Below are 56,957 nucleotides of genomic sequence, written 5' to 3'. Positions count from 1 at the left end.
CGTCACCTGGGGCACCAACCCCGGCCAGGGCGCGCCGCTTTCGGCGTCCGTCCCCGACCCGGCTTCGTACGAAGACGCTTCGGAGCGCCTCGCCGCCGAAAAGGCCCTGGAATACATGGGGTTGGCGGCCGGCCAGCCGCTGCGCTCCATCAACGTGGACACCGTCTTCGTAGGTTCCTGCACCAACGGCCGCATCGAGGACCTGCGGGCCGCCGCCGAGCTCCTCAAGGGCCGCAAAGTCGCCGACGGCGTACGGATGCTGGTCGTCCCGGGCTCCGCGCGGGTCGGTCTGCAGGCCGTCTCCGAGGGCCTGGACGTGGTCTTCAAGGAGGCCGGCGCCGAATGGCGGCACGCGGGCTGCTCGATGTGTCTCGGCATGAACCCGGACCAGCTGGCCCCCGGTGAGCGCTCCGCGTCCACCTCCAACCGCAACTTCGAGGGCCGGCAGGGCAAGGGCGGCCGGACGCACCTGGTGTCGCCGCAGGTCGCGGCCGCCACCGCCGTGCTGGGCCATCTGGCCTCCCCGGCCGACCTGACCGACGTCCGTACGCCCGCTGGAGTCTGAGAAATCATGGAAGCCTTCACCACGCACACCGGCCGGGCCGTGCCGCTGCGCCGCAGCAACGTCGACACCGACCAGATCATCCCTGCTCACTGGCTCAAGAAGGTCACGCGGGACGGATTCGAGGACGGGCTGTTCGAGGCCTGGCGCAAGGACGAGACCTTCATCCTCAACCGCCCCGAGCGCCACGGCGCCACGGTCCTGGTCGCCGGCCCCGACTTCGGCACCGGCTCCTCCCGTGAGCACGCCGTCTGGGCGCTGCAGAACTACGGCTTCAAGACCGTGATCTCCTCCCGTTTCGCGGACATCTTCCGGGGCAACTCGCTGAAGAACGGCCTGCTCACGGTGGTTCTGGACCAGAAGGTCGTCGACGCGCTGTGGGAGCTGACCGAAGCCGACCCCACGGCTGAGATCACGGTGGACCTTCAGGCGCGTGAGGTGCGCGCCGAGGGCATCACCGCCTCCTTCGAGCTGGACGAGAACTCCCGCTGGCGGCTGCTGAACGGCCTGGACGACATCTCCATCACGCTCCAGAACGAGGCCGACATCGCCGCGTACGAGGCGAAGCGGCCCGCCCACAAGCCGCGCACCCTCCAGGCCTGATCCGGACCCCTCGGCGGAACGAGTTTCGGCCACGTCAACACCCCCGTCTGTACCCCCGATCGCCACGATCGGGGGTACAGCCGTATCTGCCCCTCTTTGGCTCCGCCCCCTTCTTGCGCGGTGTTCAAGTTCCCACGTTACGAAGGTGGTTGTCGGGGTACGTGAGTGCTGGGATCGCGGTCTCCGCAAGTGCCTGGAAGGCCATTTGAGGCGGCAGTTGCCCCCTGCGCAGGCGACAACTCGCCCCAGATGGCACAATCTGTGCATGGGACACGACGGCCAACTCCAGCTCTATACGGCGGTCGCGAACCAGCTGAAGGAAGCGCACGCAAGAGTGCGCGCACTGCAAGTCCCGGAGGGCGTACGGATGGCGCTGACCCGGAAGCTGCTGGTCATTACGGCCGCGGCCAAGCACGATCTCGCCGCTGCGGCAAGGCGGCTCGAGCGGTTCAACGCGGACCTCGACGAGGGTCGGATCCCTGACGAGGAGCACTGAACAGCCCGGGACCGCCGAGTCCGTTGCGGCACAAGGGTGATAAGCCCGTTTCGTGTTTGATTTGCGGTATATATCTGCCTAACGTGCGAAAAAGCTTGAACACTTTCGTTCTGGCGATGTCTCCGAAGGGGAAGACGTGAACAAGGCGCAGCTCGTAGAAGCGATTGCCGACAAGGTGGGCGGCCGTCAGCAGGCCGCCGAGGCTGTCGATCATGTCCTGGACGCCATCGTCCGCGCGGTCGTCGCGGGCGAGCGGGTCTCGGTCACCGGCTTCGGGTCCTTCGAGAAGGTGGACCGCCCCGCCCGCTACGCCCGCAACCCCCAGACGGGCGAGCGGGTTCGGGTCAAGAAGACCTCCGTGCCGCGCTTCCGCGCCGGTCAGGGCTTCAAGGACCTGGTGAGCGGCTCGAAGAAGCTGCCCCGCGGCGGCGAGGTCTCGGTCAAGAAGGCGCCGAAGGGCAGCCTGACCGGCGGCGCCGCGGCGACGGTCAAGAAGGCCGCCGCGAAGAAGGTCACGGCCAAGAAGGCGGCCGCGAAGAAGGCCACCGCCAAGAAGACGGTGGCGAAGAAGACCACGGCCGCCGCGAAGAAGACCACGGCGAAGAAGACGACCGCCAAGAAGACCACGGCGACCGCGAAGACCGCTGCCGCGAAGAAGGCCACCGCCAAGAAGGCGACCGCGAAGAAGGCTCCCGCGAAGAAGGTCACCGCGAAGAAGGCCCCGGCCAAGAAGTCGACGGCCCGCAAGACCACCGCGAAGAAGGCGACCGCCCGCAAGGCGACGTCGTAAGGCCGCCAGGGCACTCACGCGCCGGGCCGGACTCCCCTCGGGAGCCCGGCCCGCGGCGTGTTCGGGGCGGTGCGGGCGGCAGTGCCGGTAAGGGCGGTTACAGGGTCTGAAGGGTTACGAGGGTGATGCGCAGGGTGTCGCCCCGCCCCTCGGTCTCGATCCGCACGCGCTGGCCGGGGCGCAACAGCCTGAGGCCTCCGGCGGTGAAGGCGGCGGCGTCGTACGGCACCGGGGTGCCGTCGTCGAGGAGCACCTGGCCGCAGTGGGTGTCGGGGTCGTAGGTGTATGCGGTGGCCTGCATGACGGCCAGCCTAATGCTCGCCGGTTGCCGGGGATCTGCCGTGGGGGGCCTGGTCCGTCGCCGGGTGCGGATGCGCCGTGGCCGGTCGCGCAGTTCCCCGCGCCCCTAGGGGGTTGCAGTCCCGCCCGCGGCGGCCGCGTGCTCTCATGACCCCGGGATCAGCAATCCCGCCGATACCGCGGCCGTATACCGGCCCACTCCCAATGCCAATGCCGCCCGCAGATCGCCCCCGGTATCCACGTCCTGCCGTACCGAATCGACCCCCGTGAGCTCCAGTTCCCGCGCCCCGGAGGCGCGATGCCGGGACCGGGAATCGACGCCGAACTCCGGCCGCAATTCCCGGTCCGGCCCCGCGGCCAGCAACGTCGTGCCCAGCTGAGCGGCATCCGCGAGAAACGCCCGCGAGAACTCACCCGCCGAGCCCAGCACGACCGCCAGTTCCGCCGGGCGCAACGCCGGCAGATCGGCGTTCAGCGCCGCGATCGGTGTGCGCGGGCGCATTGCGCGTACGACGGCCGCGCCGTGCGCCAGAGCGGCGTTCAGGCCGTTCGCCGGGGCGTCCGGGACGATGCGGGCGCCGAGCGCCGCCAGCTCACGCGCGGCCAGCTCGTCGTCCGTGACCACCGCCACATCCGCCACCGCCGTACAGGCCACCGCCGCGGCCACCGTGTCCTGTGCGAACGCCAGCGCCAGCCCCGGCCGCACCGCGTCGGCCGCGGTGTCCGAGAGTCTGCTCTTGGCCCGGGACAGAGGCTTCAACGGGACGACCAAGCTCCATTGCACCGGCGCACCCCCTCTCTGGTCGCGATCATTGTCCCCCGGGTCATCTGGTGCCACGGGTGGCGGGCGTACGGTGTTCTCGACAGACCGGCGGCCCGGGGCGACACTTGTGCGGCCCCCCGCCGGGGCGACAGCCCTAGAGGAAGGTGTCCTTGTGCCCCGCCGCAGAATCGGCTTCTGGTACCGCTTCGCCGCGGTGCTCTGCAAACCGCCGCTGGTGGTTCTGGTCAAGCGGGACTGGCGTGGAATGGAGCATATTCCGGCCGAGGGCGGATTTATCACCGTGGTGAACCACAATTCCCATGTGGACCCCTTCGCGTACGCGCACTATCAGTACAACACCGGAAGGGTTCCGCGATTCCTGGCGAAGAGCGGGCTTTTCAAGAAGGGATTCGTCGGCGCCGCGATGCGCGGCACCGGGCAGATCCCCGTCTACCGCGAGTCCACGGACGCGCTGAGCGCCTTCCGGGCCGCTATCGACGCCGTGGAGCGCGGCGAGTGCGTCGCCTTCTACCCCGAGGGCACCCTGACCCGCGACCCGGACGGCTGGCCCATGACCGGCAAGACCGGCGCCGCCCGCGTGGCCCTGCAGACCAAGTGCCCGGTCATCCCGGTCGCCCAGTGGGGCGCCAACGAACTCCTGCCGCCGTACGCCAAGAAGCCGGACCTCTTCCCGCGCAAGACCCACCACGTGCTCGCGGGCCCGCCCGTGGACCTGTCGCGGTTCTACGGCAGGGAGATGACCCCGGAGCTGCTCAAGGAGGCCACGGAGGTCATCATGGCGGCCATCACCCGCCTGCTGGAGGACATCCGCGGCGAGAAGGCGCCCGAGACCGCCTACGACCCCCGCCGCGAGCGCATCGAACAGCGCCGCCGCACCCAGGCACAGACGCAGGGCAAGGAACCGGAGGGGCAGAGCAAGTGAGCAAGGCGGTTAAGGCGGCGGTCATGGGCACCGGCTCATGGGGCACCGCCTTCGGCATGGTGCTCGCCGACGCGGGCTGTGAAGTGACCCTGTGGGCCCGCCGCCCCGAGCTGGCCGAGGCCGTCAACTCCACGCGGACCAACCCCGACTACCTGCCCGGTGTCGAACTCCCCGAGAACCTCAAGGCGACCACGGACCCGGCGAAGGCCCTGCGGGAGGCGGACTTCACCGTTCTCGCCATCCCCTCCCAGACCCTGCGCGCCAACCTCGCCGAGTGGACCCCGCTGCTCGCCCCGGACACGGTGCTCGTCTCCCTGATGAAGGGCGTCGAACTCGGCTCCACCATGCGGATGAGCGAGGTCATCGACGACGTCGCCAAGGTCGGCGCGGACCGTATCGCGGTCGTCACCGGGCCCAACCTGGCCCGTGAGATCGCCGCCCGGATGCCCGCCGCCGCCGTCGTCGCCTGCACCGACGAGGCGGTCGCCCAGCGCCTGCAGGCCGCCTGCCACACGCCGTACTTCCGGCCGTACACGGAGACCGACGTGGTGGGCTGCGAGCTGGGCGGGGCGGTGAAGAACGTCATCGGGCTCGCCGTCGGCATCGCGGACGGCATGGGGCTCGGCGACAACGCCAAGGGCTCCCTCATCACCCGGGGCCTCGCCGAGACCGCGCGGCTCGGTGTCGCGATCGGCGCCGACCCGCTGACCTTCTCCGGACTCGCGGGCCTCGGCGACCTGGTGGCCACCTGCTCCTCGCCGCTGTCCCGCAACCACACCTTCGGCACCAACCTCGGCAAGGGCATGACCCTGGAGGAGACCATCGCCGTCACCAAGCAGACCGCCGAGGGCGTCAAGTCCTGCGAGTCGGTGGCGGATCTGGCCCGCCGGCACGGCGTCGACATGCCCATCACCGAGACGGTCGTGGACATCGTGCACGAGGGCAAGCCGCCGGTGGTCGCGCTCAAGGAGCTGATGTCGCGCAGCGCGAAGCCGGAGCGACGCTGAGCGACCCCGGCCCTCCAACGCTGTCTCAGGGACCTGCCTACGGGTACTCTCAACGCGATATGAGCACCGAGAACCTTCCCCAGAACCCTGAGCAGCCGCCGCGCAAGCCGCGCGTGGCCGTCGTGTTCGGCGGGCGCAGCTCCGAGCACGGGATCTCCATGGTCACCGCCGGCGCCGTGCTGAGCGCCATCGACCGGACCAAGTACGACGTGCTGCCGATCGGCATCACGCGGGAGGGCCGCTGGGTGCTCACCGCCGACGAGCCGGAGCGGATGGCCATCGCCGACCGCCGTCTGCCCGCCGTCGAGGAACTGGCCGAGTCCACCGACGGCGCCGTGGTGCTCCCCGTCGACCCCGCCAGCCGCGAGGTCGTCTACAGCGAGCCCGGCTCGGTGCCCAAGGCGCTCGGCGAGGTCGACGTGGTCTTCCCGGTGCTGCACGGCCCCTACGGCGAGGACGGCACCCTCCAGGGCATGCTGGAGCTGTCCGGGGTGCCGTACGTGGGCGCCGGTGTGCTCGCCTCGGCCGTCGGCCAGGACAAGGAGTACATGAAGCGGATCTTCACGTCCTACGGGCTGAAGGTCGGCCCCTACATGGTGATCCGGCCGCGCGAGTGGGAGCAGGACGAGTCCGCCGCCCGCAAGAAGATCATCGACCTGGCCGGTGAGCACGGCTGGCCGCTGTTCGTGAAGCCCGCGCGCGCGGGTTCGTCGATCGGCATCACCAAGGTCGACGACCTGTCCGGCCTGGACGAGGCGATCGCCACCGCGCAGGCGCACGACCCGAAGATCCTGGTGGAGGCCGCGGTGCGCGGCCGCGAGATCGAGTGCGGGGTGCTGGAGTTCGAGGACGGGCCGCGCGCCTCCGTGCCCGCCGAGATCCCGCCGCCGGACACGCACGCGTACTACGACTTCGAGGCCAAGTACATCGACTCCACGCCCGGTATCGTCCCGGCGCCGCTCACCGGGGAGCAGACCGCCGAGGTGCGCCGGCTCGCCGTCGAGGCGTTCGAGGCGGTCTCCTGCGAGGGCCTGGTCCGCGCCGACTTCTTCCTCGACGAGGACGGCGAGTTCGTGATCAACGAGATCAACACCCTGCCGGGCTTCACACCGATCTCGATGTACCCGCAGATGTGGCAGGCCAGCGGGGTCGGCTACCCCGAGCTGATCGACCGCCTGGTGCAGGCCGCGCTGCGCCGCTCGACCGGGCTCCGCTGAGCCCGTACCGGCAGCGCGGCACGGTCAGCGCGGCACGGTCAGCGCATGGAGGCGATCCCCCCGGGGATCGCCTTCTTCACGGGCGCCGCAAGCTGCGTGAGCACGGTCGTGCCCGCCTCCTGCGCGGACATCCCCTTGGGCAGGCTGACCTGCACATAGGCCACGCGACTCGCGGTGGTGAACCGCCAGGTGCCGTCGCCCTGCTTCTCCATCAGCCAGTCGACGCCGTTCACCCCGCCCGCGATGGCGTCCGGGTCATCGCCCTGGGCCACCTTGGGATCGATCATCTTGGGCGGCCGTACGACTCCGCAGCGCAGTATGATCGCCGGGTTTCCCCAGCCCGCCGTGTAGGCGGACCGGGGTTCGGGGTCGTTGCGGCCGTGTCCGTCGAGCGTGCGCGGCAGCACCCGGTGCAGAGCCCGGCACACCTTCGCCGTCTTCGCGTCGGGGCTGGGAACCGCCACCGCGGCGCTGTCGTCTGCTGATGAGCAGCCCGCGACCGCGATCAGCAGCGCGGGCGCGAGCAGGCCGAGGGGCCGGTGACGGAAGATGTCCACCGGCCAAGCGTAGACGGGGGCTACAGATGCACGACCGGACAGGTCAGGGTGCGGGTGATGCCTTCCACTTGCTGGACCTTGGCGACCACCATGCGACCGAGATCGTCGACCGTGTCGGCCTGGGCGCGCACGATGACATCGTACGGACCCGTCACGTCCTCGGCCTGGATCACACCAGGGATCTTGCTGATCGTCTCGGCGACGGTCGACGCCTTGCCGACCTCCGTCTGGATCAGGATGTACGCCTGTACCACGGAACCTCCAAGGCGGCCACGAGGATCATGTGGGGAAAAGGAACGCCACGGTATCGCGTCGCCGCTCCCCGCGGGGAGACCTGCGGGAACCGGGCTTGCGCGCCAGGGTGCAGGCACGACGGAAGTTGACGGTCACCTCGACCGTATCGGGGACACTGATGATGCGCGAGTGGGCACGGCAAGGCAGAGAAGGGGAGCAAGGGCAATGAAGGGCACTGTCGGTGAGCTAGGGGAGTTCGGGCTCATCAGGGAGCTCACCTCCCGTCTCACCACCACCCCGGCGGTCCGGATCGGTCCGGGCGACGACGCCGCGGTGATCGCCGCGCCCGACCGGCGGGTGGTGGCGAGCACCGACATCCTGCTGGAGGGGCGGCACTTCCGCCGCGACTGGTCCACGGCGTACGACGTCGGGCGCAAGGCCGCGGCGCAGAACCTCGCCGACATCGCCGCCATGGGAGCCGTGCCGACCGCCCTGCTGCTCGGCCTGGTCGTCCCGGCGGAACTCCCGGTGACCTGGCCCAGCGAGCTGATGGACGGCCTGCGCGACGAGTGCCAGGTCGCGGGCGCCTCGGTGGTGGGCGGGGACGTCGTACGCGGGGACACCATCATGGTGTCGATCACCGCGCTCGGCGATCTGCGCAACCAGGAGCCGGTCACGCGCGCGGGAGCCCAGCCCGGCGATCTGGTGGCCGTCACGGGCTGGCTGGGCTGGTCCGCGGCCGGGTACGCGGTCCTCTCCCGCGGCTTCCGCTCCCCGCGCGCCTTCGTCGAGGCCCACCGGCGCCCCGAGCCGCCGTACCACGCGGGTCCGGCGGCGGCCGCCCTGGGCGCGACGGCGATGTGCGACGTGAGCGACGGGCTGATCGCCGACCTCGGGCACATCGCCGAGGCCAGCAAGGTCCGCATCGACATCCGCTCCGGCGCGATCGACATCCCGACCCAGATGAACGACATCGGGCAGGCCGTCGGCGTCGACCCGCTGCAGTGGGTGCTCTCCGGGGGAGAGGATCACGCGATCGTCGCGACCTTCCCGTCGGACACCAAGCTCCCGGCCCGCTGGAAGGTCATCGGCGAGGTCCTCAACCCGTCCGCGCTGCCCCAGGTGACCGTCGACGGGGCGCCCTGGACCAGCAAGGGCGGCTGGGACCACTTCGGGGACATCGAGTCATGATCCCCCGGGTGCTCACGGTGGCCGGCTCGGACTCCGGCGGCGGCGCCGGTATCCAGGCCGACCTGAAGACGATGCTGGCGCTCGGTGTGCACGGGATGAGCGTGATCACGGCGGTGACCGCGCAGAACTCGCTGGGTGTGCAGGGCGCCTGGGAACTGCCCGTGGAGGCCGTGCGCGCCCAGTACCGCAGCGTCGTCGACGACATCGGCGTCCAGGCCGTGAAGACCGGCATGCTGGCCTCGGCGGAACTGGTCGAGGCGGTCGCCGAGTTGATCTCCGGCACGGACGCGTCGGCCGTGGTGGACCCGGTGGGTGTCTCCAAGCACGGCGACCCGCTGCTGGCCGCCTCCGCCCTGGACTCGGTCCGGACGAAGCTGCTGCCGGCGGCCACCGTGGCCACCCCGAACCTCGATGAAGTGGCCCAACTCACAGGTGTCCGGGTCGAGTCCGAGGACGATCTGCGACGGGCCGCGGCGGCCGTGCTGGAGTACGGGCCGCGCTGGGTGCTGATCAAGGGTGGGCATCTGCCCGGGGAGGCCGTGGACCTGCTCACGGACGGCCGGGACGAGTACCGCTACCGCGCGCCCCGCCACGACAACCGGCACACGCACGGCACGGGCTGCACGCTGGCCTCGGCGGTCGCGTCGGGGCTGGCCAAGGGCCAGAGCGTGCCGGAGGCCGTCACAGCGGCCAAGGAGTACGTCACGGGCGCGATCGCCGCCGGGTTCGCCCTGGGCGCGGGGATCGGCCCGGTGGACCACGGCTGGCGGTTCAGGGACTGATCCCGCGCGGGCAGGCGCGGCGCGTGGGTACGGCAAAAAGCCGGTCCACCCTGAGGTGGACCGGCTTTTTGCAGCGAACCAGCAGTGGCCGCGCGCTCAGCTGTTGGCGTCAGCGCGAGACCTTGCCGGCCTTGATGCACGAGGTGCAAGCGTTCACGCGCTTCGGCGTCCCGCCGACCACGGTACGCACACGCTGGATGTTCGGGTTCCAGCGACGGGGCGTACGGCGGTGCGAGTGCGAGATGTTGTTGCCGAAGCCCGGCCCCTTGCCGCAGACGTCGCAGTTGGCAGCCACGGGTCACTCCAAAGACTTCAGATGCACTTACGGTTGATCCCGGCTTGCCGGGATCGAGATCGTACGACCTGAGATCTGAATGGCGTTGCCAGGGGAATGGCCCGATCGGGATCGGGCAACCGGAGCAGCATACAACGACTGCGTCCGTACAACGAAACTACCATGGCAGCTCAGGGCCCGGCTCCCGGCTCCCGGCCCTCTTCCGGAGGACACCACCTTGGGGTCTACGCTGCGATCCACGTACGGCCGGCTCAGGGAGGCGCAGGTGGCGCAGGTGCCGCAGACATTTCTCGATGCTCTCGCGGTGCGCACCTGGTGCGGTCTGGCGCTCGCGGCGCTGGGCCGCGAGCGTGAGGAGATCGACGCGATCAACGTCTACCCGGTGGCCGACGGCGACACCGGAACGAATCTCTACCTCACCCTCGAATCGGCGGCCACGGCCGTGGAGGCGGTGTTCGCCGGGTACGGGACGGGCGCAGGGGAGCCGTCCCTCGCGGACGCCGTGCGCGCGATGGCCCACGGCGCGCTCATCGGGGCCCGCGGCAACTCCGGGACGATCCTGGCGCAGCTGCTGCGCGGCATGTCGCAGGTGCTCGCCGACGACACCGGGCGTGCGGCGTCCCCCTTCGGCGGCACGGAGCTGCGGGTGGCGCTGCGGCGGGCCGCGGACTCCGCCCGGCAGGCCGTGGCCCACCCCGTGGAGGGCACCGTGCTGACCGTCGCCTCGGCCGCCGCCGAGGCCGCCGAGGCGACCGAGGGCGACTGCGGGACGGTCGCGCGGGCGGCCTACGAGGGCGCCCTGGCGGCCCTGGCGGCCACTCCGGGCCAGCTGGCCGTGCTCGGCCGGGCAGGAGTGGTGGACGCGGGCGGCAGGGGGCTCGTGGCGGTGCTGGGGGCACTGGTGGAGGCGTTCACGGGCGAGGCGGTACGGGAGGCCCCGAGAGGCTCCGAGGCCGTTTCCGGCGGCCACGCGCGCGTGGAACACCTGACGGGTGCCGGGGCCGTGACCGACGCCGGTCTGTGTACCGACCGGGCCGAGGCCGACGGGCCCGCCTACGAGGTGATCTATCTCCTGGAGGCCGACGACGCGGCCGTGGCCCGGCTCCGGACCCGTCTCGACGCCCTCGGCGACTCCCTGGTCGTGGTCGGCGGCGACGGCCTGTGGAACGTCCATGTGCACGTCGACGACGCGGGCGCCGCCGTGGAGGCGGGCGTCGAGGCCGGACGGCCGTACCGGATCCGGATCAGCCACTTCGGGCTCGGGGACGTGCACACCGGGCGCGGGCGGCCGCCGCGCGAGCGCGTCCAGCGGGCCGTCGTCGCCGTCGTACCGGGGGAGGGCCTGGCCGGGCTGTACACCGAGGCGGGCGCCACCACCGTCCTCGCGCGCCCCGGGGAGCCGCCCGCCAGCGGCGAGCTGGTGCAGGCGGTACGGCGGGCCCACGCGCGCGAGGTCGTCCTGCTGCCCAACGACGCCGAGCTGCGCCACACGGCCGCCGCGGCCGCCGAGCAGGCCCGCGCCGAGGGCATCCGGGTGGCCCTGATCCCGACCCGCTCGGCGGTCCAGGGCATCGCCGCGCTCGCCGTGCACGAGCAGGAGCGCCGGTTCGACGAGGACGTCGTCCAGATGACCGCGGCGGCCGGCGCCACCCGGTACGCGGAGGTCGTCGTCGCCGAGCACCAGTCCTGGACGACGGCCGGCATCTGTCAGGCCGGGGACGTGCTCGGGCTGATCGACGGCGACGTGGCCGTGATCGGCCCGGACGTCACCGCCACCGCCGCGACCGTCCTGGACCGCATGCTCCAGGCCGGCGGCGAGCTGGTCACCCTCGTCGTCGGCGACGAGGCCCCCGAGACCATCGCCGAGCATCTGCAGGCACGCGTGCGGGAGTCCTACCTCGCCGTGGACACGACGGTGTACCGGGGCGGCCGCCAGGGGACACTGCTGCTCATCGGCGTGGAATGACCCGGCCCCACGCCTGCCCGCCTCACGCCGCCCCGCCTCACGCCTGCCCGCCTCGTGGTTCCGGCATGAGCAGCCGGGTGGCCTCCGCCCGTCGCGCCCGGACCGTCTCGTCCTCGTCGTCGGCGTCCTCGTAGGCGGCCAGCACGGCACGCGCGCGTGCCGCGGCCTGTGCGGGCCGGCCGAGGCCGGCCTCCAGCCGCCCGGCGGCGAGTTCGGCGCCGGTGTGGTCGTGCAGCGCGTCCGCGCCCAGCGTGCCGAACAGCGCGGCCGCCCGGTCCAGCTGGACCAGCGCCGCCTCGAACGCCGCCTGGACCACGCCGTCTTCGGCCCCTTCCGCCTCTTCGGCCCCTTCGTCCTCTTCGGCCTCGCCTGAGTCCTCGGTCGCCGAGCGGGCCAAGAGGTCGCCGAACTGGCGGTGGGTATGGGCCAGTTCGGTGCCGAGTTGCTCCCGTGCCACCGGGTCCGCGGCGGCCCGGAGCGCCTGCTCGCACTCGCGTACCGCCTCCGCCATCAGGGCGCACGCCCCCTCCGCCGTGCCCTCCCCGCGCAGCGCCAGCCAGCCACGCGCGCGCAACGACCGGACGAGGAACGGCGCGTTGCCGAGCGCACGCCACAGGTCGCCCGCGCGCGTGTAGGCCTGCTCCGCCTCCGTCGACAGACCCGCCTTGCCCAGGGACTCGGCGGCGAGGTGGGCGAGCGTGGCATGGTCCTGCTGCTCGGGCCAGAGCCGGGCGATCTCCGCCGCGCGCAGCCGGTGTTCGGCGGCCGCGCGGTGATCGTCCAGCTCGCTCAGACAGTCGGCGAGCCACCACCGCGTCTGTACGACGGCCCCGTCGCCGTGGGTCTCGACGGACAGGTCGGCCAGCGCCGACTCCAGCACCTCGGCCGCCTCCGCACAGCGGCCCTGGCGCAGCAGGAGCCCGCCCAGCTGCTGGCGCGCCCAGCCGCCCAGCATGCTTCCCTGGGCGCCCGCCTCGTCGGCCCAGTGCGCGGCCTCCCACGCGTGCTCGGCGGCCTCCACGACCTCGCCTCGGCCCCCGACGACCTCCGCGAGCTGCAGATGCAGCTGGGCCCGCCCGATCGGCTCCACGTACGGCCCGCCGTGCGCCAGGGCGGACCGCAGCGCCCGCTCGGCCTCGCCCAGGTCACCGGCCTGCTGGGCCAGCACGGCGACCTGCGCCTCGTACTCCACCGCGAACCACGGCAGTCCGGCGCCCACGAACCCGGCGGCCGCCCGCCCGAACAGCTCCGCGGCCCGTCCGCCGTCCCCGCGCAGCAGCGCCAGCTCGGCCAGCATCCCCCGCGCCTCCGCGTCCCGGGCGGCCAGCCGCACATCGTCCGCGCCCCGCCCCCCGACCAGCGCGAGCACCTCACGCACCGCCTGCTCGGCCCGCGCCGGAGCCTCCGCCGAAGCCCGCTGTGCCGCCCCCTCGTGCACGCGTCGCATCAGGATCCGGGCCCGGCTCATCACCACCGACGCCGTCTGCCGTACGCCGGTTGCCTCGGCGGCGTACAGGGCGAGCGCCTCGTCGTACAGCCCGGTGACCACCCGCAGGGCCGCGTCCACCTCGCCCGCCAGGGCGCGGCCGTACGCGCCACGCGCGCGTGCCGCCAGGGCCTCACCGAGGTCGCCGGCCTCCGTGTACAGCGCCGACGCCCGCTCGAACAGCTCGATGCCCTCGGGGCCGCGGGCCATCGCCTCGTGGTCGGTGATCTCCGCGCGGTCGCGCGGCGCCAGTTCGCGGTCGCGCGCCGCCCGCGCGACCGCCGCCCAGGCCTCCAGGGCGTGCGGTTGCAAGGTGTCCGACAGCCGCCGCGCCTCGGCGAGCAGGGCCGCCACACCGGGCGCGTCCGCGGTCTCGGGCGCCGGGGGCGCGGCCACCGGCGCGGGCGCGGGGCGCACGGTGCGCACGCCCAGCGGCAGCCGCTCCACCAGCGGCCGCTGGGCCATCCGCGCGCGTGTCCGCTCGCCGACGTACGGCGTGCCGTTGCGCCGGTCGAACCGGCCGGCCAGCTCCAGCGCCTCCTCGCGCGCGTGCCCGGCGAGTTCCCCCGCGGTCCAGGCCCGTCCGGCCGGCCCCGGCACCCGCGCTCCGGCGCGCCCCAGCTCGGTCAGCCGCTCCGTCACCAGAGCCACCACGGCCAGGTACGCCAGCCGGCTGCGCGGCTGCCCGGTGTCGGTGAAGTACGCCGGCCGCTCGGCGAGCAGCTCCAGGGCGCGCGCCTCGTTGCCGGTCAGCGCGCAGAACTCCACATGGTCGGCGTACGCGCCGCGCATCGACTCCATCGGGCGTACGAGGCGCAGGCCCCGCAGATGGTGGGCGCGCGCCTCGTCCACGCGGCCCAGGCGCAGCAGCGGGGCCAGCGAGGAGGCCAGCACGGTGTGCGGCTCGTGCGCGCAGACGAACTCGCCCTCCAGCACCGGCCGCCACAGCCGCAACGCCTCCGCGTCCCGCCCGCGCGTGACCTGCCAAGTGCCCTGCCCGTGCAGCTCGCACGCGTGGCAGTCGGTCATCGCGTCCCGGTCCGCGGCGAGCCAGGCCGCGTACGCCCGCTCGGCACGCGACCGGTCACCGAGGTGCTCGGCCACGCTGAACTCGGCGCCGTGCACGGCCCGTTCGGAGTACCCGGCGAGCCGGTAGCGGTGCGCCATCTCGCCGAGCCACTTCTCGATCGAGGCGAGCGGGATGTGCGGCTGGTCCAGCATGCCCGCCGACATCCACTTGAAGACCCAGTGCAGGGTGTGCGCCTCGTACTCGTCGAAGTCCGCGGGCCGTTCGTCCCACATGCGCAGCAGCCGCGCGAACGGGACGAACATCTTGTCCTTCTCGGAGCTGTAGTTGTAGACCTTCAGCTGGTGCCCGAGCGCCTCGATCACGGCGAGCGGGATGTCCAGCCGCTCGGCCGCGCCGAGCAGCTGCTCCGCGCGGGCGTTGCGGGCCGGGCCCTCCGGCTGCTCGGAGTTCTCCGCCAGCGCCCGGCGCAGCGCGTCGAAGTCCGTGATGTCCGCCATCAGCGACCGTCCTCCCGGGTCGTGGACCCGCCGTGTGTGGCCCATTCCAGGAGCCCGATGAACGACCGGTTCAGCAGCGCCGAGTCCGCGGGCCGCAGCGGGCGCCGCGCCATCAGCAGGGCCTGCCCGTACAGCGACTCGGTGGCGGTGCCGATCAGTTCCGGGTCCTTGAGCGAACCGATGCGCCGGACCAGCGGGTTGAGATGGTTGAGCACCAGACGCGCGCGCGGGGCGCTGCCGCGCAGCGAGCCCAGGATGCCCGCCCACAGGTCGTCGGCCCGCTCCTCGGCCGCCGCGCGCGCCTGTTCGTGCCGGGCGGCCCGGTCGTCCAGGTGCAGCGCGGGCACCGACAGCGGGTGGAAGGCGCGCAGCACGACGTCACAGTGCAGCGGGTCGAGCGTCGCCCGCGCGGTGGCGAGGAAGCCGGACAGGGCCAGCTCCTCGCCCGGGTCGAGCGCGTCCAGATGCGCGGTCACGGTGTCCGCGTCCAGCTCGGCGACGACCGTCCCCGCCCGCACCGACGGCAGCGCCTCGACCAGCTCGGCGTCGTACGTGTAGCCGCCGTTGACCACCCCGACGCCCTGCGCCGAGGCGATCTGCGCGACCTGCCGGTACTCCTCGACGGTCCGCGTGAAGTGCACCACCGGATGCCGCCGGGCGAACTCCTCCAGGGACAGCTGCCCGTCGGTCGTCTCGAACGGCAGCCACGGCAGCATCGTGCGCAGCATGGCGCGGTCGTGCCGGGCGAGGGACTTCACTCCCAGGTGGTGCACGGCGAGGAAGGCCGTCAGCCGCTCGGGATCACCGGCGGCGAGCCCCGTGAGCCACGAGCGGATCCTTTCCCCGAGCGCCTCCCGCACGGCGGCCAGCGTCTCGTCCTCGTAGAGCGACTCGCGCGAGGCCGTGGGCCGCAGGCTGTCGGTGTCCAGCACACACCGCACGAAGAACGCCCAGTCCGGGAGCAGCTGTTCGGCCCGCTCGGTGAGCAGCATGCCCTTCAGATGCACCCGGTGGGCCGCCCGCTGGGCGGGGCTCACCGCCGCGGGCAGCACGTACGCCACCCCGCGGATCCCGGCCAGCGGCACATCCAGGCCGATCGAGTCCAGCGGAGTGAACCCGAACAGCTCGCGACAGTGCCGGGCCAGCGCCGCCCGGCGCGCGGCGGGCGTCGGATACGGCCGGTCCCAGGGCGCGGGCAGCTCGGCGACCGGCTCCTCGCCCACCCGGACGTCGTACGGCAGCAGCGCGCCGAAGTCCCGGGCCAGGGACCGCACCCGCTGCGGCGACAGCCACTCGGCCGCTCCCGCGCGGGCGGTCAGATACACGGTGGTGCCCGGCTCGGGCCGTGCCGAGCCGTCCAGCGTGCGCACGGTGTACGAGCCGTCGTCCCGCGCCGTCCACTCCACCGGCGGCGCCCCCGGCGTACGGGCGCTGCGGCTGACCACGCGGATCCGCTCGGCGACCAGGAAGCAGGCGAGCAGGCCGATGCCGAACTGGCCGAGGAAGTCCGAGCGGGCCTCCTGAAGGCCCTCGGCCCGTTTGGAGCTGCGCCCGATGGTGGCCAGCAGATCGTGCACGTCCGCCTCGGTGAGCCCGATGCCGCTGTCCTCCACCCGCAGCCCGCCGTCCGCCGGATGCAGGCGGACCACCGCCGGGGCGTCCGGCTGCTCGGCCCGCCGTGCGGTGACCGCGTCGACGGCGTTCTGCAGCAGCTCGCGCAGATAGACCTTGGGGCTGGAGTAGAGGTGATGGGAGAGCAGGTCCACCAGACCGCGCAGGTCGACCTGGAACGTGTGAGGTGGGTGAGGTGACTGGGATGCCTGTGCTGACTGGGAGGTCTGGGAGTCCATCGTCACTGCGCCGGAGGGGGAGTGCAGGCGGCGCGGGGTCGGGCGGTCCCGGCGGGCCGGTGACCGCGAAGGATGGCCGGAGCGCGCCATCCTAGAACCGGATCAGCCCACCTGACCAGGGGTTTCCCGGATATTAACGGCCGTTCGGGCGAATCCGCAGGGCAGCGCCCACCGCGTTCCCCGGGGCGGCCCGCCGTGTTCCGCAGGGCGGCGTCTACGGCAATGTCAGTGCCGTGGTGTGCAATGGATCCCGTGCCCGCACTGGAAGAACCACTGAAGCAGCCACTGAAGTCAGTGCTCGGCCCCGCCACCGCGAAGGTGATGGCCGAGCACCTCGGCCTGCACACTGTCGGCGACCTCCTCCACCACTACCCGCGCAGATACGAGGAGCGCGGCCAGCTCACCCACCTCGCCGACCTCCCCATGGACGAGCACGTCACGGTGGTCGCCCAGGTCGCCGACGCCCGGCTGCACACCTTCGCCTCCGCCAAGGCCCCCCGCGGCAAGGGCCAGCGCCTGGAGGTCACGATCACCGACGGCAGCGGCCGGCTCCAGCTGGTCTTCTTCGGCAACGGCGTCCACAAGCCCCACAAGGAGCTGCTGCCGGGCACCCGCGCGATGTTCGCCGGCAAGGTCTCCGTCTTCAACCGCCGCCTCCAACTGGCCCACCCCGCCTATGAGTTGCTGCACAGCGACAGCGAGGAGGCGGTGGAGAGCTGGGCCGGCGCCCTGATCCCGATCTACCCGGCCACGGCCAAGCTGGAGTCCTGGAAGCTCGGCAAGGCGGTCCAGACGGTGCTGCCCACGGCCCAGGACGCCCAGGACCCGCTGCCCGGCTCCCTCCGCGCGGGCCGCGGTCTGCTCCCGCTCCCCGAGGCCATCCTCAAGATCCACCGCCCGCACACCAAGGCTGACATCGCGGACGCCCGCGCCCGCCTCAAGTGGGACGAGGCCTTCGTCCTCCAGGTCGCCCTGGCCCGCCGCCGCCACGCCGACTCCCAACTCCCGGCCGTCCCCCGCCGCCCGATCCCCGACGGCCTGCTCACGGCCTTCGACGACCGCCTGCCCTTCACCCTCACCGAGGGCCAGCAGAAGGTCTCCCAGGAGATCTTCGACGACCTCGCCACCGACCACCCGATGCACCGGCTGCTGCAGGGCGAGGTGGGCAGCGGAAAGACGCTGGTGGCCCTGCGCGCCATGCTCGCCGTGGTCGACGCGGGCGGCCAGGCCGCCATGCTCGCGCCCACCGAGGTCCTCGCCCAGCAGCATCACCGCTCGATCACCGAGATGATGGGCGAGCTGGCCGAGGGCGGCATGCTGGGCGGGGCCGAGCACGCCACCAAGGTCGTGCTGCTGACCGGCTCCATGGGCGCCGCCGCCCGCCGCCAGGCGATGCTGGACCTGGTCACCGGCGAGGCCGGCATCGTCATCGGCACCCACGCCCTGATCGAGGACAAGGTCCAGTTCCACGACCTCGGCCTGGTCGTGGTCGACGAGCAGCACCGCTTCGGCGTCGAACAGCGCGACGCCCTGCGCAGCAAGGGCAAACAGCCCCCGCACCTGCTGGTCATGACGGCCACCCCGATCCCGCGCACGGTCGCCATGACGGTCTTCGGCGATCTGGAGACCTCCGTCCTCGACCAGCTCCCGGCCGGCCGTTCCCCGATCGCCAGCCATGTGGTCCCGGCCGCCGACAAGCCCCACTTCCTCGCCCGCGCCTGGGAACGGGTCCGCGAGGAGGTCGCGGGCGGCCACCAGGCGTACGTCGTCTGCCCCCGCATCGGCGACGAGGAGGACGACCCGAAGAAGGCCGGCCAGAAGAAGTCCCCCGAGGACGAGGCGGAGAAGCGCCCGCCGCTGGCCGTCCTGGAGGTGGCCGGCCAACTGGACAAGGGCCCCCTGCACGGCCTCGCGATCGAGGTGCTGCACGGCCGTATGCACCCCGACGACAAGGACGCCGTCATGCGCCGCTTCGCGGCCGGCGAGACGGACGTCCTGGTCGCCACGACCGTCATCGAGGTGGGCGTCAACGTCCCCAACGCCACGGCCATGGTCATCATGGACGCCGACCGCTTCGGCGTCTCCCAGCTGCACCAGCTGCGCGGCCGCGTCGGCCGGGGCTCGGCCCCCGGTCTGTGCCTGCTGGTCACCGAGATGCCCGAGGCCTCCGCCGCCCGCCAGCGGCTGAACGCCGTCGCCGCCACCCTCGACGGCTTCGAACTCTCCCGCATCGACCTCGAACAGCGCCGTGAGGGCGACGTCCTCGGCCAGGCCCAGTCCGGCGCCCGCACCAGCCTGCGCGTCCTCGCGGTCATCGAGGACGAGGAGGTCATCGCGGAGGCGAGACAGGAGGCGACGGCGGTCGTGACGGCCGATCCCGAGCTGACCGGCCTTCCGGGTCTGCGGACGGCCCTGGACGCCCTTGTGGACGAGGAGCGGGAGCAGTATCTGGAGAAGGGCTAGAGGCGACCTGCGCACGGGGCACGGACGCGAGCGACCACGACGGACGGCCTGCCAGACTGAATCCGTAACGACCCCCGACCAAGGACCGAAGATGACCCGCGTGATCGCCGGCACAGCCGGCGGACGTCGCCTCGCGGTGCCGCCAGGCACCGGCACCCGTCCCACTTCCGACCGCGCACGCGAGGGGCTCTTCGCCACCTGGCAGTCCCTCCTCGGCGGCTCCCTGGAGGGGGAACGCGTCCTCGATCTCTACGCCGGCTCGGGCGCCGTGGGCCTGGAGGCCCTGTCCCGGGGCGCGAGCCACACCCTCCTGGTCGAGGCCGACGCCCGCGCGGCGAGGACCGTCCGCGAGAACGTGAAGAACCTGGGCCTGCCCGGTGCCGAGGTGAGAACCGGCAAAGCGGAACAGATCATCCGGACGCCGGCCCCGCAGGAGCCGTACGACGTCGTCTTCCTCGACCCTCCGTACGCCGTCACGGACGACGATCTTCGCGAGATTCTGCTCACACTCCGCTCGTTGGGCTGGCTCGCGGAGGAAGCCCTCGTCACCGTGGAGCGCAGCACCAGAGGCGGCGAATTCCACTGGCCGGACGGTTTCGAGGCCCTACGGTCCCGTCGCTACGGCGAGGGAACGTTTTGGTACGGTCGCGCCGCCTCTACGTGCGAAGACGCACGATGACCGGACCGGAGAGCGAGGGATCACAAGTGCGCCGCGCCGTCTGTCCCGGGTCGTTCGACCCGATCACCAACGGACATCTCGACATCATTGCCCGCGCCTCCCGTCTGTACGACGAGGTCTATGTCGCGGTGATGATCAACAAGTCCAAGAAGGGCCTGTTCGAGATCGAGGAGCGGATCGAGCTGATCCGCGAGGTCACCGCCGACTACGCCAACGTCCGGGTCGAGGCCTTCCACGGCCTCCTCGTCGACTTCTGCAAGCAGCGCGACATCCCCGCCATCGTCAAGGGCCTGCGGGCCGTCAGCGACTTCGACTACGAACTGCAGATGGCCCAGATGAACATGGGCCTCACCGGCGTCGAAACGCTCTTCGTGCCCACCAACCCCACCTACAGCTTCCTCTCCTCCTCTCTGGTCAAGGAGGTCGCGGCCTGGGGCGGCGACGTCGCGCACCTGGTGCCCGCGCAGGTGCTGCAGGCCCTGAACAAGCGCCTGCGCAAGGACTGATGGGGCTACAGTCGTCCCGTCCGTCTCCAACCCGGCTGTAGAGAGTGGCGAGCACAGGTGGACGTGCAGAAGAAGCTCGACGAGATCGTCTCCGCGGTCTCAGGCGCCCGATCCATGCCCATGTCGGCGTCCTGCGTGGTCAACCGCGCCGAGCTGCTCGCGATGCTGGAAGAGGTGCGCCAGGCCCTGCCCGGCTCCCTCGCCCAGGCGCAGGAGCTGATCGGCGGCCGTGAGCAGATGGTCGAGCAGGCCCGGCAGGAGGCCGAGCGGATCATCGGCAACGCCCACGCCGAGCGCGGCTCGCTGATCTCCGACACGGAGATCGCCCGCCGCTCCCAGGCCGAGGCCGACCGGATCCTCGCCGAGGCCCGCAAGGAGTCCGAGGAGGTCCGCGCCGAGGCCGACGACTACGTCGACTCCAAGCTCGCCAACTTCGAGGTCGTCCTCACCAAGACCCTCGGCTCGGTCGGCCGCGGCCGCGAGAAGCTGCTCGGCACCGGTCCTGGCCTGGACGAGAACGGCTACGAGGACGACGACGCCCCCGAGCGCAGCCACGACCCGGAGACCCTGCGTCACAACGCCGACCAGTACGTCGACGTCAAGCTGGGCGCCTTCGAGGCGGTCCTCGCCAAGACCCTGGAGGCCGTCGGCCGCGGCCGGCAGAAGCTGCACGGCCGGATCGCCACCGACGACCTCGGGGCCCTCGCCGACGACACCACGACCTTCCAGCACTCCAGCGACGCCGACTACCTCGCCGACCTCGCCGCCCTCGCGGAGCAGGACACCCCCGCCGAGCGCCCGTCCCAGCCGGCACAGCAGCCGCAGCAGCCCTCGTACGAGCCGCAGCCGGCCTATTCCCCCACCTCCGGCTACGCCCCGGCGCAAGGCGCCCCCATGGACCAGCAGCAGCCGGACCCCTACGGCGGATTCCCGCAGCAGCCCGCCGCCTACGCCCAGCAGGACCCGTACGGCTACCAGCAGGCCGACCCCTACGCCGCCTACCAGGGCGCCTACGACCCCCAGCAGGCCGCGTACGACCCGCAGCAGGTACCGCAGCAGTCCCACCAGCACCAGGCGCAGCAGGGCTACGCTCTCGACGAGACCAGCCTGTTCGACACCGGCATGATCAGCGCGGAGCAGCTGCGGGCGTACGAGCAGGGCCGGGGACTGTAGGGACCCGGGGGATCGCGGGCCGACCACCGGATTGGGCCGAGAGCGAATGGTCCAGTATCCTGGCCCTTCGGTCGCGCGTATGTCCGCGATCTGCGCTGCCCGGAACACCGACGGGCGGCGTCCCTTCGAGCTTGAAGATCGAAAGCAGGAATGGCTGCCAACGCCCGCCTCGACCACCGCAACCCTCTCGTGTTCGACACACACGAGCTGGGGCGGCGTCCTGGCGCGCTGCAGCGCCTGACCCGCACGATCGACGCTCCCGCCGATCTCGGCATCCAGGGAGTCATCGGAGTGCCGCAAGGCGCCCCGCTGGAGCTCGAACTCCGACTCGAGTCGGTCATGGAAGGGGTGCTCGTCACAGGCACCGCCCGTGCACAGGCCGAGGGGGAGTGCGTAAGGTGTCTGGAGCCGCTGGGGCTGGAGCTCGAAGCGGACTTCCAGGAACTGTTCTCGTACCCTGACGCCGACGACCGGGGCCGTGTGATCGCGGAACCGGGCGACGACGCCGAGGATGACGAGGACAGGTACTTCCTCGAGGACGGATTGTTCGACCTCGAACCTCTGCTGCGCGATGCGGTGGTGCTCGCACTGCCGATGCAGCCGGTGTGCCAGGAAGACTGCCCGGGTCTGTGCTCCGAGTGCGGGGTGCGACTCGTGGACGACCCGGACCACCACCATGACGCCGTCGACATCCGTTGGGCGGCATTGCAGGGACTCGCCGGTTCCACGAAGGACGGCGAGAAGGACGAGATGAGCGGCGCTGACGCGGAAGCGGGCGTCGACGAGAAGCAGGAGAAGTAGCCGTGGCTGTTCCGAAGCGGAAGATGTCGCGCAGCAACACGCGCCACCGCCGGTCGCAGTGGAAGGCTGCGGTCCCCACCCTGGTTGCGTGCGAGCGCTGCCACGAGCCCAAGCAGCAGCACATCGCGTGCCCGTCTTGCGGCACCTACAACAAGCGCCAGGTCCTCGAAGTCTGAGCGGGCTGGTGAGAGGCACTGTGTCCAGTCCCAAGAAGGCGGAAGACGCCCACGCGGACGCACCCGCCAAGAAGAAGGCGGACAACCAGGCCTCGTCCCACACGCTTCTGGAAGGGCGGCTCGGCTATCAGGTCGAGTCCGCCCTTCTGGTGCGCGCGCTGACCCACCGTTCCTACGCGTACGAGAACGGCGGTCTGCCGACGAACGAGCGGCTGGAGTTCCTCGGGGACTCCGTGCTCGGTCTCGTCGTCACGGACACGCTGTACCGCACCCACCCCGACCTGCCCGAAGGCCAGCTGGCCAAGTTGCGGGCCGCGGTGGTCAACTCGCGTGCGCTGGCGGAGGTCGGCCGTGGCCTCGACCTGGGCTCCTTCATCCGGCTCGGCCGTGGTGAAGAGGGCACGGGCGGCCGGGACAAGGCGTCCATTCTCGCCGACACCCTGGAAGCGGTGATCGGCGCGGTCTATCTCGATCAGGGCCTCGATTCGGCGTCCGAGCTGGTGCACCGGCTCTTCGACCCGCTGATCGAGAAGTCCTCGAACCTCGGTGCCGGCCTGGACTGGAAGACATCCCTCCAGGAGCTGACCGCGACCGAGGGACTCGGTGTGCCCGAGTACCTCGTCACGGAGACCGGCCCCGACCACGAGAAGACCTTCACTGCTGCTGCCCGCGTCGGAGGCGTCTCGTACGGCACCGGCACCGGCCGCAGCAAGAAGGAGGCGGAGCAGCAGGCCGCCGAGTCCGCCTGGCGGTCCATCAAGGCCGCGGCGGACGAGCGGGCCAAGGCGGCGAAGAAGGCCAAGGAAGCCGACGAGGCTGCCCCGGCCGACGCGCCCGCCGCCCAGGACGGCAGCCAGTCGTCCGCCCCCGCCTGACCCACAGCAGTACCGAGCGCCCGCCCCGCCGTCACAGCGGGGCGGGCGCTCGGCTCATCCACCGCTTCGTACGGGGGTACCGATGCCCGAGTTGCCCGAGGTCGAGGTCGTCCGGCGCGGTCTCGCGCGCTGGGTCGCGCACCGCACCGTCGCAGAGGTCGAGGTGCTGCACCCGCGTGCCGTGCGCCGGCACATCGCGGGCGCCGACGACTTCGCGCACCGGCTCAAGGGGCATCACATCGGCACCCCCAGCCGTCGCGGCAAGTATCTGTGGCTGCCGCTGGAGGAGACGAACCAGTCCGTCCTCGCCCACCTCGGCATGAGCGGCCAGCTGCTGATGCAGCCCCATGAGACGCCGGACGAGAAGCACCTGCGCATCCGGGTGCGGTTCGCCGACTCCCTCGGCACCGAACTCCGCTTCGTCGACCAGCGCACCTTCGGCGGCCTGTCGTTGCACGACAACACCCCCGACGGCCTGCCCGACGTCATCGCGCACATCGCCCGCGACCCGCTCGATGAGCTGTTCGACGACGAGGCCTTCCACCAGGCGCTGCGCCGCAAGCGCACCACCATCAAGCGGGCCCTGCTCGACCAGTCGCTGATCAGCGGTGTCGGCAACATCTACGCGGACGAGGCGCTGTGGCGCGCCCGCGTCCACTACGAACGCCCGACGGCGAACTTCACCCGCCCGGTCACGACGGAACTCCTCGGTCACATCCGGGACGTGATGAACGCGGCCCTCGCGGTCGGCGGCACCAGCTTCGACAGCCTGTATGTCAACGTCAACGGCGAGTCGGGCTACTTCGACCGGTCTTTGGACGCGTACGGCCGCGAGGGCGAGCCCTGCGCGCGGTGCGGTACGCCGATCCGCCGCCGCCCCTGGATGAACCGGTCCAGCTACTTCTGCCCGAGGTGTCAGAGGCCGCCGCGCGTCTCGTCGTAACGCGCGCGGGCGTCGAGGACGTCGTCCATGGCGCCCTCCACGCAGTGGATCAGCGCCAGCAGGCGCTCGGCGACCTGCCGGCCCAGCGGGGTCAGTTCGTAGTCCACGCGCGGCGGGTTGGTCGGCTGGGCCTCGCGGTGCACCAGGCCGTCGCGCTCCAGCGCGTGCAGCGTCTGGGACAGCATCTTCTCGCTCACCCCGTCGACGCGGCGGCGCAGCTCGTTGAAGCGCAGCGAGCCCTCGTACAGCGCGCCGAGCGTCAGTCCGCCCCAGCGGCCCGTGACGTGCTCCAGCGTGCCGCGGGACGGGCAGGCCTTGGCGAACACGTCGTAGGCGAGGTCGTCGTGGTCCTGGGTGGTGGCACTCGTACCGGCACTCATGGCGACAAGGGTACGCGCGCGCAGCACTAACCACTAGGTTGCACTAACTGGTGGTTAGTGCTTTCCTGTGGTTACCGCTTTCGAGCTGTCCATTCGAGGAGTCTCCGTGACCACCCCTGTCGTTTCCATCGCCTACCACTCCGGCTACGGCCACACCGCCGTCATCGCCGAGGCCGTCCGCTCCGGTGCCGCCGCGGCCGGTGCCGAGGTGCACCTGATCAAGGTCGACGAGATCACCGACGAGCAGTGGCAGACGCTGGACCGCTCCGACGCGATCGTCTTCGGCTCGCCCACCTACATGGGCACCGCCTCCGGTGCCTTCCATGTCTTCGCGGAGGCGACCTCCAAGCGCTGGTTCGGCCAGGACTGGAAGGACAAGCTGGCCGCCGGTTTCACCAACTCGGCCTCCAAGAGCGGCGACAAGCTGCACACGCTGCAGTTCTTCCAGACGCTCGCCGCCCAGCACGGCATGCACTGGGTCAACCTCGGCCTGCTGCCCGGCTGGAACTCCAGCACCGGCTCCGAGAACGACCTCAACCGCCTCGGCTTCTTCGCCGGCGCCGCCGCCCAGAGCAACAACGACCAGGGCCCCGAGGCCGTCCACAAGGCCGACATCGCCACGGCCGAGCACCTGGGCCGCAGGGTCGCCGAGACCGCGCGGGTGTTCACACAGGGCCGCGCCGCGGCCTGAGGCGGGCTCCGCCGACGGGCCGGGCCGGGTTGGTTCGGGCACACGGGGGACATGCCCATGGTGAGCCGTGTCCGGTGCTGGTCGTGGTCGTTGGAGCGGGCATGCGAAAGATCATCATGACCGCCACGCTGGCCTTCGCAGCCATGGCCATGGCAGCTCCTGCCCACGCGGACAACGAGACGGCCCCCACCTGGACCTTCGCGCCGGCATCCGTCTGCGGGCTGGAAGGGGCAGAGGTGGCGGTGCCCATTCTGGCCTACCACGTCCCCATCCACTCCAACAGCTGCTCGAACGGCAACCTGCTGAGTCACCCGAGCATCTAGGCCGAACGATCCCTCAACCCACCACTCTCCCCAGCTCCCATCCCGTACGCCGTGGGCCGCATCTGCTCGGCTCCGCCTGGTCGACGGCGTACCGGATGGGAGCGACCCGCGTCCCGCACGGGCCCTTGAAGGGGGAGCGGAACGCGGGTCTGTGACCTGCCGTTGTCTCAGTATCCGAAGTCCTGTGTCCACCAAGGCCCGCCCGGACCGATGTGGACGCCGACTCCGAGGGTCTTGAAGTCGCAGTTCAGGATGTTGGCCTTGTGGCCGGGGCTGTTCATCCAGGCCTTCATCACGGCCGCCGGGTCGGCCTGGCCCCGGGCGATGTTCTCGCCGCCGAGGTTGGTGATGCCGGCCGTCGCCGCCCGGTCCCACGGCGTCTTGCCGTCCGGGTCGGTGTGGTCGAAGAAGCCGCGCGCCGCCATGTCGTCGCTGAACGATTCGGCCAGCTTGGTCAGCGCGGGGTTGGCCGACAGCGGGCTGCACCCGACCTTCGACCGCTCCTGGTTGACGAGCCTCAGCACCTCGGCCTCGGCCGCGTTCGCCGCCGACGTCGCCTTCGGTGCCGCATTCGCCTTGGGTGCCTTGCCCGCCGCCTTCGACGGGGTGTTCTTCGGCTTGGCGGCCGGCGTCGCGTGCGACGCCGAGTTCCCGGCCGGCGTCTTCGCCGTCTTCGACGGGGTGGCCGTGGCGGAGGCCGGCTGCGATGTCGACGGGGAGGCCGTCGAGCTCGGGGAGCCGGGGCGCGCGGAGCCGCGGCTGGTGCCGGCGACGCCCGCGTGGCTGCCGGCCAGGCCGGTGTCGCTGTTCGCGCTGCCCGAGGCGCCGCCCTGCGCGACGGCGGTGTTGCTCGGCGACAGCGCCGCCTGCGCCTGCTCGTCGCCGCTGGTGCTCGTGTCGCCGCCGAGCTTGTAGTTCTGCAGCCCCGGCACCACGCCCGAGGCCACCGCGGCCGCACCGAGGGCGAAGGCGGCGGACACCCCGAGCAGGCTCGCGCGCACCGGCTTCGGGCCCTTCTTCCGGCGCCGGCGGTCGGCGGAGGGCTCGCCGGTCGGCGTGAAACCACCGCCTCCGGAGCCGGAGCCGCCCGCGCCGCCGTTCTCATTCGCGAACAGGTAGGCGTGGGCCTTGGCGGTCGTCTCGGGGTGGTCCAGCGGGTGCCGACCGGTCGCCGGGCGGTGGGCCTCCGGGTTCAGATACGGCGCGATGCCCCGGGGTATCTGGTCACGGCGGACGATCTCACCCGCGTACACGCGCGCGTGCGTGTCCCGCGGGTCACCGCTCCCGGTGTCGGAGGTCTGCGTGCGTATGTCCTCGGCGGCGCGGCCCGTGGCGGCGCGGCCGGCGGCGGAGCGTCGGTGGCGTCCCATGTCCTTGCCTTCTTCCTCGTCCTCACGGTCGACCGGCGCCTTCGGCGGCAAAAGACTCTCTCTGGCCAACCGGATCCACTCCATCGAGTGGGTTTCACAGGAGATTCATTGGGTCGGGACGGTACCCCATGCCGCTGCGGGCCGACGTGTCCTGAGCGACATCGGCCGGTTAGGTTGCACCCATGAGCGAGGATGTACGACTGGTCGCCTGGGTGCGCGGAAGCGTCCAAGGTGTGGGTTTTCGCTGGTTCACGCGTGCCAAGGCACTGGAGATCGGCGGCCTGAGTGGTTTTGCTCTCAATTTGGCCGACGGCCGTGTCCAGGTGGTCGCGGAGGGGGCGCGCGAGGGCTGCGAGGGGCTCCTGGACTGGCTGGAGGGCGACGACACGCCCGGACGTGTGGACGGAGTCACCGAGATCTGGGACACACCCCGCGGCGGCTACGACGGCTTCGCCATCCGCTGACCCGATTCTGTAAAGGAGCGCAGGCCGGCGTGCGGCGAGCTGCCGGGGGCACGTGCGGAAAGCAGAAACGACCTGGTGGTTGCCAAGAACGGCCCGGCATGGCAGGCTCCGCTGTTGCAGCTGGTCGACACGCCCTGAGGGCCCCCGGATGACTCGCAGCGCCGCCGCTTCTCAGGCCGCGCGCCCCGGCCCGCCCGCCAAGACAGGGCGTGATCGTGTTGACCGTCAAACTTTTTGGTGAGACGCTGAAAGCCCCGCGCACCCTAGCTGTTTGGCATGGAGCAGCACCGGAGCAACACTCGAATGTGCCAAGCACCGCGGGTGCGAATCCCTCACGACCCACACCGCATCGGTCGGTCACTCAGTGTGGAGGACCATCCATCATGGCAAAGGCGCTTCTCGGTTACGTCGGCGGCTCCGACCCTCGACTCCTCGCCGAGATGCGACGGTTGCAGCAGCGTGTCCAGGACCTGGAGTCCGAGCTCGTACGGATCCAGGCGGAGAACGAAGCGCTGACGGCTGCCGCCTCTCAGGACAGGATCATGGAGAGCATCGACGCACACCAGGCGGAGCCTGCGCTCACCTGATCACCGCATTGCTCCACGACAGCAGTCGCAGCGATCGGGCTGCCGTATCAACCGCTCAGTTGATCCAGGCGACCGAAACCCGGCCGTCAGAGCTGCAAGGGACGCTTCGGCGTCCCTTCTTTCTTTGTCCCGCGCATCCTTTCACTGTCTTTAACGTACGGTGTGCCCTGCATGTTCATTGGCGAAACCGCGCGGTTGCGAGGGTTCATGGAGTGAGATAGCGCCGCCCGGTAGAGTCCAGCGGCGTGCACCTCAAGGCCCTGACCCTCCGCGGATTCAAGTCGTTCGCCTCCGCGACCACACTCCGGTTCGAACCGGGCATCACGTGTGTCGTCGGACCGAACGGCTCGGGCAAGTCCAATGTCGTGGACGCGCTCAGCTGGGTCATGGGCGAACAGGGCGCGAAGTCGCTGCGCGGCGGCAAGATGGAGGACGTCATCTTCGCCGGCACCACCGGCCGCCCCCCGCTGGGCCGCGCCGAGGTGTCCCTGACCATCGACAACTCCGACGGCGCGCTGCCCATCGAGTACGCCGAGGTCACCATCACGCGGATCATGTTCCGCAACGGCGGCAGCGAGTACCAGATCAACGGCGACACCTGCCGCCTCCTCGACATCCAGGACCTCCTCTCCGACTCCGGTATCGGCCGCGAGATGCATGTCATCGTCGGCCAGGGCCAGCTCGACTCCGTCCTGCACGCCGACCCGATGGGGCGCCGCGCCTTCATCGAAGAGGCCGCGGGCGTGCTGAAGCACCGCAAGCGCAAGGAGAAGGCCCTGCGCAAGCTGGACGCGATGCAGGCCAACCTCGCGCGCGTGCAGGACCTCACCGACGAACTCCGGCGTCAGCTCAAACCGCTCGGCCGGCAGGCCGCGGTGGCCCGCCGGGCCGCCGTCATCCAGGCGGACCTCCGCGACGCCCGACTGCGGCTGCTCGCCGACGACCTCGTACGGCTGCGGGAGGGGCTCAAGGCCGAGATCGCGGACGAGGCCGCCCTGAAGGAGCGCAAGGAGACCGCCGAACAGGAGCTGAAGAAGGCGCTCCAGCGCGAAGCCCAGCTGGAGGACGAGGTACGGCAGCTCGCACCGCGCCTGCAGCGCGCCCAGCAGACCTGGTACGAGCTGTCCCAGCTGGCCGAACGCGTCCGGGGCACGATCTCGCTGGCCGACGCGCGCGTGAAGAGCGCCAGGTCCGCGCCCCCCGAGGAACGCCGGGGCCGCGAACCGGAGGATCTGGAGCGCGAGGCCGCCCGTGTCCGCGAGCAGGAGGCCGAGTTGGAGGCCGCCCTGGAGGCGGCCCAGCACGCCCTGGACGACACCGTCGCCCACCGCGCCGAACTGGAGCGGGAGCTGGCCGCCGAGGAGCGCCGGCTGAAGGACGCGGCCCGTGCCATCGCCGACCGCCGCGAAGGGCTGGCCCGGCTTAACGGGCAGGTCAACGCGGCTCGCTCGCGCGCGGCCTCTGCCCAGGCCGAGATCGACCGCCTGGCGACGGCCCGCGACGAGGCCCAGGAGCGGGCCGGCCACGCCCAGGAGGAGTACGAGACGCTCAAGGCCGAGGTCGACGGCCTCGACGCGGACGACGCGGACCTGGCCGAGCAGCACCAGGCGGCCAGGCGCCGCCTCGCCGAGGCCGAGGCCGCCCTGGGCGCGGCCCGCGAGGCGCTCACCGCGGCCGAGCGCGGCCGCGCCGCGACCCAGGCCCGCCGCGAGGCCCTGGCCCTCGGGCTCCGACGGAAGGACGGCACCGGGATACTGCTGGGGGCGAGGGACCGGCTCACGGGCATCCTCGGCCCGGCGGCAGAACTGCTGACGGTCACGCCCGGCTACGAGGCCCCACTGGCCGCGGCTTTCGGCGCGGCGGCGGACGCCATCGCCGTGTCGACCCCTGCGGCTGCGGCCGAGGCGATTCGTCTCCTGCGCAAGCAGGACGGAGGACGGGCGGCACTGCTGCTGGCGGGGGACGCGTTCGAACGGGGCGCGGGGCAGCAACACCATGCGGCTCCGCCGCGGGGCGCGACCAGCCACGACGAACCTGCGGCCGCTGAACCGCCCGCTGCCCCCTTTTCCGCGGAGCGCACGGCACCCCCCGGTGGGCGTCTCGCCGCCGACCTGGTCCGCGGCCCCGCCGATCTCATGCCCGCCGTCCGCCGGCTCCTGCACGGCATCGTCGTCGTGGGCACGCTGGAGGACGCCGAAGACCTCGTCCACGCCCACCCGGACCTCACCGCCGTCACCGCCGAAGGCGACCTCCTCGGCGCCCACTTCGCGCACGGCGGTTCGGCCGGCGCCCCCAGCCTGCTGGAGGTGCAGGCCTCCGTGGACGAGGCCGCGGCCGAGCTGGAAGAGCTGAACCTGCGGTGCGCGGCACTCACCGAGGCGCAGCGGGCGGCGGCCGAACGGCGTACCGAGGCCGCCACCCTCGTGGAAGAACTCGGAGAGCGCCGCCGGGCCGCCGACCGGGAGAAGTCGGCCGTGGCCCAGCAGCTCGGGCGGCTCGCCGGGCAGGCCCGTGGGGCCGCCGGTGAGGCCGAGCGGTCCGCCGCCGCTGCCGCACGGGCACAGGAGGCGCTGGAGAAGGCCGTACAGGAGGCCGAGGAGCTGGCCGAGCGGCTGGCGGTGGCCGAGGAGATGCCGGTCGAGGAGGAGCCGGACACCTCCGTGCGCGACCGGCTCGCCGCCGACGGCGCCAACGCCCGGCAGACCGAGATGGAGGCCCGGCTCCAGGTCCGCACCCATGAGGAGCGGGTCAAGGGGCTCGCCGGGCGGGCCGATTCGCTGGACCGGGCCGCGCGTACGGAACGCGAGGCACGCGTGCGTGCCGAGCAGCGCCGCGCCCGGCTGCGGCACGAGGCGGCTGTCGCCGAGGCCGTCGCCTCCGGCGCCCGCCAGCTGCTCGCACACATCGAGGTGTCGCTCGCCCGGGCCGAGCAGGAACGCTCCGCCGCCGAGGCCGCGAAGGCGCGCCGGGAACAGGAGCTGACCGCCGCGCGCACCCGGGGCCGCGACCTCAAGGCCGAGTTGGACAAGCTCACCGACTCCGTGCACCGCGGCGAGGTGCTCGGCGCCGAGAAGCGGCTGCGGATCGAGCAGCTGGAGACCAGGGCGCTGGAGGAGCTGGGTGTCGAGCCGGCCGGGCTCGTCGAGGAGTACGGCCCGCATCAGCCGGTGCCGCCCTCGCCGCCGGCCGAGGGCGAGGTGCTGCCCGAGGACCCCGAGCACCCGCGCAACCAGCCCAGGACCTTCCACCGGGCCGAGCAGGAGCGCCGGCTCAAGGCCGCCGAGCGCGCGTACCAGCAGCTGGGCAAGGTCAATCCGCTGGCGCTGGAGGAGTTCGCGGCGCTGGAGGAGCGGCACAAGTTCCTCAGCGAGCAACTGGAAGACCTGAAGAAGACCCGGGCGGACCTGCTTCAGGTGGTGAAGGAGGTCGACGAGCGGGTCGAGCAGGTCTTCACCGAGGCCTACCGGGACACCGCCCGCGAGTTCGAGGGCGTCTTCAGCCGGCTCTTCCCGGGCGGTGAGGGCCGGCTGATCCTGACCGATCCCGACAACATGCTCACCACGGGCGTGGATGTCGAGGCGCGCCCGCCGGGCAAGAAGGTCAAGCGGCTCTCCCTGCTCTCCGGCGGTGAGCGCTCGCTGACGGCCGTCGCGCTGCTGGTGTCGATCTTCAAGGCCCGGCCCAGTCCCTTCTATGTCATGGACGAGGTCGAGGCGGCCCTGGACGACACCAACCTCCAGCGGCTGATCCGGATCATGCAGGAGCTGCAGGAGGCCTCGCAGCTGATCGTGATCACGCACCAGAAGCGCACGATGGAGGTCGCCGACGCGCTCTACGGAGTGTCCATGCAGGGCGACGGCGTGTCGAAGGTCATTTCTCAGCGGCTTCGCTAGCCGATTCAAGATCAACTGACGCTGCGTTCAAGAAGTGAACGCAGCGTGTCTTGGAATATCTAAAAGCTCACAATGGCTGAACTATTGACTTCGAAACTTGAAGGCATAGTCTCTGCAACGTTGCTTTTACCTTCAGGTGTGAGCGCAACCCCCGTATGCGCCACTTGACCTGACAGGGCTCGCCCCCCACCCGGCAGCGTTGCCGCGGCCCGAGGAGATACACGTGACCAGCACAGCGCAGGCACCTCAGTCAGGAGCCAGGACGGCTCATCCCGAACATCTCGGGCACGTCATCTTCATCGCGGCGGCCGCCGCCATGGGTGGTTTCCTCTTCGGTTACGACAGCTCCGTCATCAACGGCGCCGTCGAGGCCATCCGGGGCCGCTACGACATCGGGTCCGCCGCCCTCGCCCAGGTCATCGCGGTCGCCCTGATCGGCTGTGCCATCGGCGCCGCGACGGCCGGCCGCATAGCCGACCGGATCGGCCGCATCCGCTGTATGCAGATCGCCGCGGTCCTCTTCACCATCAGCGCCGTCGGCTCCGCGCTGCCCTTCGCGCTGTGGGACCTCGCCTTCTGGCGCATCGTCGGCGGCTTCGCCATCGGCATGGCCTCCGTCATCGGCCCCGCCTACATCGCCGAGGTCGCCCCGCCCGCCTACCGCGGCCGGCTCGGCTCCTTCCAGCAGGCCGCGATCGTCGTCGGTATCGCCATCTCCCAGCTGGTCAACTGGGGCCTGCTGAACGCCGCCGGCGGCAACCAGCGCGGCCACCTGATGGGCCTGGAGGCCTGGCAGGTCATGCTCGGCGTGATGGTCGTCCCGGCCGTCCTCTACGGCCTGCTCTCCTTCGCCATCCCCGAGTCCCCCCGCTTCCTGCTCTCCGTCGGCAAGCGCGAGCGCGCCAAGGAGATCCTCGCCGAGGTCGAGGGCAGGGGCACCGACCTGGACTCCCGCGTCGCCGAGATCGAGCACGCGATGAAGAGCGAGCACAAGTCCACCTTCAAGGACCTGCTCGGTGGCTCCTTCTTCTTCAAGCCGATCGTCTGGGTCGGTATCGGCCTGTCGGTCTTCCAGCAGTTCGTCGGCATCAACGTCGCGTTCTACTACTCCTCGACGCTGTGGCAGTCGGTCGGTGTCGACCCGACGGACTCGTTCTTCTACTCCTTCACGACGTCGATCATCAACATCGTCGGCACCGTGATCGCGATGATCTTCGTGGACCGCGTCGGCCGCAAGCCGCTCGCCCTCATCGGCTCGGTCGGCATGGTCGTCGGTCTCGCGCTGGAGGCCTGGGCGTTCAGCTACCACCTGGTCGACGGCAAGCTCCCGACCACGCAGGGCTGGACCGCCCTGATCGCCGCGCACATCTTCGTCCTCTTCTTCGCCCTGTCGTGGGGCGTGGTGGTCTGGGTCTTCCTCGGCGAGATGTTCCCGAACAAGATCCGCGCCGCCGCCCTCGGTGTGGCCGCCTCCGCGCAGTGGATCGCCAACTGGGCCATCACCGCGAGCTTCCCGTCGCTGGCCGACTGGAACCTGTCCGGCACGTATGTCATCTACACCGTCTTCGCGGCGCTCTCCATCCCGTTCGTCCTGAAGTTCGTCAAGGAGACGAAGGGCAAGACGCTGGAGGAGATGGGCTGAGCCCCGTGACTCAGGCCCCGTGACCCGGGGAGAAGGGCCAAGTCCCCGCTGCCCTCTCCCCGCACCGTCCGCCGCCCCCGCACCGGCCACTGCCCGGCGCGGGGGCGGCGGTGTCGTGTACGGTCAGCCCGCCAGCGCCGGAACCACCCGCTCCGCGAACAGCCTGAGGCTGCGCCAGCCCTCCTCCAGCGGCATCCCGCCCGCCAGGGGGTGCAGGACGAGGCTGTCCAGGCCCTGCGCCGCGCACTGCTCCGGGGTGAGGATCCGGTACACGCCCTCGGCGCGCAGTTCCCCCACCGTCGTCGCCGCGGACTTCACGGCCGAGCGGATCTGCCCCGACTGCCAGGAGGCGTACGTCCGCGCCTCGTGCAGAAAGTGCTCGCCGTATGTGTCCCAGGCCCGGTCCGGGTCCTCGGCGAGATGGAGCAGCGGGGTCTCGGCGGCGGGCATCATCGTCCAGCCCTCGGTGCCGTACTCGGTGAGTTTCTCCTTGTAGTAGGCCTCCAGTTCCGGCAGATGCGCGCTCGGGAAGAACGGCAGGCCGAACCGGGCGGCCCGGCGGGCGGCGGCCCGGGAGGAACCGCCGACCAGAAGGAGCGGGTGCGGGGCGGTGTACGGGCGCGGGGTGAGCCGTACCGTACGGCCCCGGTAGCTGAACTCGTCGCCGGACCACGCCTTCAACAGGGTCGCCAGCAACTCGTCCTGGAGCCGGCCCCGGCGCTTCCAGTCCACGTCGAACAGGGCGTACTCCTCGGGCCGGTAGCCGATCCCGGCCACCGTCACCAGCCGCCCGCCGCTGAGCAGGTCCAGTACGGCGATCTCCTCGGCCAGCCGCAGCGGGTCGTGCAATGGGCCGATCACCGCCGTCACCGTCACGGCGATGTTCCGGGTCGCCCCGAACACCGCGCCGGCGAAGGCGAACGGCGACGGCAGCCAGTTGTTCTCGGCGCCGTGGTGTTCCTCGGTCTGTACGGTGCTGATCCCGTGCTCGTCCGCGTAGGCGGCCATCTCCAGGGCGGCCCGGTAGCGGGCGGAGAGGGCGGCGGGGGAGGCGCCGGGAGCGACGAGGTTGAAACGGACGACCGTGACGGGCATGGGAAAGTCCCCCTCCGGTGCGATGCGGTGGAGGGGGACGCTAGCTGACGTGGCGTCAGATGGCCATGGAGGGGCGGGAGCCGGCGCGAACGGACCGGTCGGCGAGAGCGCCTCGCCCGCCGGGCAGCCTCACGCGTCGACGGTGGCGCGCTCCGCGGCAAGCTCGCCGGCCCCGGCCTGGCGGACCACCGCCGGCTTCGGCAGGACCAGGTACAGCAGGCCCGAGATCACGATCGTGGCGACCCAGCCGAGGCCGTACTCGCCGATGACGTTGTTCTGCGCGAGCGGGCCGGTGAACCAGTCCGAGGTCGTGAACATCAGGCCCGACACCAGGCCGATCGCCCAGGCGGCCACGGCCGCGGGGGAGAAGCCGCCCTTGTACCAGTAGGCGCTGGTGCGGGTGGTGTCCGCCATGGCCTCGCCGTCGTACTCGGTGCGCCGGAACATGTCCGCGCCGAACACGCCGACCCATGCGGAGAAGGCGACCGCCAGCAGCGACAGGAACGCGATGAACGAGCTCATGAAGCTCGTCGCCACCAGCATCAGCACCCCGCCGAAGATCAGCGAGATCACGGCGTTCACCGAGACGGCCCAGTGACGCGGCACCTTGAAACCGAGGGTCTGCGCGGTGAAGCCGGCCGAGTACATCGACATCGAGTTGATCAGCAGCATGCCGACCAGGGCGATGAACAGGTACGGCACCGCGATCCACGTCGGCAGGATCTCGCCGAGGAAGGACACCGGGTCGGTGGCCGAGGCCAGGTCCGGCGTGGACACCGCCATCACCGCACCCATCAGGACCATGGGGAGGACGACCACGCCGGCGCCGCCGACCGCCGTGCCCACGATCGCCTTCGAGGACGCGGTGCGCGGCAGATAGCGGGTGAAGTCCGGCGCGGACGGGATCCAGCTGACACCGCCGGCCGCGATCATGCCGACACCGGTGATCACCGCGGCCGTCGAACCGCCGCCGTGGTGCGTCACCTTCGACCAGTTCGTGTTCACGGCCAGGTACACGAGCACCAGCACCGAGAACAGACCGAAGAAATAGGTCGCGTACTTGTTGCACTTCTGGACGGCGTTGATGCCGAGCCCGGAGATCGCGAAGGTCGCGACGACGAACACCAGCAGTGCCACCATGTCCAGCACGCTGTTCGCCTTGAGGCCGAACAGGATGTCCAGGATGACGAGCATCGCGTAGGCACCGGTGACCGCGTTGATCGTCTCCCAGCCCCAGCGCGCGACCCAGATCAGCGAGCCGGGCAGCAGATTGCCGCGCTGGCCGAAGACCGCGCGCGAGAGGGCCATGCCGGGCGCGCCGCCCCGCTTGCCGGCGATGCCGATCAGCCCGACCAGGCCGTACGACACGATCGGCGCGGCCGCCGCGACGACGAGCGCCTGCCAGATGTTCAGGTGGTAGGCCACGACGAGGCTCGCGCCCATCGTCAGCAGCAGCACGCTGATGTTGGCACCGACCCAGGTCGGGAACAGCTCACGGGTCTTCGCGGTGCGCTCGCGGTCCGGGACCTGCTCGATGCCTCGGGTCTCGAGAGCGCCTTCGGTCTCGACGGTTTTGCTCATCAAAAATGGGCCAGACGTGGGGGGACAGCGGACGGTGGGACTCTACGCGCGTCAACAGAGCCGTCACCATCGTACTTTGCTCCGACTCCTTGCTATACGTGGCGTTTGTCTCTCAGAGGAAGCCACAAATGGCCTTCCGTTGTCACCCATGGCTGATACTGGACGGGTTATGGAAACCATCATCCTTGCTGTAGTCATCGCCGTGCTCGTGATCGGCGCGCTCGGCGGGCTGATCGTGGGCAGCCGGCGCCGCAAGCCGCTGCCTCCGCCGCCGCCGAAGACGCCCGACATCACCGCGCCCCCGGCCGAGCCGCACGTCGGCGACGAGGCCGAGACGCCGCGCGACGAACCGCGCCGGACGATCGAGGAGGTGGATCTCCCGGGCGGCCAGGCACCGGTCGCCGTAGAGGAGCCTCCCGCGCCTGTCGAGGCTCCGGAGATCGAGATCCCGGAGCCCACCGAGGGCCGTCTGGTCCGGCTGCGCGCCCGCCTTTCCCGCTCCCAGAACGCCCTGGGCAAGGGCCTGCTCACGCTGCTCTCGCGCGAGCACCTGGACGACGAGACCTGGGAGGAGATCGAGGACACGCTGCTCACCGCCGACGTCGGCGTGCAGCCCACCCAGGAGTTGGTCGAGGGCCTGCGCGAGCGCGTCAAGGTGCTCGGCACCCGCACCCCCGAACAGCTGCGCGACCTGCTGCGCGAGGAGCTGCTCAAGCTGGTCGGCACCGACGTCGACCGCTCGGTGAAGACCGAGCCCGAGGACCGCAAGCCGGGCATCGTGATGGTCGTCGGCGTCAACGGCACCGGCAAGACCACCACCACCGGCAAGCTCGCGCGCGTCCTCGTCGCCGACGGCCGGACCGTGGTGCTCGGCGCCGCCGACACCTTCCGTGCCGCCGCCGCGGACCAGCTGCAGACCTGGGGCGAGCGGGTCGGCGCCTACACCGTGCGCGGCCCCGAGGCCGGCGACCCCGCCTCCGTCGCCTTCGACGCGGTCAAGGAAGGCAAGGAGATGGGGGTCGACGTCGTCCTCATCGACACGGCCGGCCGGCTCCACACCAAGACCGGTCTCATGGACGAGCTGGGCAAGGTCAAGCGGGTCGTGGAGAAGCACGCGCCGCTGGACGAGGTGCTGCTCGTCCTGGACGCCACCACCGGGCAGAACGGCCTGGTGCAGGCCCGGGTCTTCGCCGAGGTCGTGGACATCACCGGCATCGTGCTGACCAAGCTGGACGGCACGGCCAAGGGCGGCATCGTCGTCGCGGTCCAGCGCGAGCTGGGCGTGCCGGTCAAGCTGGTCGGCCTCGGCGAGGGCGCGGACGATCTCGCGCCGTTCGAGCCGGAGGCGTTCGTGGATGCCCTGATCGGTGACTAGTCACCCCACCACCCAGGAACGTTCCTAGGTGGTCGCCGTGAGTGAAGAAGTGCCCGTCCCCAAGATGCAGTTGGGGACGGGCACTTCGCTTGCCCGGCGGGGGCTACGGCTTCTCCGCGGCGGCCACGGCGCGGTCACGCACGCACCCGCGACCGATGCGCCACATACGCCAGCGTGCCCAGCAGCAGGCGTGCCGCCGGCGGCCGGGTCGCCGAGTCCAGTGCGGGCGGGCGCAGCCAGCGCACCGGCCCCAGGCCGCCCCGGTCGGAGGGCGGCGCGGTGATGTACGTGCCGGGGCCGAGGCCGCGCAGGTCCAGGGCCGAGGGGTCGTCCCAGCCCATGCGATAGAGCACCCGGGGGAGTTCGGCGGCGGCACCGGGGGCGACGAAGAAGTGGGCACGGCCGTCCGGGGTCGCGGTGACCGGACCGAGGGGGAGCCCCATCCGCTCCAGGCGGACCAGGGCGCGGCACCCGGCGGCCACGGAGACCTCGACGACGTCGAACGCCCGGCCCACCGGCAGCATCACCGCGGCGCCCGGGAACTCGGACCAGGCCTTGCTCGCCTCGTCCAGTGTGGCCCCGGCCGGCAGCCGGGGCGCGAAGTCCAGCGGATGCGCGCCCGGCGCCGCACAGTCGGCGTGTCCGCACGAGCAGACGCCCGCCGCGGCCCGCGCCCCGGGCGCCACGTCCCAGCCCCACAGCCCGGTGAACTCGGCGACGGTGGTGCACTCCGACGAGCGGCCGCGCCGACGCGTGCCGGAACGGATCTCGCGAATGCCGCCGATCGTGAAGCCCATGCCCCCTCCAACGGGTCCGGCGCGCCGGTGGTTACGACACGGAACGAGACGGAAGCGGAATGTAACGCTACGACCGCGCGCGCCCTCGTCGAAGCGAGGTCGGCGCGGCGCCTTGAAGCCCACCGGGTGGCGCACCGAGGCTTGCGCGCCCCCTGTGTGCGTCACTCCGCCCACTCCCGGCCGTCCTATGTCAAGTGAATCGCGTGCGGGCAACCGTGAGTTCATCCGAAGGGGTGGCGAATGGTGGCGTTTCTTGGATCCGCGTGGCTGAGCCGGTGATCGTAGGATTACTGTGAGTGTGCGAGTCCGGGCGGCATATGCATTAATGGGTATGCCGGAGGCGAGTCGTCAGCTCGTTCGACGGGTGAGAACCGCCGGACAGGAAGCCGTATTTACCGGCATTCTGATAGGGCTTGGCGCGTGGCGGTCTCCTCTCCGGGGCGACCGAAGGTCGTACCGACGGCAAGTGGTCTCAGGGATGGGGGCGTTCCAGTGAGCGGCAACAGCGGTAGCGGGGCGAACGCCGACAAGCGCCCCAACGAGCTGCTCGGCTCTTGGTTCGTGCGCAGCGGCTGGTCCAAGGGCGAGCTGGCTCGCCAGGTGAACCGCCGGGCACGCCAGTTGGGGGCCAACCACATCTCCACCGACACCTCGCGCGTGCGCCGCTGGCTGGACGGGGAGAACCCGCGCGAGCCGATCCCGCGCATCCTCTCGGACCTCTTCTCCGAGCGCTTCGGCTGCGTGGTCTCCATCGAGGACCTCGGCCTGCGCGCCGCCCGGCAGTCACCCTCCGCGTCCGGCGTCGACCTGCCCTGGACCGGCCCGCAGACGGTCGCCCTGCTCAGCGAGTTCTCGCGCAGCGACCTGATGCTGGCCCGGCGCGGCTTCCTCGGCACCTCCCTGGCGCTGTCCGCCGGCCCGTCCCTCATCGAGCCCATGCAGCGCTGGCTCGTGCCGACGCCCGCCTCCCCGGTCCATGTCGAGCCGGCGCCCGTCGCCGACCCCCGCAGGCCCGGCCGGCTCTCCCGGCCCGAGCTGGACCTGCTGGAGTCCACCACACGGATGTTCCGGCAGTGGGACGCCCAGTGCGGCGGCGGCCTGCGCCGCAAGGCGGTCGTCGGCCAGCTGCACGAGGTCACCGACCTGCTCCAGGAGCCCCAGCCCGAGGCCACCACCCGCAAACTCTTCAAGGTCGCCGCCGAACTCGCCGAACTGGCGGGCTGGATGAGCTACGACGTCGGTCTGCAGCCCACCGCGCAGAAATACTTCGTGCTCGCCCTGCACGCGGCCAAGGAGGCCGGCGACAAGCCCCTGGGCTCGTACGTCCTCTCCAGCATGAGCCGCCAGATGATCCATCTCGGCCGGCCCGACGACGCCCTGGAGCTGATCCACCTCGCCCAGTACGGCAGCCGCGACTGCGCGAGCCCCCGCACCCAGTCCATGCTGTATGCGATGGAGGCCCGCGCCTACGCCAACATGGGCCAGCCCGGCAAGACCAAGCGCGCGGTCCGCATGGCCGAGGACACCTTCGCCGAGGCCGACGAGTGGGACGAGCCGGACCCCGACTGGATCCGCTTCTTCTCCGAGGCCGAGCTGCACGGCGAGAACTCCCACTCCTTCCGCGACCTCGCCTACGTAGCCGGTCGCAGCCCCACCTACGCCTCGCTCGCCGAGCCCCTCATGCAGCGGGCGGTGGAACTGTTCGCCAAGGACGGCGAGCACCAGCGGTCGTACGCACTCAATCTGATCGGCATGGCCACCGTGCACCTGCTCCGGCGTGAGCCCGAGGAGAGCACGTCGTATGCCACACGGGCCATGGAGATCGCCAAGAAGGTGCGGTCCGAGCGTGTGAACACTCGTATTCGAAAGACGGTCGACACGGCCGTGCGCGACCACGGCGACCTCACGGTCGTCGTCGACCTCGGCGACCAGCTCGCCGTAGACCTGCCGGAGACCGCGGAAGCGGTCTGACACCCCGGCCACCCGGCCCCGGCCGCGGCCGGTCCTCCCCGAACTGCTCGACTCGGCTCCCCCGTGCCAGGTCATCGGAGAGGCCCGCCGCGGCCGGCTCGGGTTCTCCGGCGGGATCCCCCGCGGCGGGTCGCGTGCCGACAGCGACCGGCGCGACCGAGGTCCGGCAGTTCATCCACGCGTAACACGCAGGGCACCTTCGTCACCCCCGCGAAACAACGAGGGGCTTCGACCGAAACCGCGCTGCGCCAATCTCATGGCGCATAACCGGCCCACCCCTCACCCGACCGGACCGCCCAGGCTCGGTACCGCCCGCACGGGGCCGCAGAAACCGACGAGGAGACGCCGATGGCCCCAGCCATCACGCTTGCCGCGGAGGCACCCAAGCTGTCTGCCGCGAACACAGGCTTCATGCTCATCTGCTCCGCCCTGGTGCTGATCATGACCCCGGGACTGGCCTTCTTCTACGGAGGCATGGTCCGGGTCAAGAGCACCCTCAACATGCTGATGATGAGCTTCATCAGCATGGGCATCGTCACCATCCTCTGGGTGCTCTACGGCTTCTCCCTCGCCTTCGGCGAGCACAACAGCCTCATCGGCTGGAACTCCCACTGGTTCGGCCTCAGCGACATCGGGCTGACGCAGCTCTGGCCCGGCTACACCATCCCGATCTTCGTCTTCATGGTCTTCCAGATGATGTTCGCCATCATCACGCCGGCCCTGATAAGCGGCGCGCTCGCGGACCGGGTGAAGTTCTCGGCCTGGGCGCTCTTCGTCGCCCTGTGGGTCACGATCGTCTACGTCCCGGTCGCCCACTGGGTCTGGGGCGCCGACGGCTGGGCCTTCAAGCTCGGCGTGATCGACTTCGCGGGCGGCACGGCGGTCCACATCAACGCGGGCGCGGCGGCCCTCGGTGTCATCCTCGTCATCGGCAAGCGCGTCGGCTTCAAGAAGGACCCGATGCGCCCGCACAGCCTCCCGCTGGTCATGCTCGGCGCGGGTCTGCTGTGGTTCGGCTGGTTCGGCTTCAACGCGGGCTCCTGGCTCGGCAACGACGACGGCGTCGGCGCGCTGATGTTCGTCAACACGCAGGTCGCGACGGGTGCCGCCATGCTGGCCTGGCTCGCCTACGAGAAGATCCGGCACGGCGCGTTCACCACGCTGGGCGCCGCCTCCGGCGCGGTCGCCGGCCTGGTCGCGATCACCCCGTCCGGCGGTGCGGTCTCCCCGCTCGGCGCGATCGCCGTCGGCGCCATCGCCGGTGTCGCCTGCGCCGCGGCCGTGGGCCTGAAGTTCAAGTTCGGCTACGACGACTCCCTCGACGTCGTCGGCGTCCACATGGTCGGCGGCATCATCGGCTCCCTGCTCATCGGCTTCTTCGCCACCGGCAAGGGCCAGTCCACCGCGACCGGTGTCTTCTACGGCGACCACACCTGGACCCAGCTGTGGAAGCAGTGCGCCGGCGTCGGCGCGGTCCTCGCCTACTCGCTGATCGTCTCCGCGGTGCTCGCCTTCCTCCTCGACAAGACCATCGGGATGCGGGTCACCGAGGACGAGGAGATCTCCGGCATCGACCAGGCCGAGCACGCCGAGAGCGCCTACGACTTCAGCGGCACCGGCGGCGGTGTCATCGGCTCCGCCGCGCACTCCTCGGCCCTGGCCGCCGCCACGCAGACCAAGAAGGTGGACGCATGAAGCTCATCACCGCCGTCGTCAAGCCCCACCGGCTGGATGAGATCAAGGAGGCGCTGCAGGCGTTCGGCGTGCACGGCCTGACGGTCACCGAGGCCAGCGGCTACGGTCGTCAGCGGGGCCACACCGAGGTCTACCGCGGTGCCGAGTACACCGTCGACCTGGTCCCCAAGATCCGCATAGAGGTGCTGGCCGAGGACGACGACTCCGAGCAGCTGATCGACGTCATCGTCAAGGCGGCCCGCACCGGCAAGATCGGTGACGGCAAGGTCTGGTCCGTGCCGGTCGAGACGGCCGTACGGGTCCGCACCGGCGAGCGCGGCCCGGACGCGCTCTGACCACTTGTGAGAACGGGAGTCGCTGGGTGACGGGAACGGACGTGCGCACGCAAGCAGAGGACTCGGGACCCAGCGGCTACGCGGCGGCCCGGCTGCGCCTCCTCACCGAGGGGGCGCGGTCCGGGCCGCCGCGCCGTGCCGCCCTCGCGGAGCTGACCGACGACTGGCTCGGCGGCCTGTTCGGCGCGGCGGCCCCCGATCTCAACGGGGTTTCCCTGGTCGCCGTCGGCGGCTACGGCCGTGGCGAGCTGTCCCCGCGCAGCGACCTCGACCTCCTGCTGCTGCACGACGGCTCCGACCCCGCCGCCGTCGCCGCCCTCGCCGACCGACTCTGGTACCCCGTCTGGGACCTCGGCCTCGCCCTCGACCACTCCGTGCGCACCCCCGCGGAGGCCAGGAAGACCGCCGGAGAGGACGTGAAGGTCCAGCTCGGCCTCCTGGACGCCCGCCATCTCGCCGGCGACCTCGGCCTCACCGCGGGGCTGCGTACGGCCGTCCTCGCCGACTGGCGCAACCAAGCCCCCAAACGCCTCCCCGAACTCCAGGAACTGTGCGCCGAACGCGCCGACCGGCAGGGCGAGTTGCAGTATCTGCTGGAGCCCGACCTGAAGGAGGCGCGCGGCGGCCTGAGGGACGCCACCGCCCTGCGCGCCGTCGCCGCCTCCTGGCTCGCGGACGCCCCGCGCGAGGGCCTCGCCGAGGCGCGCCGGAGTCTGCTCGACGTACGGGACGCGCTGCACCTGGCGACGGGCCGGGCCACCGACCGGCTCGCACTCCAGGAGCAGGACCAGGTGGCGGCCGAGCTGGACCTGCTGGACGCCGACACCCTGCTGCGGCAGGTCTACGAGGCGGCGCGCGTCATCTCGTACGCCAGCGATGTGACCTGGCGAGAGGTGGGGCGCGTGTTGCGTTCGCGCGCCGTACGGCCGCGCCTGCGCGCCATGCTCGGGGGCGGCAAGCCGGTCGCCGAGCGCTCCCCGCTGGCCGAGGGGGTGGTGGAGCAGGACGGCGAGGTGGTGCTCGCCCGTGCCGCGCGCCCCGATCGCGATCCCGCGCTCCCTCTGCGCGCCGCGGCCGCCGCCGCGCAGGCCGGCCTCCCGCTCTCCCTGCACGCCGTACGGCGCATGGCCGCCACCGCGCGCCCCCTGCCCACGCCCTGGCCCGCCGAGGCCCGTGAGCAACTGGTCACCCTGCTCGGCTCCGGCCGCCCCACTGTCGGCGTCTGGGAGGCACTGGAGGCGGAGGGCCTGATCAGCCGCCTGCTGCCGGACTGGGAACGGGTCCGCTGCCGCCCGCAGCGCAACGCCGTCCATGTCTGGACGGTCGACCGGCATCTGATCGAGACGGCCGTACGCGCCTCCGAACTGACCCGCCGCGTCGGCCGCCCCGACCTGCTCCTGGTCGCCGCCCTGCTGCACGACATCGGCAAGGGCTGGCCCGGCGACCACTCGGTGGCCGGCGAGATCATCGCCAAGGACGTGGCGACCCGGATCGGCTTCGACCGCGCGGACGTGGCCGTGCTGTCGGCCCTGGTCCGCCACCACCTGCTCCTGATCGAGACGGCCACCCGCCGCGACCTGGACGACCCGGCCACCGTCCGCTCGGTCGCCGAGGCCGTCGGCACCCAGAGCACCCTGGAGCTGCTGCACGCCCTCACGGAGGCCGACGCCCTCGCCACCGGACCCGCGGCCTGGTCCTCCTGGCGCGGTTCCCTCGTCGCCGACCTGGTCCGTCGCGTCTCCGCCGTGCTCGCGGGGGACGCCCCGGACGAGCCCGCGCCGACCGCCGCGCCCACCGCCGAACAGGAGCGGCTGGCGATCGAGGCGTTCCGCACGGGCGGCCCGGTCCTCGCCCTGCGCGCCCAGACGGAACCGGTCACCGGGGAGGAGTCCGCTCAGGAACCCCTCGGCGTCGAGCTGCTCATCGCCGTACCCGACCAGCCCGCCGTGCTCCCCGCGGTAGCCGGTGTCCTCGCCGTGCACCGCCTGACCGTGCGCACGGCCGAGCTGCGCGTCCTGCGGCTGCCCGACGACGTCGAGAGCGGCTCGGTGCTGCTGCTCAACTGGCGGGTGGCCGCCGAGTACGGCTCCCTGCCGCAGGCCGCCCGGCTCCGCGCCGACCTCGTACGCGCCCTGGACGGCACCCTGGACATCGCCGGGCGTCTCGCCGAACGGGACGCCGCCTATCCGAGGCGCCGCGGCTGGGTCGCCCCGCCGCCGCGCGTCACGGTGGCCCCGGCCGCCTCCCACCACGCCACGGTGATCGAGGTCCGTGCCCAGGACGCGCCCGGTCTGCTGCACCGCATCGGCATGGCCCTGGAGAAAGCCGGGGTACGGGTGCGGAGCATGCACGTCAGCACGCTCGGCTCGAACGCGGTCGACGCCTTCTATGTCACGACGGGCGCCGAGGAGCCGCTGCCGGCGCAGGACGCGGGATCGCTGGCACGGGTGCTGGAGGAGACACTGCGGGCGTGACCGTGTGCCCGTGCTCCCGGGCGCCGGACGCAGCGGCCGGGAACGAGACGCAACGGCCGGGAACGAACTGCTTGCGGGGCCAGATACCCTGGAGGGCAGCCCAAACCGACTCCGACATCGAGGACCGACGCCACCGTGTTCGACACCCTCTCCGACCGCCTCAGCGCGACATTCAAAAATCTCCGCGGCAAGGGGCGCCTCAGCGAGGCGGACATCGACGCCACGGCTCGTGAGATCCGGATCGCGCTCCTCGAAGCCGACGTGGCCCTGCCGGTCGTCCGGACCTTCATCAAGAACGTCAAGGAAAGGGCACTCGGCGCCGAGGTCTCCAAGGCGCTGAACCCCGCCCAGCAGGTCCTGAAGATCGTCAATGACGAGCTCGTCACCATCCTCGGCGGCGAGACCCGGCGACTCCGCTTCGCCAAGCAGCCGCCCACCGTGATCATGCTCGCGGGTCTGCAGGGTGCCGGTAAGACCACCCTCGCGGGCAAGCTCGGCCGCTGGCTGAAGGAGCAGGGCCACTCCCCGCTGCTGGTCGCCGCCGACCTCCAGCGCCCCAACGCCGTCAACCAGCTCAGCGTCGTCGCCGAGCGCGCCGGCGTCGCCGTCTACGCCCCCGAGCCGGGCAACGGCGTCGGTGACCCGGTGAAGGTCGCCAAGGACTCCGTCGACCACGCGAAGACCCGGGTCCACGACATCGTGATCGTGGACACCGCCGGCCGCCTCGGTATCGACCAGGAGATGATGCAGCAGGCCGCGGACATCCGCGACGCCGTCTCCCCGGACGAGATCCTTTTCGTCGTCGACGCGATGATCGGCCAGGACGCGGTCAACACCGCCGAGGCCTTCCGCGACGGCGTCGGCTTCGACGGCGTGGTGCTCTCCAAGCTCGACGGTGACGCCCGCGGTGGTGCCGCCCTGTCGATCCGGGAGATCACCGGCAAGCCGATCATGTTCGCGTCGAACGGCGAGAAGCTGGACGACTTCGACGCGTTCCACCCGGACCGGATGGCCTCCCGCATCCTCGACATGGGTGACCTGCTCACCCTGATCGAGCAGGCCGAGAAGACCTTCAGCCAGGAAGAGGCCGCCAAGATGGCCTCGAAGCTGGCGTCGAAGAAGGGCCAGGACTTCACCCTGGACGACTTCCTGGCCCAGATGGAGCAGGTCAGGAAGATGGGCAGCATCAGCAAGCTGCTCGGCATGCTCCCGGGTATGGGCCAGATCAAGGACCAGATCCAGAACATCGACGAGCGGGACGTCGACCGCACCGCCGCGATCATCAAGTCCATGACCCCGGCCGAGCGCCAGGAGCCGACGATCATCAACGGCTCCCGGCGCGCCCGTATCGCCAAGGGTTCCGGCGTCGAGGTCGGCGCGGTGAAGAACCTGGTCGAGCGGTTCTTCGACGCCCGCAAGATGATGTCTCGCATGGCGCAGGGCGGCGGAATGCCGGGCATGCCGGGGATGCCGGGCATGGGCGGCGGTCCCGGCCGGCAGAAGAAGCAGCAGAAGAAGGCCAAGGGCAAGCAGCGCTCCGGCAACCCGATGAAGCGCAAGCAGCAGGAGCTGGAGGAGGCCCAGCGCCGCGAGGCCGCCGCGCAGGGCGGCGCCTTCGGGCTGCCGCAGCAGGGCGGCGAGGACTTCGAGCTGCCGGACGAGTTCAAGAAGTTCATGGGCTGAGTTCGCCCGGTTCACCACTGGGCATGCCAGGGGTTGGTCATTGTCGTACCGTCCGCATATGACCAACCCCGCGCCGCCACGCAAGTCGCCCGACCAGCCCTGGCGTACCGAGGGCGCCCCCGACGAGCCGCCGCAGCAGTCGCCCGGCGGGCGCCGGATGCGTGGCGGCTGGTGGCGGCTGGCCATCACCGCGCTGATCGTGTATCTGCTCGCCAACCTGGTGCTGTCCTACTTCGACCAGGCCAACGAGCCGACGATCTCGTACACCGAGTTCAGCAGACAGGTGAACGACGGCAATGTCGCCAAGATCTACGCCAAGGGCGACTCGATCCAGGGCGAGCTGAAGAAGGAACAGAAGAACCCCGAGGGCGGCGGGAAGTACACCAAGTTCAACACCGAGCGCCCGTCCTTCGCCGATGACAGCCTCTGGTCGAACCTGACCAAGCACAGTGTGACGGTCACCGCCGAACCGGTCGTCCAGCACCGCAGCTTCCTCTCCAATCTGCTGATCTCGCTCGCGCCGATGCTGCTGCTGGTCGCCGTGTGGGTCTTCATCGCCCGCCGGATGAGCGCGGGGCTCGGCGGTGCGGGCGGCATGCTGGGCCGCAAGGCGCCGCCCAAGCCGGTCGAGCTGGTGCCGGGCGAGAAGCGCACCACGTTCGAGGACGTGGCCGGCATCGACGAGGTCGAGGGCGAGCTGAACGACGTCGTCGACTTCCTGAAGAACCCCGACGCCTACCGCCGTATGGGCGCCAAGATGCCCCGCGGTGTGCTGCTCGCGGGCCCGCCCGGCACCGGGAAGACGCTGCTCGCGCGGGCGGTCGCCGGTGAGGCGGGTGTGCCCTTCTTCTCCGCGTCCGCCTCCGAGTTCATCGAGATGATCGTGGGCGTGGGGGCCTCGCGGGTGCGGGAGCTGTTCGCGGAGGCCCGCAAGGTGGCGCCGTCGATCATCTTCATCGACGAGATCGACACCATCGGGCGGGCGCGCGGCGGCGGCGCGTCGATGGGCGGTCACGACGAGCGCGAGCAGACCCTGAACCAGATCCTCACCGAGATGGACGGCTTCTCCGGCTCGGAGGGCGTCATCGTCGTCGCGGCCACCAACCGCGCCGACATCCTCGACCCGGCCCTGACCCGTCCCGGGCGCTTCGACCGGGTGGTCCAGGTCTCGCCCCCGGACCGCGGCGGCCGCGAGGCCATCCTCCAGATCCACACCCGGGAGATCCCGATGGCCGCGGACGTCGACCTCGCCCAGGTCGCGCGTACGACCCCGGGCATGACCGGCGCGGATCTGGCCAACCTCGCCAACGAGGCCGCCCTGCTCGCGGTGAAGCGCAAGCAGGAGCGGGTGACCCAGTCCGACATGTCCGATGCCCTGGAGAAGGTCCAGCTGGGCGCGGAACGGCCGCTGGTGATGCCCGAGGAGGAGCGCCGGCGCACCGCCTACCACGAGAGCGGGCATGCCCTGCTGGGCATGCTGCAGCCGGGCGCCGACCCGGTCCGCAAGATCACCATCGTGCCGCGCGGCCGCGCCCTCGGCGTCACCCTGTCCACCCCGGACGCGGACAAGTACGCGTACACCGAGGAGTATCTGCGCGGCCGGATCATCGGCGCCCTCGGCGGAATGGCCGCCGAGCACGTCATCTACGACGTGATCACCACCGGTTCCGAGAGCGACCTGGAGCAGGTCACCAACATCGCGCGCGGGATGGTGTCCCGCTGGGGGATGAGCGAGGAGGTCGGCCGTCTCTCCGCGCTCCCCAACGACGCCCAGCAGGCCTATGGCCTCGCCGCCGCCCCGCAGACCCTCGATGTGATCGACTCCGAGATGCGGCGGATCGTGGACGAGTGCTACGAGGAGGCGTGCCGCAAACTCCGCGACCACCGCGGCCAGTTGGACGCCCTGGCCCAGGCGCTGCTGGCGAACGAGACCCTGGAGGAGGCCGACGCGTACCGGATCGCCGGGATCACGCGGCTGACCAAGGATCTGGACCAGAAGGATCTGGACCAGTAGGAGGTCGGGGCGGAGTTCAGGGCACGCGGGCGACGAGGTAGCGGAAGACGTTCGGCATCCACACGGTGCCGTCCGGGCGCCGGTGCGGATGCAGGGCCTCGGCCAGCTCCTTGTCGACCTGCTTGGCGTCGGTCGCCGCGATCGCCGCGTCGAACAGACCGGTCGACAGCAGCCCGCGTACGGCGCTGTCGACGTCGGCGTACCCGAACGGACAGGCCACCCGTCCCGAGCCGTCCGGCTTCAGGCCCGCCCGCTGGGCGACCTCCTCCAGGTCGTCCCGCCGGGCCGGCCGCCAGCTGCGCGCGCTGCGCAGGGGATCGGCCAGCTTGGTCGCCACCCGCAGCACCGAGGAGGTGGCACAGCGCTCCGGCGGACCCCAGCCGGCCAGCACCACGGCCGCCCCGCGCACGGTCCGTGGCAGCGCGTCCGCCAGCAGCTCGCCGAGCCCCTCGGAGTCGCCCGCGAGGCAGCCGATCGGCTCGAAGACCGTCACCAGGTTGTACGCGGCCGTCTCCGCGCCGGCCGCGTCACGTGGCGAGCCGTCGAGGAGCCGCGCGGCCGCACGCACGCGTGCGCCGTCTCTTCCGCCGCACGGCGGCCGCCCGTCGGGGACCGCGGTGCCTGCGCCGCGCGGGCCCTGCCCGCCGGGGACGCCGCCGCTCGTGACGCGCGGGGTGTCCGGGAGCAGGCGTTCGCGGGCCAGCGCGAGCCGTTCGGGGCGGGAGGCGTCGACCCCGGTGACGGCGGCGCCTCTGCCCGCCGCCAGCAACAGCGCGAGTCCGGAGCCGCAGGCGAGGCCCAGCAGCCGGGTGGCGGGCCCCACTTCGAGCCGTTCGTAGACGGCTTCGTAGAGCGGCACCAGCATCCGCTCCTGGATCTCGGACCAGTCACGCGCGCGTGCGCACGGGTCCACGCGGGGTGCGGAATCCGCGTGCGACGTGTGCTGCCGCACGAGCGTAGGTGTCATAGGTAAGCGCCCCAATCCGCCGACAGTTCGCCGCTGTGCCCGGTTGCGTGGCCCCCGTGCCGTGCGCGCGCACTTCCCACGTATGCCAGGTAACTCCCGGCTCGCGGCCCCGTCCAGGGGGCGTGGAGCCCCGCTTGGGTTCCGGGCCCGGGTGTGGCGAGATTTCACATCCCGGCAATCTGGATGGCCATACGGTGTCCGCTTCGGGGGAACGGGCCGGTACCGGGGGGTCGGGCCACGCGCGGTAACGTCACGCCCGTCCCGGACGCTGACCGAGGTGAGGCTCCGCGCCGAGAGCGACCGAAAGGTCTCTTGCGTAAACCGACGACGACAGCGGAGCCGGGCGTACATGCGAGGTCGTAGTGCGGACTACGCACCGGCTTGGTAGGAGCTGTGAAACTTCTCCGCAGATCAGCGCACCCGCCCTCGTCCGGACGCATCAGCGGCAACTGACCAGTACGTGCAAATTATTTGGGATGCCCCGGAATAGGAACACAGCGGCACCCACGCTCGTTGTCATTACGTGAGCACGACACAGACACCACCTGTTCTCGCCGCAGAGCTGGCGCAGGCGTGGGCCGACATTCAGCGGTACCACCCCGAGCTGCCGGACCTTGCCGCGCCAGAATCCCTGATCGGGGAGTCGTCGTCCGCGTGCGGTCACGAACTCTCCTTCGAGCGACTGCTCCATGAGGCAGTCCATGGCATCGCAGCCGCCCGTGGGATCCGCGACACCTCCCGCGCCGGCCGGTACCACAACCGCCGCTTCCTCGCGATCGCCGAGGAGCTGGGCCTCGACCACCCCGAGGAGCCGCACCCGAGCAGCGGCTTCTCCCTGGTCACGCTCAACCCCGAAGCGAAGCGTCGCTACCGCCCGACGATCGAGCGGCTCCAGCGCGCGCTGAAGGCCCATACGGCGGCCACCTCTTCGGACACCTCCCGCACCTTCCGGGGGCCGGCCGCCCGGCACGGTTCCTCCGGTGGCGGTGTCCGGGTCAAGGCGGTGTGCGACTGCGGCCGCAATGTCCGCGTGGTCCCCTCGGTGCTGGCCCAGGCCCCCATCGTCTGCGGCGGCTGCGGCAAGCCGTTCCGCATCCCGGAGGTCGCCGGAGCGGCGTAATCGCGGACGAGCCACGGAGTACCGGCATCTCGTGGGTGCCGGATCGTGGACCGCGAGACCATCCGCCATCGCACAGCACCGGGCAGCGCACCCGACGTACGGTCACCTCCACGCCGGGTGCGCACTCAGCTGCGCCCAGTCACATCTCACGGCCGGCTCACGCCCCCGCGGCCCGAAGCGCCCCGGAGGGTGTGGCACAATGGCTAGCTGTACTCGACAGTCGCACAGGACCCCTCTCTCCTCCGGCTGACGCGTCCATCGGGCACTCGGGTACCGCAACCCCACGCGGCAGCTCGCCGTGCCCAACCACGTCAAAACCAGGAGAATCCACTCCCGTGGCAGTCAAGATCAAGCTGAAGCGTCTGGGCAAGATCCGTTCGCCTCACTACCGCATCGTCGTCGCCGACTCCCGTACCCGCCGTGACGGCCGGGCCATCGAGGAGATCGGCAAGTACCACCCGACCTACAACCCGTCGGTCATCGAGGTGGACGCCGAGCGCGTGGCGTACTGGCTGGGTGTCGGCGCGCAGCCGACCGAGCCCGTTCTCGCCATCCTCAAGAAGACCGGCGACTGGCAGAAGTTCAAGGGCGAGCCGGCTCCCGCGCCGCTGCTCGTCGCCGAGCCGAAGTCGGCCCGTCCGTCGTTCGAGGCGCTCGGCGGTGACGACGAGGGCAAGGGTGAGGCGATCACCCAGAAGAAGAAGGCTGAGAAGAAGGACGAGGCTGCGGCTGAGTCCGAGTCGACCGAGGCCTGAGCAGCATGCTCGAAGAGGCGCTTGAGCACCTCGTGAAGGGCATCGTCGACAACCCTGACGATGTGCAGGTCGCCTCGCGCAACCTGCGCCGCGGGCGCGTGCTTGAGGTCCGGGTCCACCCCGACGACCTCGGCAAGGTGATCGGCCGTAACGGCCGTACCGCGCGCGCTCTGCGCACCGTCGTGGGCGCCATCGGCGGTCGCGGTGTCCGCGTCGACCTCGTCGACGTGGACCACGTCCGCTGACGCTTCAACGCAACCGGCTCGGGCCGGGGAGGGCCGCTGGGCTCTCCCCGGCCCGCAGTCGTATGAGCAGATGCGGGAGCAGGAGATGACAGGAGAATTGGACACGTGCAGCTGGTAGTCGCACGGATCGGCCGCGCCCATGGCATCAGGGGCGAGGTCACCGTCGAGGTACGTACCGACGAGCCCGAGCTGAGGCTCGCCCCGGGCGCCGTCCTGGCCACCGACCCGGCCTCCGCCGGGCCCCTGACCATCGCCGTCGGCCGCGTCCACAGCGGCCGTCTGCTCCTGCGCTTCGAGGGCGTCGTGGACCGCACCGCGGCCGAGGCGCTGCGCAACACCCTCCTGATCGCCGAGGTCGACCCGGAGGAAGTGCCCGAGGACGACGACGAGTACTACGATCACCAGCTCATCGACCTCGACGTGGTCACCGAGGACGGGGCGGAGGTCGGCCGGATCACGGAGATCTCGCACCTGCCCTCGCAGGACCTGTTCATCGTGGAGCGTCCGGACGGCAGCGAGGTGATGATCCCCTTCGTGGAGGAGATCGTCACCGAGATCGACCTGGCGGAGCAGAGGGCCGTCATCGCGCCCCCCCCGGGCCTGATCGACGACCGCGCGGAGATCGCCTCGCCTCGGGACGAGTCCTGATGCGCCTCGACGTCGTCACGATCTTTCCCGAGTACCTGGAACCGCTGAACGTCTCCCTCGTCGGCAAGGCACGCGCGCGTGGGCAGCTGAACGTCCACGTGCACGATCTGCGGTCGTGGACGTACGACCGCCACAACACCGTCGACGACACCCCGTACGGCGGCGGCCCCGGCATGGTCATGAAGACCGACCCCTGGGGCGACGCCCTGGACACGGTCCTCGCCGACGGCTACGAGACCGGTGCCGAAACGCCCGCGCTGCTCGTGCCCACCCCCAGCGGCCGCCCCTTCACCCAGGAACTCGCCGTCGAACTCTCCGAGCGCCCCTGGCTGATCTTCACGCCGGCCCGCTACGAGGGCATCGACCGGCGCGTCATGGAGGAGTACGCGACCCGGATGCCGGTGTACGAGGTGTCCATCGGCGACTACGTCCTGGCCGGCGGCGAGGCGGCCGTACTCGTCATCACCGAGGCCGTCGCCCGGCTGCTGCCCGGCGTCCTCGGTAACGCCGAGTCCCACCGTGACGACTCCTTCGCGCCCGGCGCCATGGCCGGCCTCCTGGAAGGCCCCGTCTACACCAAGCCGCCCGTCTGGCGCGGCCGGGACATCCCCGAGGTGCTGCTCAGCGGCCACCACGGCAAGATCGCCCGCTGGCGCCGCGACGAGGCCCTCAGACGGACCACCCGCAACCGCCCCGACCTGATCGAAGGCTGCGACCCCAAGGCTTTCGACAGGAAGGACCGCGAGATGCTGTCCATCCTGGGCTGGGAACCGGACCCGGCGGGGGAGCCGTACGGCCGATTTTGGCGGCGGGCCGGGGGCATGGAACAATAGACCGCTGTTGTGCGCCCGTCCGGCGTGCGCCCCTGCCACAGGGGGACACGACGCCCGCCCCGACCCGTACGGCAGTCTCCATTACACCTAGTTTCCGTTGATGACCTGTGGCATCAGCGAAGAAAGCAGACGAAATGTCTCACCTGCTCGACTCCGTCGACGCCGCGTCGCTGCGCAGCGACATCCCGGCCTTCCGCCCGGGTGACACCGTCAACGTCCACGTCCGCGTCATCGAGGGCAACCGCTCCCGTGTGCAGCAGTTCAAGGGCGTTGTGATCCGCCGCCAGGGCGCTGGTGTCCGCGAGACCTTCACGGTCCGCAAGGTCTCGTTCTCCGTCGGCGTCGAGCGCACCTTCCCGGTGCACACCCCGATCGTCGAGAAGATCGAGCTGGTCACCAAGGGTGACGTGCGCCGCGCCAAGCTGTACTACCTCCGTGATCTGCGTGGCAAGGCCGCGAAGATCAAGGAGAAGCGCGAGAACTGAGCGCTCTGAAAGGAGTCCATGGCGCGGCGGGATAGCATCTCGCCCCGATGGACACCGAAGCACAGCCGACGGAACGCGACCGCTCCTCCCACCCGGATTCCCCGGGGCCGGAGGGACGGTCGCGTTTCGCGTTGGTGGCGCGGACCGCCGACTGGCTGCCGGGCGGCCGGATCACCCTCACGCTCTTCACCTGCCTGGCGTTTTTGCTGGTCCTCAACACGTTCGTGGTGCAACCGTTCCAGATTCCGAGCGGATCCATGGAACAGGGATTGAGGATCGGGGACCGCGTTCTCGTAAATAAGTTGGCGTACCGTTTCGGTGCTCAGCCGCGCCGCGGCGATGTGATCGTGTTCGACGGCACCGGCTATTTCGGGGACGCCGACTACATCAAGCGCGTGGTCGGGGTGGGGGGAGACCATGTGGTCTGCTGCGACAAGAAGGGAAGGATCGAGGTGAACGGCCGCGCCGTCGACGAGTCGGCGTTCCTCTATCCCGGAGACACCGCCTCCAGCGTGCCCTTCGACGTCGCCGTGCCCGCCGGCCGCTTCTTCGTCCTCGGCGACCACCGCAGCGACTCCAGCGACTCCCGGGACCATCTCGGCTCCCCCGGCGGCGGCATGATCCCGGTCGGCGACGTCATCGGCCGCGCCGACTGGATCCTGTGGCCCTCCGCCCACTGGACCCACCTGACGCGGCCCTCCGCCTACGCGCGCGTGCCGGAGCCGCCGAGAGGGGCGGGTACACATGGGTAACCGCGGCAAGCCGCGCGGGGTGTCCGAGAGCCCTGCCGCCAACCTGCTGCCCACCGGATCGCGCCGCACCTCCGCGCCCGGCGGCGGCCGTACGCGCGCGGAGCGACGGAAACTCCAGCGCAAGGTCAAGCGCAAGCGGCGCCGTTCGGCCGTTCGGGAGATCCCCCTTCTGGTCGGTGTGGCCGTCCTGATAGCGCTGGTCCTGAAGACGTTCCTCGTCCAGGCGTTCGTGATCCCGTCCGGCTCGATGGAGCAGACGATCCGCATCGGCGACCGCGTCCTGGTCGACAAGCTGACCCCGTGGTTCGGCTCCAAGCCCGAGCGCGGGGATGTCGTCGTCTTCCACGACCCGGGCGGCTGGCTGGCCGACGAGCAGACGGCGAAGAAGCACGACCCGGTCGTCGTCAAACAGCTGAAGGAAGGCCTCACCTTCATCGGCCTGCTGCCCTCCGACAATGAGAAAGACCTGATCAAACGGGTCGTCGGAGTCGGTGGTGATCATGTCAAATGCTGTGACGCGCAGGGTCGTGTCACCGTCAACGGCGTACCGCTCACCGAAGGCGACTACATCTATCCCGGGGACGCGCCGTCCGCCCAGTCCTTCGACATCACCGTCCCCAAGGGCCGGCTGTGGGTGATGGGCGACCACCGCGGCAACTCCGCGGATTCCCGGTTCCACCAGGACACCCCCTACGGCGGCACGGTCTCCGAGAAGTCCGTCGTCGGCCGGGCCGTCGCCATCGGCTGGCCGATCGGTCACTGGACCCGCCTGCAGGAACCTAAAACCTTCGCAAGCGTGGGCAACTCCGTGTCGGGTGCGACCGCGGCTCCCCAGGTGTCGCATAGGGTTGCCCCCGAGAATCCGAACGGACTGACCCAGCTCCCGACCCCTGCGGAACTCCCGCTCGTTATGGGAGTAGTGGGCCTGCACCGTATGCGGGGCAGGCAGCGGCACAGAGTAAGGAGTTGGCGTGGGGGATGTGGCGGTTGGCGCACGGTCGGGGCACGACGGCGAGGAGTACCGCGGACACCCCGTGGAAGCGAACGCCCCCGTGCCGGACAGCGCCATGACCTCAGGGAATGACGCACCGGGCGAACAGGGCGGGCCCGAAGAGGAGCGCCGGCCGCCGGCCGGGGACGCCGGTGCGGGAGAGGCGGCCGACCGGCCGAAGAAGCAGCCGCGCTCCTTCTGGAAAGAGCTGCCGATCCTCGTCGTCATCGCGCTGGTCCTGGCGCTGCTGATCAAGACGTTCCTGGTGCAGGCGTTCTCGATCCCCTCCGCCTCGATGCAGAACACCCTTCAGGTGGGTGACCGCGTCCTGGTCGACAAGCTCACCCCGTGGTTCGGCTCCAAGCCCGAGCGCGGCGAGGTCGTGGTCTTCCATGACCCGGACGACTGGCTGGCGGGCGAGCCGGCGCCGACCCCGAACGCCGTGCAGCAGGTCCTCAGCTGGATCGGCCTGATGCCGTCGGCCAACGAGAAGGACCTCATCAAGCGCGTGATCGGCGTCGGCGGCGATACCGTCCAGTGCAAGGGCACCGGCCCGCTCCTGGTCAACGGCAAGGCGCTGAACGAGCCGTACATCTACCCCGGCAACACGCCGTGCACCGATGACGACCTGGGCGGCCAGTTCAAGGTGACGGTCCCCAAGGGCTACCTCTGGGTGATGGGCGACCACCGTCAGAACTCCCGTGACTCGCGGTACAACCAGTCCGACAAGAACCACGGCATGGTCCCCGTCGACAAGGTCGTCGGCCGCGCGATCGTCAAGGCCTGGCCGATCAACCGCTGGGGCACCCTGCCCATCCCGGACACCTTCGACCAGCCGGGCATCTCCCAGCAGTCCTCGGCGTCCGCCGCGCTGACGGCGGCCCCGGGGGGCGTGGCCATCGCGGCGGTGCTGCCGGTGGCGGTGTGGCGGCGCCGGCGCTCGGACCGGCTGGAGTCCAAGGTCGACCGGAAGACGGCCGCGGGCAACCGCTGACCCCGTCCGGTCGGGTGCGACCGGAACCTCCGAGTCCGGCGGTGGCCGGGGCTTTGGTTCCGGTCCCGAAACAGGGGCTGCCCAGGCCTGGTACCGCCCGGTAGGGTGCGGGTCCATGGGTGGCGAGAGCACGACGCGTACAGCCCCGCACAGCGGCGGGACAGGCATGGCACAGACCGGCGGCGGCCGGCTCGGACATCGGCTGTCCGGGGTGGCCGTGGCCCTGGGTCTGGTGCTGTTCCTCGGCGGATTCGCCTGGGCGGCGGTGAGCTACCGGCCGTACACCGTGCCCACCAGCTCCATGACGCCCACGATCGACGCCGGTGACCGGGTGCTGGCGCAGAAGGTCGACGGCGGCGAGGTGCGCCGCGGTGACGTCGTCGTCTTCGAGGACAAGACCTGGGTCGCGGGCGCCAAGGTGGTCAAGCGCGTGGTCGCCGTCGGCGGCGACACCGTCTCCTGCTGCACCGACGGCAAGCTGACCGTCAACGGCAAGCAGATCGACGAGCCCTATCTGCCCAAGGGCAGCCTGGCCGAGAACCAGAACATCCCGGCGGTGAAGGTCCCCGAGGGCCGGCTGTTCCTGCTCGGTGACGAGCGTCAGGGCTCCCT

54 protein-coding genes (2 of these 54 cut by a window edge) are annotated in these 56,957 nt (G+C 71.1%); 41 read left to right on the top strand and 13 right to left on the bottom strand.

The genetic code is table 11. From position 1 onward, the window contains the following. The 4 genes from leuC to IE277_RS26510 form a co-directional block, all read left to right on the top strand. Nucleotides 1-565: the end of a 3-isopropylmalate dehydratase large subunit gene (leuC, locus tag IE277_RS26525; protein ID WP_189956215.1), read on the top strand. Its footprint begins 860 nt before the window's first position; only the last 565 of its 1,425 coding nucleotides appear in the window; its start codon lies beyond the left edge, outside the window; the stop codon is at nt 563-565. 6 nt (nt 566-571) lie between these two features. Then, complete coding sequence (gene leuD, locus IE277_RS26520) at nt 572-1,165, top strand: 3-isopropylmalate dehydratase small subunit (protein WP_189956214.1); 594 nt, start codon at nt 572-574, stop codon at nt 1,163-1,165. A gap of 265 nt (nt 1,166-1,430) precedes the next feature. After that, nucleotides 1,431-1,661: an SCO5555 family protein gene (locus tag IE277_RS26515; protein ID WP_189956213.1), complete on the top strand. Its 231-nt coding sequence runs from the start codon at nt 1,431-1,433 to the stop codon at nt 1,659-1,661. A 136-nt stretch (nt 1,662-1,797) separates the two neighbouring features. Then, a complete protein-coding gene (locus tag IE277_RS26510) occupies nt 1,798-2,451 on the top strand; it encodes an HU family DNA-binding protein (protein WP_189956212.1) in 654 nt (217 codons plus the stop codon). Nucleotides 2,452-2,548: 97 nt separating this feature from the next. Here IE277_RS26510 and IE277_RS26505 read toward each other — a convergent pair whose 3' ends face one another. After that, nucleotides 2,549-2,752, bottom strand: coding sequence for a hypothetical protein (locus IE277_RS26505; protein ID WP_189956211.1), 204 nt, complete (start codon nt 2,750-2,752; stop codon nt 2,549-2,551). Nucleotides 2,753-2,896: 144 nt separating this feature from the next. Next, nucleotides 2,897-3,535, bottom strand: coding sequence for a 2-phospho-L-lactate guanylyltransferase (gene cofC / locus IE277_RS26500; RefSeq protein ID WP_189956210.1), 639 nt, complete (start codon nt 3,533-3,535; stop codon nt 2,897-2,899). A gap of 151 nt (nt 3,536-3,686) precedes the next feature. Between cofC and IE277_RS26495 the strand changes: the two genes are divergently transcribed. The 3 genes from IE277_RS26495 to IE277_RS26485 are packed head-to-tail and all read left to right on the top strand — an operon-like array spanning nt 3,687 to nt 6,681. Next, a complete protein-coding gene (locus IE277_RS26495; protein WP_189956209.1) occupies nt 3,687-4,457 on the top strand; it encodes a lysophospholipid acyltransferase family protein in 771 nt (256 codons plus the stop codon). Further along, entirely contained in the window at nt 4,454-5,464 is a 1,011-nt protein-coding gene (locus IE277_RS26490) for an NAD(P)H-dependent glycerol-3-phosphate dehydrogenase (protein ID WP_189956208.1), read from the top strand. The genes IE277_RS26495 and IE277_RS26490 overlap by 4 nt, the downstream gene beginning before the upstream one ends. 59 nt (nt 5,465-5,523) lie before the next feature. Then, on the top strand, nt 5,524-6,681 hold the full coding sequence (locus tag IE277_RS26485) for a D-alanine--D-alanine ligase family protein (RefSeq protein ID WP_189956207.1): 1,158 nt from the start codon (nt 5,524-5,526) through the stop codon (nt 6,679-6,681). 38 nt (nt 6,682-6,719) lie between these two features. On the opposite strand, the gene IE277_RS26480 is transcribed toward IE277_RS26485, so the two are convergent. Together IE277_RS26480 and IE277_RS26475 are read right to left on the bottom strand one after the other, a co-directional pair. Beyond that, complete coding sequence (locus IE277_RS26480) at nt 6,720-7,238, bottom strand: DUF3515 domain-containing protein (protein WP_189956206.1); 519 nt, start codon at nt 7,236-7,238, stop codon at nt 6,720-6,722. 20 nt (nt 7,239-7,258) lie between these two features. Further along, the gene (locus IE277_RS26475; RefSeq protein ID WP_019889749.1) at nt 7,259-7,492 is read right to left on the bottom strand and encodes an Lrp/AsnC family transcriptional regulator; all 234 of its coding nucleotides are present in this window, start codon (nt 7,490-7,492) and stop codon (nt 7,259-7,261) included. A 205-nt stretch (nt 7,493-7,697) separates the two neighbouring features. On the opposite strand from IE277_RS26475, the gene IE277_RS26470 reads away from it, so the two are divergent. Together IE277_RS26470 and thiD are read left to right on the top strand one after the other, a co-directional pair. Continuing rightward, nucleotides 7,698-8,663: a thiamine-phosphate kinase gene (locus IE277_RS26470; RefSeq protein ID WP_189956205.1), complete on the top strand. Its 966-nt coding sequence runs from the start codon at nt 7,698-7,700 to the stop codon at nt 8,661-8,663. Continuing rightward, a complete protein-coding gene (gene thiD, locus IE277_RS26465; protein ID WP_189956204.1) occupies nt 8,660-9,445 on the top strand; it encodes a bifunctional hydroxymethylpyrimidine kinase/phosphomethylpyrimidine kinase in 786 nt (261 codons plus the stop codon). The genes IE277_RS26470 and thiD overlap by 4 nt, the downstream gene beginning before the upstream one ends. 109 nt (nt 9,446-9,554) lie before the next feature. Here the strand turns inward: thiD and rpmB are convergent, their stop codons facing one another. Beyond that, the gene (rpmB, locus tag IE277_RS26460; protein WP_004924906.1) at nt 9,555-9,740 is read right to left on the bottom strand and encodes a 50S ribosomal protein L28; all 186 of its coding nucleotides are present in this window, start codon (nt 9,738-9,740) and stop codon (nt 9,555-9,557) included. A 265-nt stretch (nt 9,741-10,005) separates the two neighbouring features. Here rpmB and fakA point away from each other — a divergent pair, with 265 nt between their 5' ends. After that, a complete protein-coding gene (fakA, locus tag IE277_RS26455; protein WP_189956232.1) occupies nt 10,006-11,706 on the top strand; it encodes a DAK2 domain-containing protein in 1,701 nt (566 codons plus the stop codon). Nucleotides 11,707-11,743: 37 nt separating this feature from the next. Here fakA and IE277_RS26450 read toward each other — a convergent pair whose 3' ends face one another. Both IE277_RS26450 and IE277_RS26445 read right to left on the bottom strand, forming a co-directional pair. Further along, nucleotides 11,744-14,719 (bottom strand): tetratricopeptide repeat protein, encoded by a 2,976-nt coding sequence (locus tag IE277_RS26450; protein WP_189956203.1) that lies wholly within the window; start codon nt 14,717-14,719, stop codon nt 11,744-11,746. Then, nucleotides 14,719-16,569, bottom strand: coding sequence for an HSP90 family protein (locus tag IE277_RS26445; protein WP_189956202.1), 1,851 nt, complete (start codon nt 16,567-16,569; stop codon nt 14,719-14,721). The genes IE277_RS26450 and IE277_RS26445 overlap by 1 nt, the downstream gene beginning before the upstream one ends. 243 nt (nt 16,570-16,812) lie before the next feature. Here IE277_RS26445 and recG point away from each other — a divergent pair, with 243 nt between their 5' ends. The 8 genes from recG to mutM all read left to right on the top strand — a co-directional run bounded on the left by recG (nt 16,813) and on the right by mutM (nt 24,185). After that, the gene (gene recG, locus IE277_RS26440; RefSeq protein ID WP_189956201.1) at nt 16,813-19,032 is read left to right on the top strand and encodes an ATP-dependent DNA helicase RecG; all 2,220 of its coding nucleotides are present in this window, start codon (nt 16,813-16,815) and stop codon (nt 19,030-19,032) included. A 91-nt stretch (nt 19,033-19,123) separates the two neighbouring features. Next, nucleotides 19,124-19,711 carry a 16S rRNA (guanine(966)-N(2))-methyltransferase RsmD gene (gene rsmD, locus IE277_RS26435; protein WP_189956200.1) on the top strand — a complete coding sequence of 196 codons (588 nt, stop codon included), beginning with the start codon at nt 19,124-19,126 and terminating at the stop codon, nt 19,709-19,711. Between the two features lie 26 nt (nt 19,712-19,737). Then, nucleotides 19,738-20,217: a pantetheine-phosphate adenylyltransferase gene (gene coaD / locus IE277_RS26430; RefSeq protein ID WP_189956231.1), complete on the top strand. Its 480-nt coding sequence runs from the start codon at nt 19,738-19,740 to the stop codon at nt 20,215-20,217. A 57-nt stretch (nt 20,218-20,274) separates the two neighbouring features. Beyond that, on the top strand, nt 20,275-21,390 hold the full coding sequence (locus IE277_RS26425) for a F0F1 ATP synthase subunit B (protein ID WP_189956199.1): 1,116 nt from the start codon (nt 20,275-20,277) through the stop codon (nt 21,388-21,390). 150 nt (nt 21,391-21,540) lie between these two features. Further along, nucleotides 21,541-22,191, top strand: a complete 651-nt coding sequence (locus IE277_RS26420) for a YceD family protein (protein ID WP_189956198.1) — start codon at nt 21,541-21,543, stop codon at nt 22,189-22,191. A 2-nt stretch (nt 22,192-22,193) separates the two neighbouring features. Continuing rightward, nucleotides 22,194-22,367 (top strand): 50S ribosomal protein L32, encoded by a 174-nt coding sequence (gene rpmF, locus IE277_RS26415; protein ID WP_003951102.1) that lies wholly within the window; start codon nt 22,194-22,196, stop codon nt 22,365-22,367. A gap of 8 nt (nt 22,368-22,375) precedes the next feature. Continuing rightward, on the top strand, nt 22,376-23,242 hold the full coding sequence (gene rnc / locus IE277_RS26410; RefSeq protein WP_189956197.1) for a ribonuclease III: 867 nt from the start codon (nt 22,376-22,378) through the stop codon (nt 23,240-23,242). 82 nt (nt 23,243-23,324) lie between these two features. Next, nucleotides 23,325-24,185 (top strand): bifunctional DNA-formamidopyrimidine glycosylase/DNA-(apurinic or apyrimidinic site) lyase, encoded by an 861-nt coding sequence (gene mutM, locus IE277_RS26405; RefSeq protein ID WP_189956196.1) that lies wholly within the window; start codon nt 23,325-23,327, stop codon nt 24,183-24,185. Here the strand turns inward: mutM and IE277_RS26400 are convergent. Further along, nucleotides 24,158-24,565, bottom strand: coding sequence for a winged helix-turn-helix transcriptional regulator (locus tag IE277_RS26400; RefSeq protein ID WP_189956195.1), 408 nt, complete (start codon nt 24,563-24,565; stop codon nt 24,158-24,160). The two genes, mutM and IE277_RS26400, sit on opposite strands and share 28 nt — an antisense overlap. A gap of 106 nt (nt 24,566-24,671) precedes the next feature. Between IE277_RS26400 and IE277_RS26395 the strand changes: the two genes are divergently transcribed. Together IE277_RS26395 and IE277_RS26390 are read left to right on the top strand one after the other, a co-directional pair. Further along, on the top strand, nt 24,672-25,256 hold the full coding sequence (locus tag IE277_RS26395) for a flavodoxin family protein (protein ID WP_189956194.1): 585 nt from the start codon (nt 24,672-24,674) through the stop codon (nt 25,254-25,256). A 101-nt stretch (nt 25,257-25,357) separates the two neighbouring features. Next, nucleotides 25,358-25,579, top strand: coding sequence for a hypothetical protein (locus IE277_RS26390; protein ID WP_189956193.1), 222 nt, complete (start codon nt 25,358-25,360; stop codon nt 25,577-25,579). Nucleotides 25,580-25,746: 167 nt separating this feature from the next. On the opposite strand, the gene IE277_RS26385 is transcribed toward IE277_RS26390, so the two are convergent. Next, nucleotides 25,747-26,949 carry a CAP domain-containing protein gene (locus IE277_RS26385; protein ID WP_189956192.1) on the bottom strand — a complete coding sequence of 401 codons (1,203 nt, stop codon included), beginning with the start codon at nt 26,947-26,949 and terminating at the stop codon, nt 25,747-25,749. Between the two features lie 182 nt (nt 26,950-27,131). Between IE277_RS26385 and IE277_RS26380 the strand changes: the two genes are divergently transcribed. From IE277_RS26380 to IE277_RS26365, 4 genes are all read left to right on the top strand, one after another. Continuing rightward, complete coding sequence (locus IE277_RS26380; RefSeq protein WP_189956191.1) at nt 27,132-27,413, top strand: acylphosphatase; 282 nt, start codon at nt 27,132-27,134, stop codon at nt 27,411-27,413. Between the two features lie 383 nt (nt 27,414-27,796). Beyond that, entirely contained in the window at nt 27,797-28,000 is a 204-nt protein-coding gene (locus tag IE277_RS26375; RefSeq protein WP_014675251.1) for a hypothetical protein, read from the top strand. A 245-nt stretch (nt 28,001-28,245) separates the two neighbouring features. Further along, nucleotides 28,246-31,893, top strand: a complete 3,648-nt coding sequence (locus tag IE277_RS26370) for an SMC hinge domain-related protein (protein ID WP_189956190.1) — start codon at nt 28,246-28,248, stop codon at nt 31,891-31,893. A 223-nt stretch (nt 31,894-32,116) separates the two neighbouring features. After that, the gene (locus IE277_RS26365) at nt 32,117-33,535 is read left to right on the top strand and encodes a sugar porter family MFS transporter (RefSeq protein WP_189956189.1); all 1,419 of its coding nucleotides are present in this window, start codon (nt 32,117-32,119) and stop codon (nt 33,533-33,535) included. A gap of 123 nt (nt 33,536-33,658) precedes the next feature. On the opposite strand, the gene IE277_RS26360 is transcribed toward IE277_RS26365, so the two are convergent. Together IE277_RS26360 and IE277_RS26355 are read right to left on the bottom strand one after the other, a co-directional pair. Further along, nucleotides 33,659-34,630 carry an LLM class flavin-dependent oxidoreductase gene (locus tag IE277_RS26360; RefSeq protein WP_189956188.1) on the bottom strand — a complete coding sequence of 324 codons (972 nt, stop codon included), beginning with the start codon at nt 34,628-34,630 and terminating at the stop codon, nt 33,659-33,661. A gap of 129 nt (nt 34,631-34,759) precedes the next feature. After that, complete coding sequence (locus IE277_RS26355) at nt 34,760-36,211, bottom strand: cytosine permease (RefSeq protein WP_189956187.1); 1,452 nt, start codon at nt 36,209-36,211, stop codon at nt 34,760-34,762. Nucleotides 36,212-36,380: 169 nt separating this feature from the next. Between IE277_RS26355 and ftsY the strand changes: the two genes are divergently transcribed. Continuing rightward, nucleotides 36,381-37,586: a signal recognition particle-docking protein FtsY gene (gene ftsY, locus IE277_RS26350; RefSeq protein WP_189956186.1), complete on the top strand. Its 1,206-nt coding sequence runs from the start codon at nt 36,381-36,383 to the stop codon at nt 37,584-37,586. A 134-nt stretch (nt 37,587-37,720) separates the two neighbouring features. On the opposite strand, the gene IE277_RS26345 is transcribed toward ftsY, so the two are convergent. Then, nucleotides 37,721-38,383, bottom strand: a complete 663-nt coding sequence (locus IE277_RS26345) for a bifunctional DNA primase/polymerase (protein ID WP_189956185.1) — start codon at nt 38,381-38,383, stop codon at nt 37,721-37,723. A gap of 492 nt (nt 38,384-38,875) precedes the next feature. Here IE277_RS26345 and nsdA point away from each other — a divergent pair, with 492 nt between their 5' ends. The 6 genes from nsdA to ftsH all read left to right on the top strand — a co-directional run bounded on the left by nsdA (nt 38,876) and on the right by ftsH (nt 48,555). Then, entirely contained in the window at nt 38,876-40,354 is a 1,479-nt protein-coding gene (gene nsdA / locus IE277_RS26340) for a transcriptional repressor NsdA (protein ID WP_189956184.1), read from the top strand. A gap of 348 nt (nt 40,355-40,702) precedes the next feature. Then, a complete protein-coding gene (locus tag IE277_RS26335) occupies nt 40,703-42,049 on the top strand; it encodes an ammonium transporter (RefSeq protein WP_189956183.1) in 1,347 nt (448 codons plus the stop codon). Beyond that, nucleotides 42,046-42,384, top strand: a complete 339-nt coding sequence (locus IE277_RS26330; RefSeq protein WP_189956182.1) for a P-II family nitrogen regulator — start codon at nt 42,046-42,048, stop codon at nt 42,382-42,384. The genes IE277_RS26335 and IE277_RS26330 overlap by 4 nt, the downstream gene beginning before the upstream one ends. A gap of 26 nt (nt 42,385-42,410) precedes the next feature. Next, entirely contained in the window at nt 42,411-44,858 is a 2,448-nt protein-coding gene (locus IE277_RS26325) for a [protein-PII] uridylyltransferase (protein ID WP_189956181.1), read from the top strand. Between the two features lie 135 nt (nt 44,859-44,993). Continuing rightward, nucleotides 44,994-46,541, top strand: coding sequence for a signal recognition particle protein (ffh, locus tag IE277_RS26320; protein ID WP_189956180.1), 1,548 nt, complete (start codon nt 44,994-44,996; stop codon nt 46,539-46,541). A 58-nt stretch (nt 46,542-46,599) separates the two neighbouring features. After that, nucleotides 46,600-48,555, top strand: a complete 1,956-nt coding sequence (gene ftsH, locus IE277_RS26315) for an ATP-dependent zinc metalloprotease FtsH (protein WP_189956179.1) — start codon at nt 46,600-46,602, stop codon at nt 48,553-48,555. Between the two features lie 16 nt (nt 48,556-48,571). Here ftsH and IE277_RS26310 read toward each other — a convergent pair whose 3' ends face one another. Then, nucleotides 48,572-49,522 (bottom strand): class I SAM-dependent methyltransferase, encoded by a 951-nt coding sequence (locus IE277_RS26310; protein ID WP_189956178.1) that lies wholly within the window; start codon nt 49,520-49,522, stop codon nt 48,572-48,574. Nucleotides 49,523-50,045: 523 nt separating this feature from the next. On the opposite strand from IE277_RS26310, the gene IE277_RS26305 reads away from it, so the two are divergent. The 10 genes from IE277_RS26305 to lepB (IE277_RS26260) all read left to right on the top strand — a co-directional run. Next, entirely contained in the window at nt 50,046-50,642 is a 597-nt protein-coding gene (locus IE277_RS26305; protein WP_067130770.1) for a hypothetical protein, read from the top strand. Nucleotides 50,643-50,977: 335 nt separating this feature from the next. Further along, nucleotides 50,978-51,397, top strand: a complete 420-nt coding sequence (gene rpsP / locus IE277_RS26300) for a 30S ribosomal protein S16 (protein ID WP_189956177.1) — start codon at nt 50,978-50,980, stop codon at nt 51,395-51,397. Nucleotides 51,398-51,402: 5 nt separating this feature from the next. Next, nucleotides 51,403-51,642, top strand: coding sequence for an RNA-binding protein (locus tag IE277_RS26295; RefSeq protein ID WP_003973401.1), 240 nt, complete (start codon nt 51,403-51,405; stop codon nt 51,640-51,642). A 105-nt stretch (nt 51,643-51,747) separates the two neighbouring features. Then, nucleotides 51,748-52,290, top strand: coding sequence for a ribosome maturation factor RimM (gene rimM, locus IE277_RS26290; protein WP_189956176.1), 543 nt, complete (start codon nt 51,748-51,750; stop codon nt 52,288-52,290). Beyond that, nucleotides 52,290-53,123 (top strand): tRNA (guanosine(37)-N1)-methyltransferase TrmD, encoded by an 834-nt coding sequence (gene trmD / locus IE277_RS26285; protein ID WP_189956175.1) that lies wholly within the window; start codon nt 52,290-52,292, stop codon nt 53,121-53,123. Before rimM ends, trmD begins: the two co-directional genes overlap by 1 nt. Nucleotides 53,124-53,257: 134 nt before the next feature. Continuing rightward, nucleotides 53,258-53,608 carry a 50S ribosomal protein L19 gene (gene rplS, locus IE277_RS26280; protein ID WP_189956174.1) on the top strand — a complete coding sequence of 117 codons (351 nt, stop codon included), beginning with the start codon at nt 53,258-53,260 and terminating at the stop codon, nt 53,606-53,608. Between the two features lie 47 nt (nt 53,609-53,655). Further along, nucleotides 53,656-54,360: a signal peptidase I gene (gene lepB / locus IE277_RS26275; protein ID WP_189956173.1), complete on the top strand. Its 705-nt coding sequence runs from the start codon at nt 53,656-53,658 to the stop codon at nt 54,358-54,360. Then, complete coding sequence (gene lepB / locus IE277_RS26270; protein ID WP_189956172.1) at nt 54,353-55,444, top strand: signal peptidase I; 1,092 nt, start codon at nt 54,353-54,355, stop codon at nt 55,442-55,444. The genes lepB (IE277_RS26275) and lepB (IE277_RS26270) overlap by 8 nt, the downstream gene beginning before the upstream one ends. Then, complete coding sequence (lepB, locus tag IE277_RS26265; protein WP_189956171.1) at nt 55,332-56,345, top strand: signal peptidase I; 1,014 nt, start codon at nt 55,332-55,334, stop codon at nt 56,343-56,345. Before lepB (IE277_RS26270) ends, lepB (IE277_RS26265) begins: the two co-directional genes overlap by 113 nt. Before the next feature lie 115 nt (nt 56,346-56,460). Then, nucleotides 56,461-56,957, top strand: partial view of a signal peptidase I gene (gene lepB / locus IE277_RS26260; protein WP_189956170.1) — the 5' portion only. It continues 289 nt past the right edge of the window; the window shows 497 of its 786 coding nt (coding positions 1-497); it begins with the start codon at nt 56,461-56,463; the stop codon falls past the right edge of the window.

Origin of the sequence: Streptomyces alanosinicus (genome assembly GCF_014650595.1) — a bacterium.
Lineage (GTDB): Bacteria > Actinomycetota > Actinomycetes > Streptomycetales > Streptomycetaceae > Streptomyces > Streptomyces alanosinicus.
Note: the sequence above shows the minus strand (reverse complement) of the source record. Positions and strands in the feature narration are given on the sequence as shown.

Excerpts from the sequence above, each read along its gene's own strand:
- leuD (WP_189956214.1), top strand. The coding sequence starts at position 572 with ATGGAAGCCTTCACCACGCACACCGGCCGGGCCGTGCCGCTGCGCCGC.
- IE277_RS26515 (WP_189956213.1), top strand. The coding sequence starts at position 1,431 with ATGGGACACGACGGCCAACTCCAGCTCTATACGGCGGTCGCGAACCAG.
- IE277_RS26505 (WP_189956211.1), bottom strand. The coding sequence starts at position 2,752 with ATGCAGGCCACCGCATACACCTACGACCCCGACACCCACTGCGGCCAG.
- IE277_RS26485 (WP_189956207.1), top strand. The coding sequence starts at position 5,524 with ATGAGCACCGAGAACCTTCCCCAGAACCCTGAGCAGCCGCCGCGCAAG.
- IE277_RS26470 (WP_189956205.1), top strand. The coding sequence starts at position 7,698 with ATGAAGGGCACTGTCGGTGAGCTAGGGGAGTTCGGGCTCATCAGGGAG.
- thiD (WP_189956204.1), top strand. The coding sequence starts at position 8,660 with ATGATCCCCCGGGTGCTCACGGTGGCCGGCTCGGACTCCGGCGGCGGC.
- IE277_RS26450 (WP_189956203.1), bottom strand. The coding sequence starts at position 14,719 with ATGGCGGACATCACGGACTTCGACGCGCTGCGCCGGGCGCTGGCGGAG.
- IE277_RS26445 (WP_189956202.1), bottom strand. The coding sequence starts at position 16,569 with ATGGACTCCCAGACCTCCCAGTCAGCACAGGCATCCCAGTCACCTCAC.
- recG (WP_189956201.1), top strand. The coding sequence starts at position 16,813 with ATGGATCCCGTGCCCGCACTGGAAGAACCACTGAAGCAGCCACTGAAG.
- rsmD (WP_189956200.1), top strand. The coding sequence starts at position 19,124 with ATGACCCGCGTGATCGCCGGCACAGCCGGCGGACGTCGCCTCGCGGTG.
- IE277_RS26420 (WP_189956198.1), top strand. The coding sequence starts at position 21,541 with ATGGCTGCCAACGCCCGCCTCGACCACCGCAACCCTCTCGTGTTCGAC.
- mutM (WP_189956196.1), top strand. The coding sequence starts at position 23,325 with ATGCCCGAGTTGCCCGAGGTCGAGGTCGTCCGGCGCGGTCTCGCGCGC.
- IE277_RS26400 (WP_189956195.1), bottom strand. The coding sequence starts at position 24,565 with ATGAGTGCCGGTACGAGTGCCACCACCCAGGACCACGACGACCTCGCC.
- IE277_RS26390 (WP_189956193.1), top strand. The coding sequence starts at position 25,358 with ATGCGAAAGATCATCATGACCGCCACGCTGGCCTTCGCAGCCATGGCC.
- IE277_RS26385 (WP_189956192.1), bottom strand. The coding sequence starts at position 26,949 with ATGGGACGCCACCGACGCTCCGCCGCCGGCCGCGCCGCCACGGGCCGC.
- IE277_RS26380 (WP_189956191.1), top strand. The coding sequence starts at position 27,132 with ATGAGCGAGGATGTACGACTGGTCGCCTGGGTGCGCGGAAGCGTCCAA.
- IE277_RS26375 (WP_014675251.1), top strand. The coding sequence starts at position 27,797 with ATGGCAAAGGCGCTTCTCGGTTACGTCGGCGGCTCCGACCCTCGACTC.
- IE277_RS26360 (WP_189956188.1), bottom strand. The coding sequence starts at position 34,630 with ATGCCCGTCACGGTCGTCCGTTTCAACCTCGTCGCTCCCGGCGCCTCC.
- IE277_RS26355 (WP_189956187.1), bottom strand. The coding sequence starts at position 36,211 with ATGAGCAAAACCGTCGAGACCGAAGGCGCTCTCGAGACCCGAGGCATC.
- ftsY (WP_189956186.1), top strand. The coding sequence starts at position 36,381 with ATGGAAACCATCATCCTTGCTGTAGTCATCGCCGTGCTCGTGATCGGC.
- IE277_RS26345 (WP_189956185.1), bottom strand. The coding sequence starts at position 38,383 with ATGGGCTTCACGATCGGCGGCATTCGCGAGATCCGTTCCGGCACGCGT.
- IE277_RS26335 (WP_189956183.1), top strand. The coding sequence starts at position 40,703 with ATGGCCCCAGCCATCACGCTTGCCGCGGAGGCACCCAAGCTGTCTGCC.
- IE277_RS26330 (WP_189956182.1), top strand. The coding sequence starts at position 42,046 with ATGAAGCTCATCACCGCCGTCGTCAAGCCCCACCGGCTGGATGAGATC.
- ftsH (WP_189956179.1), top strand. The coding sequence starts at position 46,600 with ATGACCAACCCCGCGCCGCCACGCAAGTCGCCCGACCAGCCCTGGCGT.
- IE277_RS26310 (WP_189956178.1), bottom strand. The coding sequence starts at position 49,522 with ATGACACCTACGCTCGTGCGGCAGCACACGTCGCACGCGGATTCCGCA.
- IE277_RS26295 (WP_003973401.1), top strand. The coding sequence starts at position 51,403 with ATGCTCGAAGAGGCGCTTGAGCACCTCGTGAAGGGCATCGTCGACAAC.
- trmD (WP_189956175.1), top strand. The coding sequence starts at position 52,290 with ATGCGCCTCGACGTCGTCACGATCTTTCCCGAGTACCTGGAACCGCTG.
- rplS (WP_189956174.1), top strand. The coding sequence starts at position 53,258 with ATGTCTCACCTGCTCGACTCCGTCGACGCCGCGTCGCTGCGCAGCGAC.
- lepB (WP_189956173.1), top strand. The coding sequence starts at position 53,656 with ATGGACACCGAAGCACAGCCGACGGAACGCGACCGCTCCTCCCACCCG.
- lepB (WP_189956172.1), top strand. The coding sequence starts at position 54,353 with ATGGGTAACCGCGGCAAGCCGCGCGGGGTGTCCGAGAGCCCTGCCGCC.